This is a genomic window from Gordonia sp. C13 (genome assembly GCF_023218005.1).
GTDB lineage: Bacteria > Actinomycetota > Actinomycetes > Mycobacteriales > Mycobacteriaceae > Gordonia > Gordonia namibiensis.
Map to the genome: position 1 here is coordinate 115,344 of NZ_JALPSY010000004.1, position 57,671 is coordinate 173,014.

The following is a 57,671-nucleotide window of genomic DNA, read 5'->3' on the forward strand; positions in this document are numbered from 1 at the left end:
ATCCCGGTCGTCATACAGAAGACCCAGCGAGTGCTCGACTCCATCGGTGTCGAGGATGTCGCACCGCGCACTCCGGAAGCGGCGACGCGACTCCGGGACCACCTGGCCGCCACGTCGTTACCGGTCGGCCGGGCCACCGCGCCGATGCTGATCATGTACGGCACCGAGGACCCACTCATCGCCGCGCCGTGGACCGAACGGGCGATCCGCCGGTCCTGCGCCGCGGGTTCACCGATCCAGGCCATGCGCCGGATCGGGGAGACCCACGCCCGGCTCGACTCCGGACAATCGGTGGCCTGGATGAAGTCCCTGGAGTCCGGGTGGAAGCCGCCGCAGAACTGCGGGGCCCGCCCATGAGGTCACCGTCGACCCGCCGACCGGCGGACTACCTTGCGATGGTGCGCCGCAACCTCGTCGTGCTCGTGGCGTCGGCGATCGCGGCCGCCGCCGTCGGCGTCGGTGCGTACACGCTGATGCCGAAAACCTTTGAGGCGCACTCGAGCGCACTGATCATAGCGCCCGGACCGGCGAGCGTCGGCGCCGAACGCGCCAGCGACCTCGCCGGCCAATTGCGCTCGGCGTCGTACGTGCAGCTCGCGGTGTCCGATCAGGTGCTGTCGCGGGTCGCCCGAGCGGATGCCGCCGGCGTTCTGGGCGACACCGTGACCCCGGACGAACTCCGTGACCTGCTGACCGTCACCTCGCCCCTCGACAGCGCGGTCCTCGACGTCGTGGCCACCGGTCCGACCGGGGAGGCCGCCGCACACCTCGCGAATGCGGTGGTCGACGTCCTGCGCGTCCTGGTGACCGAACTCGAGTGGAGCGACGGCCCGGTGGCGGGGCCGCTGCACGAGATCGACGTCATCGACGTGGCCTCGGTGCCGAATTCATCTGTGTTGCCGAGGTTCTGGGGAACGGTCACGACTGCCGCCGTACTCGGTGCGCTGTTGGGCCTGATGCTCGTGATCGGCGTCGAGGTCGCGCGTGACCGAGTCGTGGATCCGCGCGAGGCGCGTGTCCCGAGGGCGTCGGATACCGCACCGCGGGGCGCGTCCTTCGTGGGCGCATCGGGAGGGGGAACGTGATGGGGGCGAGGATGACCGGGCGCGTCAGGCTGACGACCGTGCTGCTGGCCGCGGCGATCGCCGTTGCCGGCTGTTCGTCGAACGCGGAGGACCAGGCCACTCCCACGACCGGTGCGGGTGGTGTCGAGTATCGGGTCAACACGGCCGGCGCCGGTCCCGGCGCGTTGCGGGCAGCCGAGACGATGCCGCTGCTCGATCGACGCGTCCGTGCGAATTCGCAACTGGCGCTGCGTGTCAAGTACGTGTCGACCGACGGTCGGACCGGTGAGGAGACCGAGGTCTGGGGAGCGTTCTTCGCGCCCAAGGGGCCGGCGCCGGAGGGCGGACGTCCGGTCATCGTCCTGCCACACGGAACGAGTGGTGTGCTCGGCGAATGCGGCGTCACGCTCAAGTCCGACCTGGGTGACCTCGCGGTCACCGCCGCAAGCTGGCTCCAGCTGGGCTACGTCGTCGCAGTCCCGGACTACCAGGGGCTCGGCGATCCCGACGAACAGCGTCCGACGCACCCGTATCTGGATGCGCGCACCTCCGGCCGCAACGTGATCGACGCCGTCCGCGCGGCCCGGTACCTCGTCCCGGAGACCGGGACCCGATGGGGAGCCCTCGGCGGATCCCAAGGCGGACAGGCGGCCTGGGCCGCCAACGCTCTGGCCGGGACCTACGGTGGCGGGCTCGATCTCGTCGGTGTCGCCGCACTGTCGCCGGCCTCCGACGTGTCCGGGCTCGCCGACCTCGCCGCGACCGGGAAGATGACCGTCGAACAGTACGGGCTGTACAACTGGCTGCTGCTGGCCTTGGGCGCCGAGAACCCGGAGCTCGACCTCCGTCGGTTTGCCGGTCCGGGGGTCGTCGCCCAGTGGGACGAGCTGTCCCAGTGCTCGGCATCCCGCGGGGCACAGCGAGCAGAGGTCCTCGAGTCGCTGACGGCCGACGATCTCCGCCCCACCTCACCGGAAGCGGTCACCGAACTGCGGGCCCTGTTGCGCGAACGTGCGATTCCCGACCTGCCGGCCGCGGCACCGACCATCGTGGTCTACGGCGGCAGGGACGAACTGATCCGGTCGGAGTGGACGGCCGCGGCCGTGCGGCGCAGTTGCGCACGCGGCGACACCGTCCACACCCAGTTCCAGCCCGCGGCCGACCACGGCGGGATCGACGGCCGGCAGGTGGTGGGCTGGCTGACCGCCCGATTCGACGACGAACCGAGCTACAACCGATGCGCAGAGATCGAGAGAGCCGGATGACCGAGAACCTGGAACGACGGGGTGCCCCTGCGGGCGACGCGACCGCAGGCGCCGCGAAGACACACACGGCAGGTCGAATCCGCGGGCTCGACGGCCCGCGCGGCATCGCGTGCTGGGCGGTACTGATCGTCCATGTCGCCGTGCAGAACTCGCCGGACACGATGGCGAGCGGCGGACTCCAGCTCCTGGGACAGGCGCTGATCTTCTTCTTCGCGTTGTCGGGTTTCCTGCTGTACCTCCCGTACGTCAAGGGCCTGGTCCGCGGCCGGGAGACCCCGCCGGACGTCCGTTCGTACGCGACGCATCGTCTGCTGCGAGTGTTCCCCGCGTACCTGCTGATCTTCCTCATCACGAACTTCGTTCTGCAGGCCTGCTTCGTCGTGAACGAGTTCGTCGCCAGTGAGACCGGGAAGGACACCGGGACCGGCATGATCACCGACCCGGGAATGCTTCTCACCAACCTGACCCTGACGCAGACCTACTTCCCGCAGTACCTGCAGACGGGCATCAGCCCGTCCTGGTCGTTGACCCTGGAATTCGGCTTCTACCTCTCGCTGCCGCTGTTCGGCGCGGCGATGTGGTGGTTGCGGCGACGATTCGGAACCCACGCCGCGATTCTCGTGGTGACGCCTCCGGTGATCCTGATCGTGGTCGGCACGATCGGCAAGATCGTCGCGGGCCGCGTCGCCGAAGCCCAGGGCATCACCGCGGTGACCGAACAGAACTGGGGACCGAACGCCGTCGCCGTCATCCTCCGCAGCTTCTTCGCCGCCGCAGACAATTTCGCATTCGGCATGCTGGCCACCGCGGCATTCGTCGCGGTGGGCGCCGGCGCCATCTCGGTGCAGGGCGCCCGGCGCCTGCGGATCGCGTCGGCGGTGGCCCTCGTGCCGTCGTTGCTGGTGATGCTGGTGCTGATCGCGTCCGGATCGTCCTACCAGTCGACTTTCACGGCCTTGTCGTCGGCGCTGTTCATCCTCGTCATCGTGCTGCCTCTGGCCGCAGGGCAGGAGGGCAGGCTCGCCACCGCACTGGACTGGAAGCCGCTCGACTACAGCGGACGTATCTCGCTGAGCATCTACCTCTGGCATTTCCCGCTGATGATCGTGATCGGCAGACTCGGCCTGCTGCAGGGCGATTCGGTGCCGGGTCTGATCGTGAACGTCCTGCTCGTCGGCGCGGTCAGTCTCGTGTTCGCGAGCCTCACCTACCGGTACATCGAGCAGCCCGCGATGGTGGTGGCCAGGAGGATGCGACAGCGATGATCGGCTTCGTCCGCCGGCATCCCTTCCTCGTGGCGGTACCGCTCGCCCTCGTGACGAACACGATTCTGCTGGTGGTGATCGTCACGGGCGTACGCCTTGTCACTGCGATCCGGGACCCTGCGGACGGACCGGTGCCGTTCACGGTCGTCGAGGGACCGGGAAAGGTGGCGTCAGCGGAGTACACCGACGACTCGCTGCCGATCTCGGCCCGGCTCGACGACGTCACCGCGATCAGGGTGACGTACTGGTCCACCGATGCGACCACCGGACAACCCACCGTCGTCAGTGGCCTGGTGGTCACCGGCCCGGAACCCGACGACGGCCAGACGCGACCGGTCGTCGCATTCGCGCACGGCACCACCGGCATCGACGAACCGTGCGCTCCTTCCGTCGCCGCCGGGATGTACGGTCTCGGCGAACTCGCCCACGGTCTCGTCAAGGCGGGTTTCGTGGTGGCACTGCCGGATTATCAGGGGCTCGGTAGCCCCGGGGTGCACCCCTACCTCGACGCCCGCACCGCCGGGATGAACGTGATCGACTCCGTCCGGGCGCTGCGGGCGGTGTTGCCCTACGCGTCCGAGGAGTGGGTTGCGTACGGCGGATCACAAGGCGGCGGAGCTGTTCTGGCCGCCGCGATGGCGGCGCCGGAGTACGGACGCGGTCTGACGATGCTCGGGGCAGCCGCGATGGTGCCGGCCGCCGACATCGCCGGCGTGGTCACCAAGTCGCAGGACGGCACGATCACCGGCGACCAGCAGCTCATGCTGCAGTGGATCGTCGAGGCGTGGTCTCGTCGCGATCCGGCCGTCCGGCTCGACGACTACCGGCGCGGTCCGGCAGTCGCGGCGTGGGACACGCTGTCCGCCTGCGCGGGGCCCGCGGTCGCCGGCCGGGCGAAGGCGGCCGAGGCGCTGGGACCGCGCGACGTCGGACCCGGTACCCCGGAGTCCGCGTTCGCATTGGGGGAAGTCCTTGCCGGATACGCCGTTCCGGTGGTCGAGACGCCGGTGCCCATGTACATCCTCTACGGCGGCCGCGACACGTTCATCGACTCGGAGTGGACCGCGGCGTTCGTCGAACGGGCGTGTGCGGTCGGTGATTCGGTGACCGTCGAATTCCAGGAGGACCGCGGGCACGGTGACGTGGACGCAGCGGCCCTGTTGCCGTGGATCTCGGCCCGCTTCGCCGGGGAGCCGGTGTCGTCGACCTGTTCGGAAAGGTGAACGCGATGCAGAAACCGACGCTTGACCAGACGCGGATCCCGGAGTCCGACCTGGGCATCCACGGCGATGCGCCGGTCCGGGTCCAGCGGATCATCCGCGCCAAGGACGCGGTGAAACGGCGGCTCGCCGTCGGCACCGTCGTCGAACCCACTGACCGGTACTCCGTCGTTGCGGTTCTCGGCCAATCGAATGCGCACGGTGCGGGAATGCCCGGCGTGGGGGGTCTTCCACCGCAGCCTGATCCTCGTGTCCACCAGTGGCCGGGATGCGGACGGCGGCGAGGTCGGATTCTGTTGGCGGAAGACCCGCTCCTGCACGAGATCCCGGGTGCCGGAGTCGGATTCGCTACGACTTTCGGGTCCCTGCTCGCCGATCACACCGGAGATGCGGTGCTGCTGGTCCCGTCCGCGCGCGGCGACACGGCCTTCCACCAGAAGAACGGCTACAGCTGGGACCCGGCCAACCGATCCGCGCGCGTCAATCTGTACGACCTCGCCGTACGGCAGATCGGCAACGCCCTCACCGCCGCCGGTACCGGTTCACATCTTGCGGCGATCCTGTGGCACCAGGGCGAGAGCGACGTCCCGCTGACACCTCCCGACGTCTATCAGGATCGGCTCGACGCCTTGATCGCCGGTCTCCGGGGCCATTTCGGGGAGGTGCCGTTCATCCTGGGCCAGATGGTGCCGGAAGAGATCGCCACCGGACATCCGAAGTACCCCGGCATCGCGGCGGTGCACGCGACCACACCGGACCGGCACGCGGTGTGCGCCCATGTGCCGGGTCCGGAGGGAATGCACAACCCGGGGGAGACGATCCACTACAACGCCGCCGGACAACGCGTGCTGGGGTGGGCGATGTTCGAGGCCTACCGGGACCTGGTGGGCGGGGTGCCCGGGGCTCAGTAGGCGCCGTCCTTCGCCACGACGGCGCGGGCGGTGCGCCACAGGATCGTCAGATCCTGCATGATGGTCCAGTTCTCGACGTAGGAGAGGTCCAGCCGGACCGACTCCTCCCAGGACAGGTCGGAGCGTCCGGACACCTGCCAGAGGCCGGTCATGCCGGGCTTGACGAGCATCCGTCGTGCGACGCGGCCGTCGTACTTCGCGACCTCCTCCGGCAGTGGCGGACGCGGACCGACGAGGCTCATCTGTCCGGTGAGGACGTTGAACAACTGGGGGAGTTCGTCGAGGCTGTAGGCGCGGATCACCCTGCCCACCCGGGTGACCCGTGGATCGTCGCGGACCTTGAACAGCAGGCCCGCACCGGCGTCGCGGTCGGTCAGTTCATCCCGCATCCGGTCGGCGCCGGTGACCATGGAGCGGAACTTCCACATGCGGAAGGTCTTGTTGCCCAACCCGACCCGTTCGGCCCGGTAGAACACCGGGAAGCCGGAGTCGAGCACCACCGCCACCGCGACCACCAGGAGGACGGGAGACAGTGCGAGCAGGAGAAGTGCTGCGCCGCAACGATCGAGTGCGGCCTTGCGGAACCGGGTCGCGGCCTCGTACCGCGGGTGATCGATGTGCAGCAGCGGCAGTCCGGCGACCGGCCGCAACATCATCCGGGGACCGGTCACGTCGGTGACCCCCGGTGCGACGACCATGTCGACGTCGAGCCCGTGCAGATTCCACGACAGGTCCTGCATCGCCTGGTGACCCAGGGCATCGGCCGAGGTGACCGCCACCGTCGTCGCGCCCGACGCCCCGACGGCGGCGAGGACGTCGTCGAAATCCCCCAGGATCGGCACAACCGCGCCGTCGACGTCGATCTCGGCGTCGGTGCCACGATGCCCGGGCGGAAGGCACGCGCCGACGACCTCGTATCCCAGTGGCGCCGCGGCCGACAGGCGGCGGACGGTCGGCCGCACCGACTCGACACCGCCGACCATCAGCACCGACTCGCGGTGCCGTCCGGAGACGCGGGCCCGGGCGAGGAGGCGCCGGAAGACGTTCCGGCCCAGCAGCAGTGCGACGGTACCCATCGGCAGCGCGAGCGCCAGGTAGCCGCGAGCGATGTTCAGGCCGCCCAAGAGATCGACGATGGCGAGCCCGCCGAACACCGCGAAGCACGCGGTGACGACGCGGCTGTACTCCTGGGGACCGGAACCGAAGATCCGCCGGTCGTAGGTCTGGAAGGCGGCGAGGGCGACCATCCAGACGAGGACCAGTACCGCGGACACCAGGATCGACGGGATGTGCACCGCCGCAGCCGAATGCAGAGCTCCACTGGGACCGAACCGTAGGCGCTGGGCCAGGGCGACCGAGGCGACCACGACCACCAGGTCGGTGACCCGGAGGGCCCTCGTGTACCGCGGAACCCATGACCGTGAACGCATCTGCCGACGACGCACGGCGATCAGGCGTCGTGGGCCGCCCTGGAAACCCGATCCTGGACCTGCCGGGATCGGGTCGCGAGCCGAGGTCATGCGATTGCCGCCCGCCGTGCTTCGTCCGCGCCGACCAGAGCAAGGTCGTGCCGGACCATGGCTTCGACCACGTCCGCGAACCTGTTCGTGGGCCGCCAGCCGAACTCGTCGCCGATCTTGCGGGGATCGCCCACCAGATCGACGCCGTCTGCCGGTCGTACGAACGACGGATCGGTCGTGACGAGGTGTTCCCAATCGACGATCCCGGCCGCCTCGAAAGCGGTCGCGACGAATTCGCCGACACTGTGGGATTCGCCGGTCGCGACCACGTAGTCGTCGTTGGCTCGGTTCTCGGCAAGGTTGATCATCGCGGACACGTAGTCGCCGGCCCACCCCCAGTCCCGCCGCGCATCGAGGTTGCCCAACACGAGGGGCTCGGTGCGCCCGGCCGCGATCGCAGCGACCCCGGCGGTGATCTTCCGGGTGACGAAACGAGTAGAGCGCAAGGGGGATTCGTGTGGATAGAGGATGGCGTTGGCCACCTCCAGTCCCTTCGACCTCGCCACCCCGGCCATGGTGTGGCCGTACGCCTTCGCCGCCCCGTAGGGCGACGCCGGAGCGATCGGCGTGGTCTCGTCCTGGGGCGTGATCGTCGAACCGGCGAAGATCTCGGCGCTGGAGGCGTTCACCACGTGGACGTGGTGGCCGACATCGGCGAGCGCGGACGCCGCCTCGAGGATCGCGACGGTCGACATCGCCGTCACCCGGGCGGTGGTCAGTGGATCATGCCAGCTCTCCGACACCGAGGACACGGCGCCGAGGTGAAAGATGTGGTCGGGTGCGTGATCGGTGATCACGCGACGCGTCGATTCCGGGTCGGCGAGGTCGACCGGGCTCATCACCACGTTGCCGCCGGACGCGCGAACCACCGCGCGGCCCGGTCGGACCAAGGCGACGACATCCCAACCCCTCGTGACCAATTCCTCGATCAGCAGGTGCCCGTCCTGCCCGTTCGCGCCGGTGACAAGGGCACGTGGCGGGGTCATGCGACCTTGCCGGCCAGCTTCTTCGATTCGATCTCGAGATCGGCCTCGACCATCATCGTGATCAGCTCGGCGAAACCGACCTCGGGCTTCCAGCCGAGGAGCTCGCGGGCCTTGGTGCTGTCGCCGATGAGGAGGTCGACCTCCGCGGGACGGAAGAAGCGCGGGTCGATGCGGACGAGGTGATCCCAGTTGTCGATGCCGACGACCTTGAACGCGACGTCGAGCAGCTCACGGATGGAGTGGGTCTCACCGGTGGAGATGACGTAGTCGTCGGCGATGTCCTGCTGCAGCATCATCCACATCGCACGCACGTAGTCGCCGGCGAATCCCCAGTCGCGCTGCGCATCCAGGTTCCCCAGTGCGACCGAGTCGTCGATGCCGAGGGCGATGCGGGCGACCGCCTGGGTGACCTTGCGGGTGACGAACTCCGGGCCGCGACGCGGCGACTCGTGGTTGAACAGGATCCCGGAGCTGGCGTGCATGCCGTAGGACTCGCGGTAGTTGATCGTCATGTAGTGGCCGAAGACCTTGCTCACGCCGTAGGGCGAACGCGGCCACAGCAGCGTCGTCTCGCGCTGGGGGACTTCCTGCACCTTGCCGAACATCTCCGAGCTCGACGCCTGGTAGTAGCGGATGTCCTTGCCCGTCGTGTCCTGGTGCAGGCGAACGGCTTCCAGCATGTTCAGTACGCCTGTACCGGTTACGTCACTCGTGAGCCGTGCGTTCTGCCACGAGTAGGCGACGAACGAGACCGCGCCGAGGTTGTAGACCTCGTCGGGATTCGCGTAGGTCATCGCCCGCATCAGGCTCGACAGATCGAGCAGGTTCCCGCTCACGATGTCGACGTAGGGATGGGATTCGGCGAGGCGAGCCGCCTTCGGATTGTTCTGTCCCCGAACGAGTCCCACGACCCGGTAACCCTTCGAATGCAGGAGTTCGGCGAGGTAGAGGCCGTCCTGTCCGGTGATACCGGTGACCAACGCAGATTTCATCGACAATTCTCCCCCGTGCGAGGCGAACGACATCTGTGTCGTTTCACCGACTTTCGAACATGCTCTGATTCCCCGACCAGAGCATGTAAAACCCGCGAACACAACCGAGTCCAGAACCGCAACCCATGTGGGTCCCCGAACTTGGCGGTATTCTCTGCGCCATGAGAATACGATCATCCCGGCACTTCCGCCTTTCGAGAACCCATTTCCTCTCTGCCTTTGTGGTGAGCATCTCTCTGGTGCTCGGGGTCGCGATCGGTGGAAGTGTCGCCGGATCCGCCAACTCTGCCCCCGCCTCCCCGGGCTGGTTGGGTTCCGGAAGCGCTGCCGGCCCCACCGAGGCGGCGGTCCCCGTCACCACGGCCGGGTTCGGCTTCGCCGGCGGTTCAGGACTGTTGTGGCTCAACGATGCCGACCTCCGCCGCGAACTCGACGCGGTGATGCGGACCAAGGCGACCTGGCTGCGGGTCACGGTCGACTGGAACTCGATCGAGGCGACCAAGAACTCCTACAACTGGTCCACCCCGGACCGGATCATCAATGCGGCGCGCGCCCGCGGGCTCAAGGTCCTCGCGAACGTGGTGTCCTCGCCGCCGTGGTCCCGTCCGGCCGGAACCTTCTTCACCGCCCCGCCCACGAACAATTCCGACCTGAGCGCCTTCTTGAAGAAGTTCATCGCGCGGTACGGAAGCAAGGTCACGAACTACCAGATCTGGAATGAGCCGAATCTGCCCATCTTCTTCGGGTGGACGGTCGACGCCGCTCGGTACACCTCCCTCCTGAAGGCCGCCTACAGCACCATCAAGTCGGCGCAGTGGGGTTCCACCGTCATCGCCGCAGGTCTGGCCCGTTCCGGCGGGTGGAACTCACCGCCCAACTTCGCCACCGCGATGTACAACGCCGGCGCCAAGGGCAACTTCGACGCGCTCGCGATGCACCCGTACGTCTTCCCGGGCGGCCTGTACGCCAACCCGGAGAACGCCGTCACCGACATCCCGGCGGTGCGGAACCTGATGATCGCGCGCGGAGACGGCGCGAAGAAGATCTGGTTCACCGAACTCGGCGCTCCCACCGGTACGGCGGCCGACGCCGTCTCGGAATGGGAACAGGCAAAACAGATCACGGATGTGATGGGCTTCGCCGTCTCGGCGGGATTCGTCGGCCCGACGTTCATCTACAGCATCCGGGACACTGGTACCAATCTGGCCGATCGCGAACAGAACTTCGGTGCCATCTACAAACACGACTGGACCCCGAAATACGCAGCAAGCGTCCTGGGAGCGGTCTGACACTGCCACTGTCCGTGGCACATTCTCACGCCCGTTCCGCGTCGGCAAGCTCACATATCGCGAGCACGCCGCGCGGAGCGGGCGTTTGCACATTACGATCTCCTTTCGAGCGGACATCGGGGTCCGCGCGAGTGCGTGCACTCGTCATTCACGAGAATTCTTCTCGAGATTCGTCGGGGGGGAGAAGTGGTTCTTTGGTGCACATGATGGATGCTGGGCTCGTCGTGGAGAAGATGCCGAGAGTGGCGATCGCCCACGATTACCTGACTCAGCGGGGCGGGGCGGAGAAGGTCGTCCTGTCCCTCAGCAGGGCATTCCCGGATGCCCCTATCTACACGCTCTTGTACGAGCCGGATCAGACCTATGACGAGTTCCGGGACAAGACGATCATCACCTCACCGGTGAATCGTGTTGCGGCACTGCGGACCGACCATCGTTCGGCACTGCCGGTACTCCCGTTCGCGGCCTCGCGGATGCGCATCGACGCCGACATCGTGGTGGTGAGTTCGAGTGGCTGGGCGCACGGCTTCGACACCTCCGGGTACAAGCTCGTCTACTGCTACTCGCCGGCGCGCTGGCTCTATCAGACCGATGTCTACCTCGGTGAGTCCTCCAGTGCCGTCAAAAAACTCGCAATCCGACTCCTCGGACCGGCACTACGCCGCTGGGACCGGTCGGCCGCGCTCGAGTGCGACCGCTACCTGGCGATCTCGAGTGCGGTCCGCGACCGCATCGAGGCGACCTACGGACTCGATTCGACGGTGGTCTCCGCGCCGGTGCTCCCGCCCCTGGCGCCGTCCGGGATGGCGGATGCGCCCGACGGCATTCCGGTACGCCCGTTCCATCTGTGTATCTCACGCCTGCTGGCGTACAAGAACGTCGACGCGGTGATCGACGCCTTCCGGGGTACGGACGATCATCTGGTGGTCGTGGGTCGCGGTCCAGAGGCCGAGCGGTTGCGCGCAACCAAGCCCGCGAACGTGACGATGCTGAGCGACCTGACCGACGCCGAGATGGGTTGGCTGTACGACAACTGCACCGCCGTGGTCACGGCCAGCTACGAGGACTACGGACTGACGCCACTAGAGGGCGGCATGCGGGGCAAGCCGTGCGCCGTACTGCGCTGGGGCGGTTTCCTCGACACCATCGCCGACGGCATCAACGGAGTGTTCTTCGACGCACCCGACCCGGTCAGCATCCGGTCCGCCGTCGCCGAGATCGCGAGGCGCGACTGGGATGCCGAACAGATCAAGGCGCATGTCGCCCACTTCGGCGAGGAGAGATTCATCAAGGAGATCAAGAACCGCGTGTCCGAGGCCGTGGTCGCGAGGGAGGCAGAGCGAACGTGAGTACCGAAATGACGACACCGCCGGAGGCAGGACCCGCCGGACCGACCGTCCCGCAGCGTGCGGATTTCCACCCGCGGTACACGTTCACCGAGATCTCGACGATCGCGAAGGCGAAGAACCGGGTCGGAATCCTGCTGTACAACAACATCGTCACATTCATCCCGTCGCACACCGTCCGACAGGGCTTCCTCCGTGCTTTCGGCGCGAAGATCGGCAAGGACACCTCGATCCTGCGCGGGTGCCAGGTCTTCGACATCGATCAGATCCGGATCGGCGAGGCCTGCTCGATCGGCTTCCGGGTGCTGTTCGACGCGCGATCGGGCATTTGCATCGGCGACAACGTCGTGATCGCCAGTGACACCCAGATCATCGCCGGAAAGCACGACCCGGCGAGTCCGGACTTCGCGGCCGTCCTCGAACCGGTGTACATCGGTGACCACGCCTGGATCGCGAGCCGCGCCACCATCGTCAGCGGCGTCAGCATCGGACGCGGTGCCGTCGTCGCTGCCTGCGCGTGCGTCAGCAAGGATGTCGCCGATCTCGACATCGTCGGCGGTGTGCCGGCCAAGACGATCTCGAAGCGACCCGAGTCGGCGTTGCGCTACCGGCCGAAGTACCGGCCGCTCTTCTACTGATGGCCGGCCAGGTGACGGCGGGTTCGGTCGGGGAACCCGGGACGAGAAGACTGGACGGGACACGCCTGGTGTACGTCGCCGCCGAACGGAGCGCGGGCGGTGTCGGGGCCTACTCAGAGGTCTTCGCGGACATGCTGCGGCGTCGGGTCGCCGACTTCCACGAGGTGCGGCACCCCCGGCCGGGTACCGACACGGTGACGGAACTGCGCGCCCGGCGCCGGGAGATCATCGAACTCGTCGACGCCGCGAACGGCCGCCCGGTCGTCGTGCACGGTGAGTTCTCCGGTGGCTCGGTCGAATCCTTCTGGCCCACCGCCGGACTCGAGCGGAAGCGGCCGAACGTTCTGGTCAGTGCGACCGTGCACGACCCGCCCGGACTTGTCTGGTGGCCCGGCCGCGTCGCGTTCCTCGAGCAGCGCAAGCTCCTCAACCACGCCGTGCACTTCCCGCTCCGGCCGCTCTCGCGGGCGATCGAGCGGCAGGTGGTCGGAAACCGCACCCTCTTCGCGATGAGTGATGCCGGGGCGCGGTCCTTGCTGCGCGCCTACCCCGACACCACGGTGCGCCATGCGCACATGCCGGTGTGGAGCCGCGGTGAGGTGGTCTCCGCGCCGGATCGTCCGAAAGCGGTCGGGTTGTTCGGACTCGTCTATCGCGGAAAGGGTTTCGAGCACGTCGAACGACTCCGCAGCCTGCTTCCCGACGACATCGTCATCCGCATCGCCGGGCGCGGGACCGAATCGCTGCCCGCGATCGACGGGGTGGAGATCCTGGGCGGGATCCACGACGCGGACCTTCCCGCCTACTTCTCCTCCATCCGGGCACTCGTCGTCCCGTACGGCGCGCGGAGTCCGTACGGCGAAGCGTTCCCCGGGTCGAGTGTCGTCACCGACGCCATCGCCCATCTCACCCCGGTCGTGTGCACGGGACACGGCGCGCTCGGTGAACTCCGGACCGAAGGCGGTGTCCACGTCGTCGACGACGACGTGCGAACCGCCGACGAGACGGTCGGGGAGTTGGCTGCGGTGGCCGCGGAGCTCGTCGGATCGCGAGAACGTCTGTCCGCCATGGCCGAGTCGCTCAAGGCGATGCGTGAGGTGCGCGAGCCGGACGAGGTCGTCGAAACCTACCTCGACACCTGGGCGAGGTCGGTGTGCCGGGCATGAGCGGCGCCACCGAGACCGGCGCCACCGAGACCGGCGCCACCGAGACCGGCGTGACCGAAACCGGGGTGCAGGCACTGCCCGTCGACAACCGACGCCACGTGATCAAGGCGCTCGTCGCCGCCGCCTGGACCTACGGTGGACGTGCCGCAGGCCTGGGGTGGACGGTTGCGCTGACCTTCCACCTCGGCATCGGCGCCTACGGCCAGTACGCCATGGCTTTCGCACTCGGCGCGATCATCGCTGCGCCCCTGGACAATCCGTTTGCGGTACGCGCCATCCGTGAAGCCGAGGACGCATTCGCGGCGGAGCGGTTGACCCGAATCCTGTTGGGGCTCGGCCTCATGGTCATCGGCGCGCTGTGCCTGGCGGCACCGTATCTGGTGTGGTTCGCGCTGATCGTCGCGGGCGGTGAGATCGCGTTCAACGCGGTCAAGAGCCGTGCCCTGCGCGACGGTCACCCCGACCGGGTGATGCGCTTCGACACCACCCGGCAGGTCGTCAGTATCGCGTTGGCCGTCGGCTATCTCCAGTTCGCGCCGTCGGCGGACCTCGAGACGGCCAGCTTCTGTTATCTCGCACCGTATGTCGTCATCGGCCTCTACGCCGCGACCTTCGTCCCGCGCCACCGTCCCGGTGTCCCGGGTTCGGCTCGTCTGATTGCGATCCTGTCCGGCGAACATCTCGCGAACGCGCTCTACATGCAGGGCGACATCCTGTTGCTGGGTGCGGTGACCGATGCCGATGTGGCGGGATACTTCGCGATCGCCAGCACGGTCGGCTGGGCGGCCGGCCAGGTCGGGATGTCGCTGGCCGGGACCTACCACGAGCAACTTCGTGCGGCCGGCGGCGCGGTTGCCGCGGGTCCACCGGTCAAACACGTCGTGATCATGGCCGCGGCGACCTCGGCGCTCGTGATGGCGGCGGGATTCGCGCTGCTGGCCACCCCGTATTCATCCGAACTCGCCTGGGCGCTGGTGGTGATCTCACTGTTCGTCGGGCTGCGCGTCATGAACAACGTGCTGACCACGGTTCTCTACGTGCAGCGTCGTGACATGGTGCGCACCGCGGCAGCCGCCGCACTGGTCCCGGTCAAGCTCGGATTGGTCTGTGCGCTGGCAGTTTTCGGTGCCGTCGGGGCGGTGATCGCTTCGGTGGTGACCGACGCGATCCTGTTCGCGATCTATGTCCGGTCGGTGCGGCCCGAGGGGCTCGTCACCCGAGAAGAGGAAACCGCATGACAGGGGTGGGGCGCATGACGACTGTGACCTTCATGATGGCCAAGGACATCGAGAACGACCACGGCGGCGACGTGGCGCTGGCGCGGGTGATCTTTGACATCGCGGCGGACTCGTTCGACCTGCGTGCGGTGTGCCTGTCCAACCATCTCACCACCGGTGACGCTCCGCGGATCTCGGCCGACGGCAGGGTGATCCGAGTGCCGAAGCCGCCCGTTCGGCTCCCGGCGCTCGTCGGCAACAGTGTGCGGACCCGGCGCAGCGTCTGCCACACCCGGTTCGACACCGACGATCTGGTCAGAACTCTTGACGAACTCGACAGCGACGTATTTGTCGCCGAGCACTCGTACATGGCCGAGCCATACCTGCGCTCGACGCAGGTCGACCGCAGCGAACTGGTCATCAACACGGTGAACTCCGAGTCATTGGTGTGGCGACTCACGCGTGGGCTGCCCGGGACCCTCGAGGCGCCGCGCATCCTGGCCGACGAACTCCGCGTGGCCCGCCGCGCATCGGCGATCGGCACCTACGACCTCGAGGAAGCGCAGTTCTACCGAGCCCGCGGATGTTCCACCGCCCGGTGGATCGACCTGACCCTGCCGCCGGGAGAGCGGGCCGGCGGCGACGCCGAGATCCCGCGGCTCGTGTTCATGGGTACCCGGGACTGGCCGCCGAATCAGGAAGGCTTCCTGGAGATCCTGCGGCTGTGGCCGCGTATCTCCGAGGGCATCCCCGACGCCGAGCTGTGCATCATCGGTGCACCCAAGCCCCGCGCGACACCGCCGCCGTTGCCCGCGGGCGTCCGCGACATCGGCTTCGTCGAAGACCTCGACGCCTTCCTCGGCACCTGCCGTGCTCTCGTCGCGCCCATCCGGACCGGGGGCGGTGTCCGCGTGAAGCTCCTCGATGCCGCCAGCCGTGGTCTGCCAGTGGTCGGGACCACCGCGGCGATCGGGTCGCTCGAACCGGTCTTCGGACTGACCGCCTACGACGATCCCGACGAGTTCGTCGAACGTGCACGCGCATTTCTGCTCGACGCCGAGCTGGCGCGAAAAGAGGGCGCGCGGATTTTCGATGCGAACGCAGATCGCTGGGAGCGGCGTATTCCACACCGGGCCGTCGAAACACTTCTGAGTCGTGGACCGGTTCCGGTCGACCATTGACGGGTCTCCAGGTGCGATGTCCGTCAGGTGGACGACAGGCGTCTGCCCGATTTTCGCAACAGTTCGCGCCGCATACGAGAAAGTGAATCAAGCGAAATAACGAATTCCATTTCGCTGGCTTACGTGATTCCGGCGGATCAATTCGGCGATATTCATCCGGTCGCCGATTCGATACGGGTGCCCCCGAGTTGTGAGGCTTCAACCCGTCCCATAGGCTCATGGGTATCCGCGCGGCGCTGAATGGCATTCGCCCAGGACACACCGGTGTGACCGTCGTCATCCCGGCGGTCGTACGCTCGGACGATGCCACCGGAGAAAGTGATCGGCGACGACACCTCCAGGTCAGGCGGTTGCTGGAGAAGACGGTGCCGACGGACCCGGCGTGCCGGTGTGGTTACGGCCGGTTCTGGCGTACAGGTGACAGCAGTCGGACGTGACGAGGACGGCGCATGGTGAGTGGTGAGGCAGGGCGTTGAATTCCACCGTGTTGAATTCCGGCGTGTTGAATCCACTGACGACGAATGGTGCACCCGATCCCGGGACGCTGCCGCTGTTCTCTGCAATCGTGCCCATTCGTTCCATGCCTTTCTCGCGATTCGGATCCTATTTCGAGAATTCCGGATTTGCTGATTCGTTCTCGGGGAGTTGTTGGTTCGGGAGTTCGATGGAGGCGCCGCTTCCCGGGCCGGGGGGATCAGACGGTCGGCGTGCCCCATGAGTTCCTGGTCCCACGGACCGGGTGAGCGCCGGGCGGGTCGACCATGAGCGATCCGACCCCGCCGCCCGAGACTCCCACTGCCGGAATCGTCCGCCGATTCCGGCTCAATGCCGCGCAACGAGCGCTGTGGTTCACCCAGCAGGCGGCACCCGACGTGCCCATCAACATCGCGCAGTACGTCGAGATCGACGGGCCGATCGACGTCGAACTCTTCCTTCGGGTGACGAGCGAGGTGGTGCGTCGGGCCCAGTTCACGCAGATCCGTTTCGAGGACACCGACGACGGACTGGTCGGCGTCTACGATCCCTCGCTGCATTACTGGGCCGACGTCATCGATCTCCGGGATCGCCCTGACCCCCACGCGGCCGCCGAGGCGATCATGCGCGAGGACTGTGCCCGCCCACTGGATCCGCGCGTCGACCGCACCGCGCGCGGCTGCCTGTTCCGTCTCGGTGACGAGAAGTTCTACGTCTACAACCGCGGACATCACATGCTCTCCGACGGTGTGGGCGGCAAGGACCGCATGGTCGAGGCCCTCGCCGCGTACCACGCGGCGGTCACCGGCGGCGAGCTCCCGCCCGCCAAACCGGTGGACCTGGATCTGCCCGCACGCGCCGACGACGAATACCGCGCGTCGCGACGATTCGAGACAGATCGGGCTCACTGGCGACAGGCCATGGCCGGGGTGGGTATTCCCGCGTCGCTCGCCCATCGGCGCGGTGAGCCGGAGGCCGTGTCGCGGCGGGTGGTCGCCCCGGTGGACACGGAGACGATGGACGTTCTCCGGCGTGCGGCCGAGGTGGGATCGACGATCCTGCCGAACATCATCGTCGCCGCGTTCTCGGCCTACCTGGCCCGGGCCGCCGCAGACGGCGACGAGGTGATCTTCCAGTTCCCGGTGGCCGCTCGGACGACCGCAGCGCTCCGCTCGACGCCGCTGCCGGTGGCCAATGTCGTTCCCCTGCGTACCGGGGTCGTGGGGGAGGCATCGGCCGCCGAGGCGTTGTCCACCACCCAGGCGGCGCTTCTCGGTGCCCTGCGTCATCAGCGTTACCGCGGCGAGGACATCTGGGCCGATGTCGCCGCCGACGAGACCAGCGGACGGGTACGTCGGACCGCGGCGCAGGAGCGCTCGGGTCCGATGCTCAATCTGATGCTCTTCCAACGGGAATTCCCCTGCGGCGAGGCGCGCGGCACCTTCCACGTCGTCACGGTCGGTCCCGCCGAGGACCTGTCGGTCAACATCTTCCCGGTCGCCGGCGAGGAGCGGGACTCGGTGCTCATGGTCGGGGTCGAGGCCAACCCGAACCGATACGACGACGCCGAGGTCGCCGAGCATCATCGACAGTTCCTCGCGATGCTGCGAACGTTCGCCGACGCGCTGCTACACGCTCCGGACACCCGCATCGACGATCTCCCATTGGCGAATCCGGTTGCCGTGGTCAACGGCCCGGCCGTGACGTCCCGTCCGCAGACGGTCCCCGAGGCGCTCGCGTCCGTGGTTGCGCGCCATGCACATTCGCCGGTCATCGACGGGCCGCGTGTCCCTGAACTCTCGTTCGGGCAATTGCACCGGCGCGCCCTCGACCTCGCCGCGCGACTCCGTACCGCCGGTGCGGTTCCCGGCACGACGGTGGCCGTTTCGCTCCCACCGGGCGCAGACCTGCTCACCGCGTGGTGGACGGTCGCGGTGAGCGGGGCGGCCATCCTGCTGCTCGACCCGCACGCTCCGAGAGACGGCTTCTCGGACCTGATGCAGACCACGCGTCCCGTCCTCGTCATCGCCGGGTCCGAGGGAGCGGCCGCGTCGATTCCCGGTCCGCGTGTTCTGACCCTCGCCGAACTGGACCACCTGGAGGCGTCCGCGGTGCCGGTGCCCCGTCCCGCACCGGATGACATCGCCTGCCATCTCGCGATCACCGACAACGGCTCCGGCCCGGGCACACTCGCGGTGCCCCAGCGTGCGTTCACCGCTCTGCTCGCGAACGGCGTGTTCGACGCCGCGGCAACCGATCTCGAGTACGGTCGGTTGTTCTTCGGTGCGCCTGCGGCATCCTCGGCGGCCCATCTGGAGATCATCGCTGCGGCCGCGCACGGCCTCCGACTCGTGGTGCCCGGCCCCGACACCGCAGCCGTCACGCATGTGATCGCCACACCGGGAGATGTACCCGGACTCGGAGCGCAGGGGCCGATGACCTCGCTTCTGGTCGTCGGCGGGGACATCGCACCGGCGGCGTTGGTCCGTCTCGCCTTCGGTCGCGAGGTGTCCGCGCCGTACTGTCCGCGCGGTGCGTTCGGCCCGGTGACGTCGAGCCGCCGGATCGGCCGCGACGCAGCCGTCGATCACCGACTGCCCAGTGGCGCTCCGCGTCCGGCCACCGGGATCGCGATCCTCGACCGGCTGCTACGGCCGGTCCCGGTGGGGGTCACGGGTGACGTCTACGTCAGCGGCCCGCAGGTGGCGACGTCCATCGCCGGCGACGCGGTCCGTACCGCATCGGCCTTCGTGGCGTGTCCCTGGGAGCCGGACGTCACCATGCTCCACACCGGGGATCGCGGCCATTTCGACCCGGGCACGGGCATGCTGGTCGTCGACCACCACGCCGAGGATGTCGTCACTCTCGACGGTGTCCGCATCGATCTCGCGGCGCTCGACCGGGCGGCAGGGCAGGTTCCCGGGGTTGGGTACGCGGTGTCGGTGGTGGCCGAGAACGCCCTCGACATCGGCATCGTGTGCGACGCCGCCGATCCGGACCCCTCACGGGTTCGGGCCGCGGTCCGCCGGCGCGTCGACGAGGAGGTGCCGGCCTCGACCCGGCCCCGCCGCGTCGTGATCCTCGACGAGCTGCCCACGGACGCAACCGGAAACCTCGACCGGCGGGCGGCGGCGCGGCTGATCGCCGCGACACCCGAGGCGGAGACCCGCCACCGGGCGGCGGCCACCCCCACCGAGGTGGCGGTTGCCGAAGCGGTGACCGAGATACTCGGGGTCGGGAATCCGTCGATGGACGACGAGCTCGTCCGATTGGGCGCCACCTCACTGGGATTCATGCAACTCGCGACCCACCTCGGGAGCACTCTCCGCGTTGTCGTCGACATGCGCGAGCTGGCGACGGTGACGACGCTCGCCGAACTCGCGTCGGTCATCGAGGCCGCCTCCCCGAGACGGATGACATCCACCGACGGTGCCATCTCCTATCGCCCGACCCGAGCCCAGCAGGAGATCTGGCTGCTGAACCGGGCTGCCCCACGAGCGATCGTCTATCACCTGCCGGTGCGGCTCACACTCGCCGAGGAGATCACCGCCGACGCGGCGCGGGCGGCGCTGATCGACGTGGCCATCCGGCACGAGGCCTTGCGGACCGTCTACCCAGAGGTCGACGGGGGACCCGTCGCGCAGGTACGCGGTACGGTCGAATCAGCTGCTGCCGCGCCGATCACCAGTGCCACCCTGGACACCGCGGGTGTCGATCTCGCGGTGTCCGCTCCGTTCGACCTGCGCACCGAGGTCCCGTGGCGGGCGGTGCTCGACGAGACGCGGGAGGCCGTCGAGCTGGTCCTCGTCGCCCACCACATCGCCGTCGACGAGTGGTCGTTGCACATCGTGCTGGAGGATTTCGCGCATGCGGTGCGCGCACGTGCAGCCGGCGCGGATCCCGTCTGGGAGACCGAGGCGGTCGCCTTCAGTGCGGTCCTGGACGCACGAACCGCCGGATCGTCGGCGACAACTGCTGCGGCGGAGGTCTTTTGGGCCCGGTACTTGAGGGACGCGCCCGAACGTCTCGCCCTGCCCGAACCCGCGGTGAGCGATACGGCGGGCCCTGGGCTCACGGCCGGGCCGGCGGTCCACGAGAGTCGACGGGTCGACCGGGCGATCACCGAAGCCGCGTCCGCGCAGGCTCGCGAGAACAGCACCACCGTCAATACGATTCTGTGCGTGGCACTCTCGGCGGTCCTGGCCGAGTTCACCGACTCCGACGACGTCGTGATGTCGATGCCGGTGTCGGGTCGCTTCACCAGCGAGGAACTCCGCCCGGTCGGAATGTTCGTCGAGACGGTACCGGTGCGCGTGACCGGTGTCCGCGAGGCGGCTGTCGCCCACGCGCTCACGGTCACCGGGCGCGACCTCGCTACCGCTGTCTCGCTGGCGGATTCCGGGCCGACCGGGTTGTCCGACGTCATCTTCGCCTTCCACGCATCCTCACCCGATCTCATCGCGTCGACGGTCTTCGCCGGCGGCGAGACCCTGCGGACCCCCGAGGCCCGAACCCCGCTGGAGTTCACCGTGATCGACGACGGGAACGGGTTGTCGGTCTCTCTGACGGTTGCCGAGCGGCGTGTGGACGTGGCAGCGGCTCGTCGAATCCTCGACAGGTTCGTCGAGGCCGTCGCAGCCTTGGCGGCCGCGGCCCCCGACCAGACCGTCGCCGACTGCCTGTCGCCGGGAACTGTCACCGACCCGGGCACTCGCCGGACCGAGTGCATCGATCCCATACCGGCGCTCCTGCACCACGCCGACGCGCATCCCGAGGCGCCCGCGGTCATCGACGGTGACGTCACCCTCGACTACCGGACCCTCGTCGACCGGGCCCGCACACTCGCCACGCGTCTTCAGGCCTCCGGTCTGCGCCCCGGCGACCGCGTGGCCCTGCTCATGGACCGTCGCGCCGACACCGTGGTCGCGATCGTCGCGACCCTCCTGGCCGATGCGGTCTACGTCCCGATCGACCCGGACCTCCCGCAGGCGCGTGTCGACCTGATCCTGGCCGGGACCGCCCCGGCCGCGATCGTCGACAGCCGGCTCGAGGTGTCGGAGGGGCCTGGTCATCAACGCGCGCAGCCGATCCCGGGTGCCGCCTACATCATCCACACCTCCGGCTCCACCGGGTTGCCGAAGGCCGTGGTGGTGACCCGACAGAACGTGGCCGCGCTGATGGGGGCGGGGCTCGACCGCATCGACGCCTCCCCGCGAGACGTCTGGGCCTGGGTGCACTCGTACGCCTTCGACTTCTCGGTGTGGGAGATCCTCGGCGCGTTCGCCTCCGGCGGCAGCGTCGTCGTGGTCGACCGGACGACGGTCCGGGACCCGCGGGCACTAGCCGTGACGATCGAGCGGCACGGGATCACGATCCTCTCGCAGACCCCGACCGCGTTCAGCGGGATCGCCGACCTCGCAACTTTCCCTGCCTCGCCGGAGTTGTCGTCGCTGCGGACTGTGGTCTTCTCAGGAGAGGCCCTCGCGCCGGACACGTTGCGCGCGTGGGCCGCCGACCATCCCGGTGTCCGGTTGGTCAACATGTACGGCATCACCGAGACGACCGTGATGCTGACCGCTGCCGACGTCGACACCGACGACGAACGCAGCATCATCGGCACCCCGTTCGACGGCGTCGGGTGGATGGTCCTGGACCGGCGCCTGCGACCGGTGCCGACCGGTGCGTCCGGCGAGCTGTACCTCGTCGGAGAACAGGTCGCACTCGGCTACCTCAACGCTCCCGGCCTCACCGCGATAAGGTTCGTCGCCGACCCGTCTGGGAGCGGCCGACGGATGTACCGCACCGGCGACCGCGTCCGCGTGGTCGCACCCGGCCGCCTCGCCTACCTTGGTCGCAACGACGACCAGGTCCAGATCCGCGGTCACCGGGTCGAACTCGGCGAGATCGTCTCGACCCTGCGTGCCGTTTCCGGTGTGGGCGACGCACGCGTCCTGGTACGACCGGGTCGCCGGGCGGGCGATGAACAACTGCTGGCTTTCGTGACCGAGGACGGCCTCGCCGACTTCGACGTCCTCGACGACCTCGACGAGGCGGCGATCCTGACAGCCTGCGCTGCACGTCTCCCGGGGCACGCCGTGCCGGCCCGCGTCGCGATCGTCGACGGCTGGCCGATGACCCGGACCGGAAAGATCGACCGCGACAAACTCTTCGCGACCATCACCGACACCGCCCCGCCGGTCGGGCGGGTCCTCGGCCCGGTCGAGGAGACCGTGGCGTCGGCGATCCGTGCGGTCGTCGGTGAGGACGCCGGTCCTCTCGGAGCCGACACGAACTTCTTCGCTGCCGGAGGCACCTCGCTCTCGGCGGCACGCCTGGCCGCCACCCTCGCCGGGATGGGCTATCGGGTGGAGGTGGCCGACGTCTTCGAGAATCCCACCGTCGCCGAACTGGCGGCGCGGATCGCCGCTCCGGGAACCTCGCCCGTTCCGTCGCGTGCGTCCCTCCTCGCCGATGATGTCGACATCCGCGCGGATCTGCCGCTCACACCGGAACAGATGGACGTGTGGTTGCGGTGGCGGACCGAGCCCGAGTTCACCGGCTACCTCCTGCCGGTGGCCTGGCCGATCGACGCGAGCCCCGGCGATGTGCGACGCGCGGTTGCTGCGATCGTGACGCGGCACGACGCCCTGTGCACCGTATTCCCTTTGCGAGAAGGGGGCCCGGTGCAACATCGATGGGACGACGCCAGGGTGCTCGACCATCTGGAACGGGAACTCGGACCCGACGCCGGCCCGAGGCCGGACGTGACTTCCGTTCTCGCCTCGATGGCCACGCCGATCGACCTCGCCACCTCGCTTCCGTGGCGCGTACGGATCGTCGAGATCGACGGCACCACCTGGCTTCTCGGGGTGATCCACCACATCGCCGCCGACGGAGAATCCTTCGCGATCCTGGCCGGTGAACTCGACACGGCCCTCGCCGGTGCGACGCTGCCCACGAGCGGAACCGACTATCGGCGGTACTCCATGTGGCGCGCCGAGACGCTCGACGCGAGGCGCGCGGAACTCACCGCGTTCTGGCGGGACGCGTTCACCCAACCGCTCGAACAGCTGCGCCTACCGGAGATGAACCTGCAGGCGGAATCCGTTGCCCCCGCGGGGGAGACGATCGTGCACCGTGTGCAGGGCCGCCTCGATTCGGCCCTCACCGCATCGCTCGACGCGCTGACCGTGGCACGGTCGACGACACCGTTCATCGCCACTCACACCGCGCTGGCCGCGGTCCTGTCGAGGCAGTCGGGTGCCGGGGTGGTGACCGTCGGCACCGCGTTGTCCGGCCGTCTCGACCCCGGCCTCGTCGGTGTGCCCGGTTTGTTCGCGCGTGCGGTGCCGCTCCACACGCCCATCGACCCGGAACTCTCCTTCGCCGATCTGCTGGCTCGAGTGACCTCGGTGGACCTGGGCGCCTTCGCCCACGCCGACCTGCCCCTCACCGAGATCGCCGACATCGCCGACCCCGGTCGTGCCGGTGCCGGAACCCCGTTGTTCGAGGTGTCCTTCGGCGCGGTGCCGGATGCGATCGTCGAATGGGCGGAAACCGAGTCCCCGCCCGGAGGCGCGGCGTCGGGCGTCCTGGGTATACCGCTCTTCGGCATCGACGTCTCGATGTACCGGCACGACGGTGCACTCCACGTGACGATGTCCTGCACCGACGCGGTCGCCACCGCGGACCGCCTGAAAGCGCTGTGCGACCTCGTCGTCGACACCCTGCGACGCGGGGTGCTGGCCCCCGACGAGCCGGTTCTCACCCTGATGAGCCCGGCGGACGAACAGGTGATCAGCCCGGAGTTCGAACAGGAGACCTTCGACGCGCTGTTCACCTCATACGACGCCGCAACCTCGCCTGATGCTGCGATCGTCGACTTTCGCCACCGCGTACCGGGATTCGGGACCGAGGTTTCCGGCCACGACGTCGACCGACTGTCGACCCATCTGGCGCGCGTACTCATCGCACGGGGTGTCGGTGCGGGCGACGTCGTCGTCGAACTGCTCCCGAGGTCGGTGTACGGGATCATCGCGACCGCCGCGATCGCCCGTGCGGGTGCGGCTTTCGTCAACATCGACCCCGCCGACCCGGCCGAACGACGGAACCTCATCCTCGACCGATGCCGACCGGCGCTGGTGCTCTCTCTCGGTGACACCGGCACGGCTGGCATCGGCACCGGGGGAATCGATGTCGAGGTGCTCGCTCTCGACGAGGTGTTCGCCGAGCTGCCCGCGGTGGTGCCGCCCTTCGACGACGCGGAACGAGTACGGGCGGTGACGCCGGACGACGTCGCCTACATCACCTTCACCTCCGGGACGACCGGCGTGCCGAAGGGTGTCGCGGTCACCCACCGTGGTCTCGCCGGGTGGGCCGGCGACACCGCCCGACGGTTGGACCTGAACGCCGGCGACCGTGTCCTGCACACGTACGCAACCGGTTTCGACGCCCACCTGATGGGTGTTCTGCCGCCGCGGATCGCCGGCGCGACGCTGATCATGTGCCCGCCGGATGTCATCGCGGCCGACGATCTCGCCGACCTCGTCGCAGACGCCGGAGTGACCGTTCTGCTCACCACCCCCTCGGTGCTGGCCACCCTGCGGCCCGACGACCTGCCGCACGTCCGGCACGTCGCCGTGGGCGGCGAACCGCTCGGTGCGGGTCTCGTCCGCGAGTGGACCCGCACCGCGACGATCAGCAACGAATACGGTCCGACCGAGGCGACCGTCGCGGTCAGCAGTGCGCGCTACACCGGTCCCATCAAAGGCACGGTGCACATCGGGCGCCCACTCGACGGTGTGACCATGCACGTCCTCGACGCGAGGCTGCGTCCTGTTCCGGACCACACCGTGGGGGAGCTCTATCTCTCCGGGAACTGTCTGGCGCGTGGATATCTCGGCGATCCACGCACGACCGCGAACGCCTTCGTCGCCGGTCCGCACGGGGAGCGGATGTACCGCACCGGGGATCTGGTCCACCGGCGCGGCGACGGCACCTTCGTGATCCACGGCCGGACCGACGACCAGGTCAAGATCCGCGGTGTGCGCCTCGAACCCGGCGAGATCGATGCGGCGCTGTCCCGGCTGCCCGGCATCGCCACCTCCGTCACCGCGGCGCGTGCCACCGCAGCAGGGGAGAAGGTGCTGGTCTCCTGGGTGGTCGGCGAGCCCGGTGTCGAGATCCGCACCGACAACCTGGCACCGCAACTGGCACATATGCTGCCGCGCACCATGATCCCCGGAGTGTTCGTCGAGGTTCACGACCTGCCGATCGGACGCAACGGCAAGATCGACGTGACCTCCCTGCCCGCACCGGACTTCGGCGCGACCGGTGTCCGTGGTCCGGCGACGGCCGGTCGCGCCCCGGCGGGGGAGACGGAACTACTCATCGCGTCGGTGTGGGCGGAGGTCCTCGACCGCCCGATCGAGAGCTTCGACGCCGATTCGGACTTCTTCGCCGACGGCGGCACCTCCCTGTCGGCAACACAGGTCACCTCGAGGCTCTCCGCGTCCACCGGTGTCGACGTCGCGGCTCGTCTGCTGTTCGAGGCGCGGACGATGGCCGAACTCGCCCGCCGCGTCGACGACCTGGTCTCACCGACCTCCGGCCCCGTCGCGGCCCCGCTGCCGGCGCCGGCGCGACTTCCCGTTCCCGACCCGTTACCACTGGCATATCCGCAGCGGCGCATGTGGATTCACCATCACGTCGACCCGACATCGACCGCCTACCACGTTCCCGTGGTGATGCGGATCCGCGGTCGCGTCGACCTCGCCCGACTGCGCAAGGCCGTCGACGAGGTCGTGGGTGCGCACCCCGTGCTCCGCACGGTGTACCCGGATTCGCCGACCGGACCGATCCAGCGACGGATCGAACACCGAAGCCCTGTGCTGGCACACCATCTCGTGGAGGTCGGCGACGAGGACGTCGAGGCCGCGGTCCGACGGCAGGTGACGGAGTACCTGCGCACACCGTTCGACCTCGAGAACGAGCCCGGATTCCGCGCGGCGGTCTTCGCGGTGGAGACGTCTGACGACGCCATCGACGATCGCGGCCTCTACCTCGCGGCGGTTCTCCACCACATCGCCATCGACGGCTGGTCCATCCGTGTGCTGCTCGCCGACCTGATGCGGGCCTACGACGGCGAGCGACTGGCGGTGGCGGCCGACGAGGCGTTCACCTACGCCGACTTCACCCAGTGGCAGATCGAACGCCTCGGAGACGCCGCCGATCACGACAGCCTCTTCGCGCACCAGATCCGTTACTGGACAGATACTCTCGCCGATGCGCCGGAACCGCTCCGGCTGCCCGGTCATCGCGACCCCGGCGCCGCGGGCGTCACCGGTCGTATCGGTGCCTCCGTGCCGGCCCCCGCGATCCATCAGACCGCGAAGGCGTTGTCGGCCACGGTCTTCCAGGTCGCGCACGCAGCTCTCTCGGCGACCCTCGGTCAGCTGACCGGACAGTGGGATGTCCTGGTCGGCGTGCCGGTGCACGGACGCTCCGCCCCCGAATGGGAGTCGGTCGTGGGCATGTTCGTCAACACCGTCGCGCTGCGCACCCGACTCCGCCCGGACACCCCGGTTCGCGAAGCGGTGGAACAGGTCCGCGACGTCGCACTCGCAGCGCTGGCGCACAGCGACATCCCCTACGAGGATGTCGTACAGGCGGTCCGGCCCGCGGCCCGGCACGGCGGCGATCCGCTGATCTCGGTGCTGCTCGTGAGCCAGGAGGTCGTCCCGCAGGCCTCCGGCGAGGTCCCTCTGGCAGGCGCAATGGCCTCGCTGGTCACCGAGGCGACGTCGACCGTCGACGCGAAGTACGACGTCGAGGTGGTCCTCGCCGAGAGCGACGACGAACTGCATGTCACGCTGGTGCACTCCGCGCAGGTCCCGGACGAGGTGGCCCGGCTGCTGCTCGACGACTACACCACCCTGCTGCTCGGTGTGGGCGACGTCGGGCAACCGTTCCCGGTCGTCGCCTCGACCGTGGGCGCACCCGAGATCCCCACACTTGATTCCGCCGAATCCGCCCGGTACGAGCGAGAACTCGCCGATCCCGAGCTCGTCTCGCAGGTCCGCGCGATCATGGCCGAGGTGCTCGAGGTCCCGGTGGACGCGATTGCGGAATCCGCCGACTTCTTCGCTCTCGGCGGCACCTCGCTGTCGGCCACCAGGGTGACCTCGGCCCTGGGCCGCCACCTCGGTGTCCGGGTGCCGACGCGGGTGCTGTTCGAGCACCCGACACCCGCCGGCCTCGCCGTCGCGGTTCCCACGCCGGCCGTCGACGCCGTGCAAGACCTCGCCGATTCTCGTGCGGTCGACGATCCGGACGACCGGGTCACGGAGATCCCACTCGCACCGACGCAGCGCCGCATGTGGGTGGGCGCGCAGATGTTGGGCCAGGTCCCGATCTACTCGGTTCCCGTCGTCGTCGGTGTGCCGCCCGGACTCACGACGGCCGAGCTGACCGCCGCACTGGACGCCCTCGTCGACCGGCACACCGCGCTGCGCACCCGCTACCTGGCCACGCCCGACGGTCCGCGGCAGCGAGTCGTCGACGGATGGCGGCCGCCGGTACGGCACCTCGACTCGACCGCGCTCACCGGCACGGCCATCGCCGATGAGTTCTCCACTCCCTTCGATCTCGCCGGGGAACCGCCCGTGCGGGTCTGGCTGCTGACGGAGAACGGCGTCGACACCGCCCCGGTCGCGGTGGTACTCGTCGCCCACCACATCGCGATGGACGGCGAATCCGCAGCCATCGTCGAACGGGAACTCGCCGCGCTCCTGGCCGGCGAGTCCCTGGACCGGGAACCGGTCGGCTTCGACGTCCTCGCGCGCCGGATGGTCGCCGAGGAGCAGAGCTCACGCGCCGAACTGCGCGATTACTGGCGGCAGGCCCTCGATGGTTACCGCGGGGAACTCGACCTCGCCGACCACCGTCCGCCCGACCGCGATCTCCGTACCTCGGTGATCGAGTTCCCGGTCGACGAGGCCGTCGCCCGGTCCATCACGACGGCCGCCCGCCGCGCACAGGCCAGCGACTTCCAGCTCCTGCACGCCGCGACCGCACTAGCCCTCGCGGCGCAGGCCGGCGTCGACGACATCGCCGTGGCGACCCCGGCCTCGATGCGCCGCGACGCGGACAGTGCGGGCACGGTCGGCATGCTGATCTCGACGGTGGTCCTTCGTACGCGACTGACCGCCGGGATGACGGTCGGCGGCCTCATCGAGACCGTCCGCGACACGGACCTCGCCGCTCTCGACCACGCGGCGATCGCCTTCGACGACGTCGTCGCACTCGTCGATCCGCCGCGCATCCCCGGACGTCACCCGCTCGTCCAGGTCGCCTTCTCGGTGGTCGACTCCACCGGCGTCGCGCCAGGTCCCGTCACCGCGGACGCACCGCATACCGCGATGGATTCGCACAGCGAGTTCGACGTGCACATCGTCGCGGTCCGGTCCGAGGGCAACTGGCGGCTGCAGCTCCATCACGCGCGGGATCTGTTCGACGAGAGTGTGATCCGCGGACTGGGCGAGCGTCTGGTTGCGGCCGTCGCCGCGGTGACCGGCGACCCCGCACGTCGGATCGCCGCCGTCGAACCCCTCACCGCGGCCGAACGCGAATTCCTTACCGGCCGTGCGCATGCTGCCGCGCCGACCGGGACCGAACCACTGCTCGCCGACTTGTTCACCGGGACGGTGGCCACGCACTTCGATCGTCCGGCGATCACCGACGGCACGCGATCCCTCACCTACCGCGAACTCGACGCCTGGGTGTCGGAGACGGCGCGTGCCCTTCGTGCGCGCGGCCTCGACGCGGGCGACGCGGTTGCGGTGGTCGTCCCACGCTCCATCGAATCGGTGGTCGCCATCTGGGCGGTGAGCCGCATCGGCGGGGTGTGCGTCCCCGTCGACGTCACCTACCCGGCGGCGCGCATCGAGCACGTGGTCGCCGGAGCACGGGCGACGGCGATCGGTCCGGAAGACATCCCCACGCAACCGGTCGAACCCATTGCCTCGGAGCCGGTTGCACGTGTCTCACCGGACTCCCTGGCGTATGTCATCACGACATCGGGCACCACGGGCACCCCCAACATCGTCGGCGTCACCCATCGCGGCGTGCATCGTGTCGCCGGGCTCGGCGACGTGGAATCCGGCGACCGGGTGGGGATGGCGATCAGCCCCGGATTCGACGCGACGTTCCACGACCTGCTGCTGCCGCTGGCCTCGGGCGCGACGCTCGTCGTCGTCCCGCCGGAGATCGTCGGGGGACGGGACCTCGCCGGCTTCCTCGACCGCACCCGGGTCAGCGTGTTCACCGCGACCCCGTCGGTGATGCGGACCATGCAGCCGGAATCGATCTCCTCGTTGCGACTGGTCTACATCGGCGGCGAGGCGCTGCCGGCCGACCTCGCGTCGGCGTGGGCGGAGTGGGCGCAGGTCCGCAACATCTACGGTCCCACCGAGACGACGGTGACGGTGTCCACCAGCGCCTACCGTCCGGGCGAGCCCGTGCGGCTGGGGCATCCGCGGCCCGGGATCGGGGCCGAGGTCCTCGACACCCGACTGCGGCACGTACCGCCCGGCGTGGTGGGCGAACTCTACGTCAGCGGAACCGGCGTCGCCCGTGGATATCTCGGCGACCGGCCACTGACCGCCGCGACCTTCGTGGCCGGGAGTGACGGGCGTCGACGCTACCGGACGGGCGACCTCGTGCGATGGGATCGCGAGACCGGCGAGCTGATCTACGTGGGCCGCGCGGACCGTCAGATGAAGATCCGCGGACAACGCGTCGAACCCGCCGAGATCGACGCCGTTCTCCTGCGCGCCGGAGCCGATCGCTCGGTGACCGTGCTGCGGCCCGGGCCGGCCGGGCCGGCGCTCGTCTCCTACGTGGTCTCGCCGGTGTCCGTCGACCGCCTCGCCGACGTCTGCCGCGCCCTGCTGCCGCGGCACATGGTGCCCGCCCGGATCGTCGAACTGGCCGAACTGCCGCTGAGTGGCGCGGGCAAGATCGACCAGCGACGACTCCCCGAGCCGACCTGGTCGGAATCGACCCGCGAACCCGAGACCCGCACGGAGACAACCGTTCGCGACGCCTTTCGGACGGTCCTCGGCGAACACGGCGTCGGCATGGACGACGACTTCTTCGCACTGGGTGGCAACTCCCTGGCCCTGGTACAGCTGCGCGACGAACTCACCCGACGCACCTCCGTCATCGTGGACGTCGCAGACCTCTTCACCCACCGCACGCCGGCCGAGGTGGCCCGCGTCGTCGACGCCACGTCCACGGGGGAGGGCACCGGCGTCGACCATCGCGTCGTGCCGCTGTCGCGGACGGATGGCACCGAACCGGGCGTTCCGGAGTCCGGGGCCCCGACGATCTGGTGCGTGCACACCGCCACCGGGATCGTCGAACCGTTCCGGGCCTTCGGCGCGTCACTGGATTCGACTGCCGCATATGGTCTGCAGCTGCCCGAACTCGTCGTCGCCGACCGTGACCTGCCCGCAAGCCTCCCCGAGATCGCGGCCCTGCACGTCGCGGCGGTTCGCAGCCGCCAGCCGTCCGGGCCCTACCGTCTCGTCGGCTGGTCGCTCGGTGGTGTCATCGCGCACGAGATGAGCCGGCAACTCATCGAGGCCGGCGAGCAGGTCGACGTGCTGATGGTGCTCGACTCCCGACCTCCCGGCGACCTGCACGAGGGGGCCGACGAGGAGCTGCTCGGCGAGGATCATCCGCTCCGAGCCGCGGCCGAGCGCCACGACCCGCAAGCACTACGGCGGTTCGAGGATCGCTCCCGGACCCTCGCCGCCGCGGTGCGGTCCTACGAACTTGGTCCGGTGCCCGTGGGTAAGGTCATCTACGTTGCCGCCGAGGACAATCCGGACACCGAGAGCTGGGCACGGGCCGTCCGGCCCGATGCCGGAACACAGACTCCGGCGGTGGAAGTGATCCCCGCCGGAGCGGCACACGCGCGATTGGGCGACCCCGACGTGATGCGTCGGCTGGCCAGGAGAATCGAGGAGGAATGGTGACCGGATCCGAGCGGGACGAGGCATCGACAGGATTGTCGATCCTGTTCGTCTGCACCGGCAACATCTGCCGCTCGCCGATCGGCGAACGCGTGCTGACCGGACTGGCCGACCGCATGCGGGCCGACGGGGCGGATCTCGCCGTCACGTCGAGCAGTGCCGGCACCGGCGCGCTCAACGGTCAGCCGATCCACCCGCACTCCGCCGCGGTTCTCGCCGAACACGGCTACGACGCATCGGGTTTCGAATCCCGATACCTGCGTCCGCCCATGCTGACGCAGGCCGACCTCGTGCTGTGCATGAGCCGCGAGCACCGTGCGGCCGCCCAGCAGATGGCGCCCGCCCGCTGGAAGCGCGTGTTCACCCTCACCGAGTTCGCCTCCCTCGCGGAGACCGGGACCCCGGCGGAGAACGGCACCCTCGCCGCGATCATGGGCGGGCGGGGACGCATCGATCCCAACTCGCCGCTCCTCGACATCGTCGACCCGATGGGCCGTCCGCGTGAGGACTTCGACCGCGTGTTCGGCGAGATCGAGCCGAAGGTCGAGACCGTGGCGAAGTGGCTGGCGGCACAACACCTCACCGAGACGACAGGGGAGACCCGATGATCCGCCGTATCGCCGGAAACCGGGCGGTCCAGGTTCTCGCCCTGATCGTGGTGCTCCTCGCCGCGGTCGTCGTCTGGCTCGCGTACTCGGCACTGAAGGTGAAGGGCGACCTCGAGTCGGTCCGATCCGACGCCTCGCAGGCCCGGACCCTGATGCTCGACGGCGATCAGGCCGGCGCCTCGCAGGCCGCCGCTGCGGCCGCCGACAGCGCTCGGGCCGCCTCCGACCGGTCCCACGGCATCGTATGGTCGGCGGTGGCCGCGATCCCGGGGATCGGATCGCCGTTGAAGTCGGTGCAGCAGATGAGCGACGCCGTCGAGGCGCTGTCCGCCGACGTGCTCCTCCCGGCCGCGGACCTCGCCGGCGTACTGAACCCGGATCAGCTCCGGACCGGGAACACGGTGAATCTCAAGCTGTTACGTGAGGCGCAGCCCGACCTCGCCAAGGTCGCCGAACGCTCGACCGAGGTGGCCGACGAGGTCGCGTCGATCAACCCGGGCTGGCTCGGCGTCGTCGCCGATGCGAGAACCCAACTCGCCGAGCAGGTGGACGCGGCCGAGTCCACCCTGGTCGCCACCGACATCGCCGCCCAGCTGATCCCGCCGATGCTGGGCTCCTCGGGGCCGCGCAACTACTTCATGGCCTTCCAGACACCGTCGGAGTCCCGCGGAACCGGCGGGCTCGTCGGCGGTTTCGGGCTGCTCAACGCGACCGGCGGACGGGTGACGGTTCCCGAACTGGGTGCCAACTCGGAGTTCCGCGACCCGGCGACGCCGAAGATCAACCTGGGCCCCGAGTACGACGCGATCTACTCGTATTACAAGCCCTACACCGACTTCCGGAACGGGAACCTCAGCGCTCATTTCCCCGATGCGGCGAAGATCTGGCTGGCCAACTGGCGGGCCCAGACCGGCCAGAAGCTCGACGGTGCCATCGCCCTCGACCCGATCGCGCTGAAGTACATCCTCGAGGTCGTCGGACCGGTGACGTTGCCCGGCGGGGAGAAGATCACCGCCGACAACGTCGTACCCATCACGCTGTCGACCTCGTACCAGCGGTTCGCCGACGACAACGAGGCCCGAAAGGCGTACCTGCAGTCCATCTCCCAGGCTGTGGTGAAGAAATTGATCAGCTCGGGCGGGAGCACCCGGGACCTGCTCGAGGCGCTCGGACGCGGCGTCCACGAGCGCCGGATCATGGTCTACAGCACCACGCCCGCCGAACAGGAGATCCTCGAGACCACCAAGCTCGGGCATCAGATCTCCGACACCGACTCGCCGTATCTGCAGGTGGCGATCGGCAATGCGTCGGGCAGCAAGCTCGACTACTACCTCCGTCGCGAGATCGACTACACCTCAGGCGATTGCAGCGGCGACACCCGAGAGAGCACGATCACGGTCACGCTGACCAACACCCTCGACGAGACCGCCGGACTCACCGACTACGTCGCCGGTGGCCTCGGCACCGAACTGGCCGTGGACAAGGGCACGAACCTCGCCAACGTGGAGTTCCTCGCCACCAAGGGTGCGGTGCTCAAGGAGATGACCCTCGGCGACGCCGGTGCCTTCTACGTCGAACAGACCCTGCACGGGCGGCCCTACTACTCGACCCGGGTCGGTATCGCCCCGGGACAGAGCACCACGATCACGTTGAAGATCGACGAGCCGACCGCGGCGACGGGCGAAGCCGAGGTCCCGGTGCAGCCGCTGGTCGACGACCCCACCGTCACGGTCGACGTGCCCGCCTGCGGGCCGCGGGAGTGACCGTGCCCGCGTGCGGGCCGCGGGAGTGACCATGCCCGCGTGCGGGCCGCGTCAGTAGTAGTACGGGTAGTCGTCCCAGCGCGGATCGCGCTTCTCCAGGAATGCATCCCGGCCCTCGACGGCCTCGTCGGTCATGTAGGCCAGGCGGGTCGCCTCACCGGCGAACACCTGCTGACCCATGAGGCCGTCGTCGGTGAGGTTGAAGGCGAACTTCAGCATGCGCTGTGCGGTGGGTGATTTGCCGTTGATCTTGCGGGCCCACTCGATGGCGGTGTTCTCCAGCTCGGCGTGCGGGGCGACGCGATTGACCGCGCCCATGCGGTGCATGGTCTCCGCGTCGTAGGCCTCGCCGAGGAAGAAGATCTCGCGGGCGAACTTCTGGCCGACCTGCTTGGCGAGGTAGGCGCTGCCGTAGCCGGCGTCGAAGGAGCCCACATCGGCATCGGTCTGCTTGAACCGGGCGTGCTCGGCGGAGGCCAGGGTCAGGTCGCACACCACGTGCAGTGAGTGGCCGCCGCCGGCCGCCCATCCGTTGACCACCGCGATGACCACCTTGGGCATGGTGCGGATGAGTCGCTGGACCTCGAGGATGTGGAGTCGTCCGCCCTCGGCCTTGACCCGGGCCTCGTCGACGGAGTCGGCTCCCGCGGCCACGACGTCGGTGTCGTGACTGGTCGCGTACTGGTACCCGGAACGGCCGCGGATTCGCTGGTCGCCGCCGCTGCAGAAGGCCCACCCGCCGTCCTTGGGGCTCGGGCCGTTGCCGGTCAGGAGGATCGTGCCGACATCGGGGGAGCGGCGGGCATGGTCGAGCACCCGGTAGAGCTCGTCGACGGTGTGCGGGCGGAAGGCGTTGCGGACCTCCGGTCGGTTGAAGGCCACCCGCACGATGCCGTTCTCGCGACCCTCACCTGCATGCCGGTGGTAGGTGATGTCGGTGAGGTCGGTGAACCCGGGCACCGGGGTCCACTGGGCCGGATCGAACGGCTGGTCGGCGGTCTTGGTGTCGTCGGTCGCGCTCATGCGCTCAGAGTAGTGATCACAGACGGCCGGGCTCACGGCGGTCCGCCGGGTGCGCGGGCGTCCGAAGTGGATCAAAGGTCCTGATGAGTTCGGTTTCCGCGCGAACCGTATACGATGCGGGGTTTTCAGCTAATTCCCAGTTCGCAGTGCTTACATGTACCCATGGACACCTGGGGGTGGATTGTCGTCGGAGTGGCCGGCTGGTGCGTACTTGCCGCGGTGGTCGCGGTGATCGTGGGGCGGGCAGTACGGCTTCGAGACGAGAAGGAGCGCGGGCCGCGTGGAGTCCCCGACTTCGTCCCCGGTACGTCACAGGGGTTCGTGCGCCACGGTGTGTGCGTCGACCTCGACTCGCACCGTCGCTCCGACCGGCACCGTCCGGGTGGCCAGGGGGAGCACCAGTCCGGCTCGTGAATCGGTCTTCTTATACGGTTGACCGGTGAGTGAAGCGAACGACCGTGCTGTAGAGATCGTCGAGGAAGACCCGCACGAGGGTGGTTTCCGGCCCCATGCGGCCATCACCACCGAGCGCGGCGGCCCGCGGTACGGCGAGTTCAGCGAACAGGTCCGTCTGTTGATGGACAACGCGCGCTACGCCTGCCCCGATGACGAGCTCGTCGACGAACTCATCGAGCACCTCAGCGCGGTCAACGAGCGTCTGGCCAAGGTTCGCATCGACGAATGGCATTCGCCTGCCGGTACCCGCGTCGACCTGCCGTCCCGCGGCAACATCACCCTCCCGCCCTACGAGGTCGTCGAGGCCTCCGAAGACGGAGTCGTCGCCGAACTGGTCTTCCGCGACTTCCATCTCGGCGGCAACGCCGCTGCACACGGCGGACATGTCGCCGTCGCCTTCGACGACATCGGTGGTTACGCCTCGGCCGTGGCGATCCAGCACGTCAGCCGCACCGCCTACCTGAACGTGCAGTACCGCTCGATCACCCCGCTGAACACCCCGCTGCGCGTGCGCGCCTGGGCGGACAGGATCGAGGGCCGCAAGGTCTTCATCAAGGGCACCATGCACGACGGCGACCGGTTGTGCGCCGAGATGGACGCCCTGTTCATCAAGCTCAAGCCCGGCCAGGCCTAGCCGGGCTGTCGAACCCGGTTCGGGCGGCCGGTCAGCCGGGGAGCCGACGGCTGCGCACCGTCGGCGACGCCGACCTCGACACCCGGAGCACGATGGTGACGGCCTCGTCGTCGGCGACCGGACACAGCTCGTCCATCTCACGACGTAGACCGGCGAGAACGTCGCCGTGGTTGCTCGACAGAGAGCGAGCCGTCGCGTCGTCGAGGGCATAGAGGAACGCAGGGGTCACGGGGTGTACGGCGTAGCCGAGTTGTTCGGCGGCCGCCCACAGTTGTTCGACGACGAGGCCGGCCCGCAGGTAGTCCGCCGGTGTCCGTCCACGCTGGACCAGGAGCAGGATTCCCGACGCCGAGGTGACCCGTGCCGCCGCGTCGGCACCCAGTGCGGCACCACCGCCCCACTCGTCGAGCAGGGACATCACATCGGCGCGGCGGAGCACGTCGAGCATCCCGGCCATGGCCGGCGGCAGGTCGAGGGAGGCGATGTCGATCCCGGCGCCGGCCGCGGGGTCGGCGGTGAGTTCGGCGAACATCTCGCGGTGCAGCTCCGGAGTCAGGAAGCGCACCCGGTCGGAGCGATCGGCGATCGAGGCGAAGGTCGTGATCCGCGCACGGTCGGTGAGCGGTACGAGCCGGGTGATCTCGGTGTCGGCCACGTCGGCGAGACGGATCAGATCGTCGTCGTCCAGCGGTGAACCGTTTCCCGGTCCACGACGGGTCCCCCGCGCCAGCAGGGTGCGGAGTTCGCGCTCGTACTCGGGTGCGTGCACGCCCGCACCGAGGCCCTTGAGCCGCACCCGTCCGAGGATCGTCCGATCGTCCGCGACGACCTCGAGGTCGTCGAGTACGCCGCGACTCGCCGCGGCCACGCGGGCGTTGTGCAGGGCGGCACCCACCGCGACCGCGGAGGCCCGATGCTCGATGTCGAGCGTCGACGTGCGGGAGCGATCCAGCACGATGGTCACGGAGTCGTCGTCGGCGATGATCTGCCACGGCTGCTGATTGCCCGCCGACGGGGCACGGCTCGCCGCGTACGTGATCAGCTCGAGGTCGGACATCTCCTCGACCGGAAGCTGGTCTGTCGATTCGTCGGCCGTGCCGGCGTTGTCGTGTGCACGGTCGAGGGGATCGGTGAGGCCGTCGAGCCAGGCGTCGCGATCGAAGCGCACGCGTCCCGACGGCAGCGGCCTGCCCTGGACGAGGCGACGGACCGCGGCGGCGACCGTCGCCCCACCGAGGAGGACGTCGCCGGCCAGCTGAGGCCAGGCGGTGACCGAGTGACCGAGCTCGATCGCCGACGCGGCCATCGGCGCGGTGACCCGAGCCGGCTCGAGCACCTTGACGGCCAGCGGCGTCAGATGCGCGCGGTCGAGCCCCACGAGGTCCTCGATGCGGAGGTCGCCCGCGAGGCCGTGGAACAACGGGCGATCCGGCTCGAGGTCGAAGCGCTCCACGTCCAGGGTCCCGCCGTCGCTCGTCTCCATCAGCACCGGGATGCCCAGCTCGCGGCAACGGTGCCGTACCAGCACCTTCACGTCGAAGGAATCGCATTCCTCGACGACGAGATCGAGTCCGTCGAGGAATTCGTCGATGTTCTCCGCGGTGATGCCGTCGGAGAACACCGAAGTCGTCAGATAGGGATCGATTTCAGAAAGCCGACGAGAAGCGACCACGGCTTTGTTCGTCTCAATATCCAGCAATGTCGCCGGAATTCGATTCATATTGGTCAGCTCGAGGTCATCGAAATCGGCCAGGCGTAATTCGCCGGCCAATCCCTCGAGCGTCAGGGTGAGGGCGATGGCGTGACCCACGCTCAATCCGACGACACCGATGCGCAGTTTCGCCGCGGCATCGAGATCCGCGGCGGTCAGCTTATGCCGGTTGCGGTCCAGGCGAAGACGACGAAAAGACAGTGGACCGGGGATTTTCACCAGGGATTTTCGCCACGGAAAGTATGCGAAACGGGGTTTTTCGGTCAGGAGTGCCGGGTCGACCGGTGGGAGGATCTCGGCGAGTGCGCGGGTGGTCTGCGCCGTCAGGTCGGTCACGTCGAGCGAGCCGTCGTCGAACAGGGAATCAGGGACTTCGGACTCGGAGTACAGGACGGCGGTGGTGGCCGGCACGGAGGGCATACCTCATCGTGGCCTACTCGACCGAGCGTCGCCAACCGGGTCGGCAGGTGCCGAATCCGGGAGGAAACGGCGCTCGTGAGCCTGCATAAAAACGCTCTTGTGGCAACATTACACGCGGGGTCAGGGGAGATCTTGCAACCAATTCCTCCATTTCGGAAGGCGCAATCCTGCGATGAAAACGATGAGAACCGCCGGTGAGGTGGTGCGAACGGGGGTTCTGCGTGGCACCGCCGAGGAAGCCGGGTCGGAGTACACGGTCGTCGCGGCCGCACCCCGCCGTGAGAGCGCATTGTGGGATCGGTATCTGAACGGGGCCGCCGCCGCGTACGAACGGCACGGCTGTGCGGCCGCTCTCGACTACGACGAGGTCGTCTCGGGTGCGGGAACGGCGCTGTTCTTCGCGGTCCTCGACGACACCGACCAGGTCCGGGGTGGCCTACGTGTCCAGCCGAGGTTCGGTGCGGCGGCCCAGTCGCATGCGCTGGTCGAGTGGGCCGGCCAGCCTGGTCAGGTGCAGCTGGTGAACGCCATCGAGTCGCGCCTCGCCGGTGGGATCGTCGAGGTCAAGACCGCCTGGGTGGATGAGCGTTCCCCGATCGCGAGGTCGGTGGCCGGGCAGCTCTCGCGGTTGGGTCTGGTGATCATGGAGATGTCGGGGACCGACCACATGATGGCGACCGCGGCCGATCACGTTCTACGGCGCTGGCAGTCGGGCGGCGGGCGCGTCGACGAATCCGTGCCGCCGACCCCGTTCCCCGACGAGCGGTACCGCACGCGCCTCATGTGGTGGGATCGTGCCCGCATCCGCGAACACACCACTCTCGAGACGTGGCGACGGATGCGGATGGAAGCCGACATCCTGCAGGCCGCGGGCGCGGCTCAGCTCCTACCCCGCGTCTCCATCTCGACGAAGTCCGGGGGACGTTGGTAGAAGACCTCGTACAGGCTCGCCGACGGAGGCGATGCCGGCGGGTCCTCCGCGGCGTGGGCGCTCAGCGTGCCGTCGTTCCACACGATCGGGTCGATCGTGTCGATGACCGTGGTGTCGCGGCCGCTCTCCTTGGCGCGGTAGACGCACTCGTCGGCGCGGCCGAGTAGGTTGCCGATGACGTCGTCGGTCGAGTGGGCGCTGCCGTCCCGCGAGGACACCAGCGGTGCGCAGACACCCCCCACACTGATCGTCACCGGTGCGGTCGCGGCCACGGCGGCACGCAGACGTTCGGCGCTGCGCCAGAGCTCTTCCTTGTCACGGACGACGTGGAAGAGGAGGAACTCCTCGCCGCCGTAACGACAGACCTCGGAACCGACCGGTGCTTGTTCGCGGATGGCTGCCGCGGCGGAGAGCAGCACGCCGTCGCCGGCAAGGTGCCCGTACTCGTCGTTGATCCGCTTGAAGTGGTCGACGTCGAGCAGCAGGATGCCGATCCATCCGGTCGAGGATCGCGCGGCCGACAGCAACTGGGATGCCCGGATGAGGAAACCGCGACGGTTGAGCAGGCCGGTCAGCGGGTCGATCCCGCAGAGGCGGGTCTGCTGGTCGAGAACGGCCTCCATCGATTTCCGGAGAGCCACCACGAGGAAGACCGGCACGACGATGATGCCGAACATCGCGCCGAAACTGATCAGGAAGGTGGGCACGGAGTCCGCGAGGATCGCGAGGACCAGCGCTGCGCAGGCGCTGGCGACCGCCAGGTGGGACAGGATGAGCCGCGGCGAGGCGGAGATCGCGCCGATCGCCGGGATCACGGCCACGATGGCCAGCACCAGAGCTGCGGTGAGGGGATCGGCGAGGATCAACGATGTGCCGCCGATGCCCGCGATGCCGAATCCGCCGAGGGCAGCGAACTCCGGGTCGGTCAACCGGCGACGCAGGGCGGTGAAGGCGAAGATCAGGGCGATGAACGACCAGATGGTCATCAGGACGATGATCTTGCCCGGCTTGATGGTGTGGGGCGCGAGTAGAGCGATGAGAGGCAGCGGCAGAACGCCACCGGTGCTGATCAGCGTTGCCATGGAGCGCGCGTCGTAGCGTCGCATCACATTCCTGATCAAGGCCATACGCCGGGACCGCTTTCCGTCGCTATGACCGCGCACGCGGTCACGGATACTCCGAACATGGGTTTTACGAATACAAAATCGTAACCGGAACGAACAAATCCTGAGTGGCGTCGCACCCAGGACTTGCAGCCACCTTAGCAGTGGTTTTGTAGCCTTTCTAATTGTTTGCCGAGATCCCGAAGAAAGGGAGGAGCGCCGGCGAACAGCGCCGGCGGATGCCGAGACCCGGAATTCTACGGCCGGGCTGTCGCGCGTGCTCGCCGGCGTGATTGTCGACACCATTCGACGCGGACGAAATCCTCCGACCGAATCCGCGGTTCTTCGAGCGTGATTCGGCGCGCGGGTCGTCGCTCGAACCGAGCGGTCTGCGAGTAGAGTCTCGCCCACGGCGGGACGTGGCGATCATGCCGCGGCCGGGGGGATCGGACGAGATAGATGATGGAGCGTTGAACCGCGACGCAACGGTGATCGCGGTGTCGGTCGACCCCTATCATCGCGCAGTCGTCGCCTACGGGCACCGGTCCGCCGTATCGATCGCCGAGTTGTTCGTCGAGCAGGTCCTGATGCCGATCAGTCCGCGTGCCCGGTTCGAACGCCGGTCGGACCTGCAGTGGCTGATCTCCCTCTCCGCGGACGACGGCGGCCACGATGCGCTCATCGACGCGGCCCGGCGCAAGCTCGGTGCGCACACGGTCAGCGACGGTGACCGCAGCGCGTTCCTCGACGTCTGCATGGGCGTCGCCGTGAGTGCGGATCTCCGCGCCGTCTCCGACGAGACCGACCTGGTACGGCACGCCGACGCCGCTCTGTGCGTCGCCCTCACCCGGCGGGTGCACGTCGAGTTCGCGCACCCCGGCATGGTGCGGCAGATCAGCGCGGAGGTCGACCTCGCGGCCTGGCTCACCCGTTCGGTGGAGCGCGACTTCTCGGTCTTCTACCAGCCGATCGTCGCGATGGCGGACCGTCGGGTGGTCGGCTACGAGTCGCTGCTGCGGTGGCACACCGAATCGGGGGTTCTCGCTCCCGATGCATTCCTCGCAGTCGCCGAGGGTATTTCACTGCTCGCGCCTATCGGACGGCATGCCATCGGGGAGGCCATCCGGGATCTGGCCGGCGACATCTCCGAGATGGCGGGGGAGGAGGCCTTCGTCTCGCTCAACCTCTCGGGGCAGCAGCTCTCCGACGAGGGCCTCGTCCGCTACATCGACGGTCTGATCCGTGATCACCACGTCGAGCCGTCACGGGTGTGGATCGAGGTCCGCGAGGATCAGGTGATCCGGCTCGAGACGTCGGCGGCCCGGACCGTCAACGGCCTGCACGACCTCGGGTGCACGATCTGCGTCGACGACCTCGGCGCCGGTTTCTCGGCCCTTCGCTACGTCCGCGATCTGCCCGTCGATGTCCTGAAGGTCGATCGCACCCTGATCGCCCAGCTGGTTCACAGTCATTCCGATCGTGCTGTGGTGCGGGCGATCTCGGAGATGGCAGCGGCCACCGGGCTGCGGATGGTGGCCGAGGGAATCGAGAGCGACGATGTGCTGGAAGTGCTCACGGAGTTCGGGTTCGACTATGCGCAGGGATTCTTCTTCGGCCGGCCCGAACCGCTGGCCTCCTGGACGGGACAGTAGTCCGTCGAGGCGATGGCACCATAAGGCCGAGGACGACTCAGGGCCCGGGACGCCGACGGGCCGGCGCGCCGTCTCCGGCGCACCGGCCCGTCGGTGTCGTTCCCGATGATGTTCGGGGAGAGGGTTTCTCGGACTACGAGGCAGTCCCGGTCTCGATCGCCTGCTGGTGTTTGATGCTTTCCACCTCGATACGGCGCGGCTTGGCCTTCTCGGCCACCGGGATGGTCACGGTGAGCACGCCGTTGTCGTAGCGGGCGGAGATGCCGGCACTGTCGATGGAGTCACCGAGGGTGAGCTGGCGTCGATAGGTTCCGGAGAACCGTTCGCTGGCCAGCCACTCGACGCCCTCGTCGGACGGGGCAGATCGCTGGGCGGACAACGTGAGAACGCCGTTGTCGACGCTCACGTCGATCGAGCCCGGGTCGGCGCCCGGTAGGTCGGCGACGAGCATGTAGTGGTCGTCGACCTTGTAGAGGTCCAAGGGCATGAACTTGGGAGTACGCGCGGTTCCGGCAACCGAACCGGTCAGCATGCCCCGGGCCCAGGCATCCATGTCGGAAAACGGATCGAAACGCAGCACAGCAGTTCACCTCCTGTCTCACAAGGCTGCCCGCCACTCGTCCGGCGAGCAGCTCAACGCTGTACTGACACCGAAGATAGCACCGGATTCCGCGCTCGTCTAGCACTCTCGGTCAAAGAGTGCTAACGAATTTCCGGGTGGTGTCAGCCGCCTCGGCTCAGCCGAGTTCGGTTGCGTCGATGGTGAATCCGGCGTCGCGGAGGCGATCGATGAGGGCGTCGCCCATGGCCGCGGCGGTCGTCAGGACGCCCGTGCGGGCCGGCAGACGGTCGCGGTCGAGCGCGAGTGCCAGGGCGCTCTCGGCGAGCATCACCGCGGTCGCCTTGTATCCGGGGTCGCCCTGCGCGCGCATCTGTGAGCGATAGCGTCGGCCGGTGGTCGTCCGGGTGAACGTCTCGACCACGAAATACCCACTGTTGCGGGACTTCTCGTTGGGTCCGTCGCCCGGTTTCGGAAGGACGCGGTCGAGGAGGCGGCGGGTGGGGCCGAAGCTCATGGCGCCCATGAACGCACCGGTGCCCACGGCCACCGCGCCGGCGGCGAGGGTCGACAAGGCCGGGACCCCGCCCACGTTCATCGTCTCCGCGTAGTGGAAGTTCGACCCGTAGGCGTTGTCCAGCAGCGCATTCGACCGCCGGACGATCCGGGTGTTGTGTGCGGCCATGAAGAACGGGGCGAGCGTGCCGCTCAGCGACGGGTCGACCTTCTTGGCGTTGATGATCGACAGGTCGCTCGGTTCATCGGACAGGCTGACCCGGGGGACCTCACCGGGGCCGCCCGAGAGGGCCTGCGGATTGAGCATCAGGCGCCGGGCCTGAGAGTTCTTGGCCTCGTCGGCGATGACCCGCATCGAGTCGATGGTGCCGCCGGACAGGCCGCCGCGCATCGACTTCACCACGAGCGTGGTGTCGGTCATCTCGCCGGCACCGTCCTCGGCGACCTTCTTGTAGAGCGCGTAGGTGGTGATGTCGGAGGGGACGGAGTCGAAGCCGCAGGAGTGGACGATACGCGCGCCCGAGGCGACCGCGGTGTCGTGTGCCTTGTCGATGGAGTAGCGGACGAAGGGGACCTCGCCGGTGAGGTCGACGTAGTCGGTCCCGGCGGTGGCCGCCGCGACGACGAGCGCCTCGCCGTACTTGAGGTAGGGGCCGACGGTCGTGCAGACGACCTGGGTGCGGGCGACCATCGCGTCGAGCGCAGCGGGCGAGTTGGAGTCGGCCACGATCAGCGGCCAGTCCCGGGCGCGGAGCGGTAGTCGTTCGCGGACCTGGGTCAGCTTGGACTCGTTGCGGCCGGCGAGCGCCACCTTGGTGCCGATCGGGGCGTGGTCGGCGAGGTACCGCGCAGTGATCTCGCCGACGAAGCCGGTGGCGCCGTAGACGACGACGTCGAACTCGCGGCCGTGCGACCCGGCTGCGGACTGGTTGTCGTTGCTGTTTGTCTCGGTGTTCGATTCCCCGCTCATCTCTCCGACTTTACGTGGGACGCGGGTCACATGTGACCGGAGAGTCAGTTACCTCGCGCGGCCACTGCGCCGGGAGGCGGCACGCGCGGCGAACGGTGCCACGAACAGCATGAGGAGCACCCGCAGGATCTGCGCCGCGACGACGAAGGCCACATTGCCGCCCGCGCCGGTGGCCGCCGCGAGGACGGCATAGATGCCGCCCGGGGTGGTCGCGAGGTAGCAGTCGAACATCGACTCGCCGGTCCAGGCCGACAGCGCGACACCGAGCAGCGCGCACCCGAGGCCGATGGCCAGGATCAGGGCCAGCGCGTGCGGCAGGACGCGGCCGATCGCTCGCAGACGCTCCATGGTGAACCCGAGTCCGGCCTGCCACCCGATCAGCGCATAGGCGACGGTGAGCAGGATCGGGGACACCGCGGCGTCGCCGGCGACACCGGTGAGTTCGGCCGCCGTCGAGATCGCGAGGGGGCCGAGCAACCCGGCGGCCGGGAGGCGTAGCAAACGTCCCACGGGGATGCCGACACCCAGGCACACGACGAGCAGTAACAGGCCCCACGCCTGGTCGGTCCACGACGCCGGGACCACCTCGACGGCACTCTCGCCGGCCCCGAAGACGAGGGAGGCGACGAGCGGGATCGTGACGGTGACGAGAGCGACGCGCAGGTACTGGATGACCGCGACCATCCGTTCGTCCCCGCCGAACTCACGGGTGAGGGCCACCAGCCCGGAGGCGCCGCCGGCCACGAGGGCCAGCGAACCGGTCAGCGGGTCGACGTCACGATGCAATCCGAGGAGGGCGCCGCAGACGACGGAGATCGCGAGGGTCGCGATCCCGATCACCAGCACCGGGAACCACGACGAACCCAGGCCGCTGATCGTCTCCGGGTCGGCCATCGTCCCGATGAAGACGCCGAGCACGCCCTGGGACGAGACGAACGCCCAGCGCGGCACGATCGGGGCGTCGGGGTCGTCGTGGGAGTTGCGTTGCCGGGGTGCACGACCGGCGATCGCGAGCAGGCCGGCGACGACGAGACCGGCGAACAGGGCTGCCGCGTCGACGTCGAAGAGTTCGAGGATCAGCGTCGCGGCCGCGGTCAGGAGGGCCAGCAATGTCCAGCGACGCATTGTGCCCACAGTAGGGCAGCACCTTGCCGGGTGCCGAGGGCGGGCGAGGCCGGCCGCCGGGGATCAGGTGGGCTGCGCCGTGCCCAGGCTCAGTGCCCCATGGGGTTTCGGGACGCCCGGTTGATAGAACGAGTCGACGGTGCCGAGGGCGAACCCGGCCGTGGTCAGTTCGGCACGGACGTCCCGGGTGAGGTGGCACCCGCCGGCGATGCGTTTCTGGATCGGCTCGAGCCGACGCTGCCACGTGCGCACCTTCTCGTCGGGGGCGAGTCCGTGTTCGAGGAAGGCCAGGGTGCCGCCCGGCCGGAGCACGCGGCGGATCTCGGCGAGGGCCGCGCCCAGGTCGGGGATGGTGCACAGGGTGAACGTCGACAGTGCGGCGTCGAAGGAATCGTCGTCGAACGGCAGTTCCTGGCCGTCGAGTCCGGAGCGTTCGATCGGTACCGCGGACCCCGCGACCCGGTCGGCGGCCATCCGCCAGCCGACATCGGAGGGTTCGACCGCGGCGACCTCGGTGACCGTGTCGGGATACAGCCCGACGTTGAGGCCCGAGCCGAAACCGACCTCGAGCATCCGCCCGCTCAGCGGGGCGCAGGTGCGCTCTCGCAGTGGTGTCAGGGCCGACATCCCGCACGCGACGTGGACCAGGTGCGGGACGACGCGGTCGTCATAAAATCCCACGTGACCAGCGTAACGCCGCTCCCCGGCGCACCGCGAGAGTTCGAGTCCCTACGCTTGAGGAATGAATCGACCGGTTCCGAATCCCTCGACGCTGCAGGCGCGGGTCATCGTCGACGAGATGATCCGGGGCGGTGTGCGGGAAGCCGTACTGTGCCCGGGGTCCCGGAACGCGCCGCTGGCCTTCGCCCTGCACGCCGCCGACGCGGCGGGCCGGCTGCGGCTGCACGTCCGCATCGACGAGCGGTCCGCGGGTTACCTGGCGCTGGGCCTGGCGGTGTCGTCGAAGGAACCGGTGCCGATCGTCATGACCAGCGGCACGGCCGTGGCCAACATGGGTCCGGCGGTCTTCGAGGCCAACTACGCCCGCGTCCCGCTGGTCGTGATCAGCGCCAACCGGCCGTATGAGCTGCTGGGCTCGGGCGCCAACCAGACGGTTGAACAGTTCGGTCTCTTCGGCACCCAGGTGCGCGCCGCGATCAGCCTCGGCCTCGCCGAGCGCGACCTCGACACCAACAGCCAGTGGCGGTCGGCCGTCGGTCGTGTGCTCGCCGCCGCGCGCGGTGCCCGCACCGGCAACGCCGGCCCGGTCCAGTTCGACATCCCGCTGCGGGAACCGCTCGTGCCCGACCCGGACGAGGTCGGGGACGACGATCTGGGGTCGTTCGCCGGACGTCCCGGCGGACTGCCGTGGACGCAGGCGCCGGTCGGCAAACTCGACGTCCCGCTGCCCATCGACCTGTCGCTGGACACGGTCGTGGTGTCCGGACACGGCTCGGGTGAGCATCCCGCCCTCGCCGACGTGCCGACGGTTGCCGAACCGACCGCGCCGCACCCGGCGACCCCGCTGCACCCGCTCGCACTCGACTCGGTACGTCCCAGGCAGGCGATCATCTGCGGCCGTCCGACGCTGCATCGCGGGGTCTCGCGGCTGCTCGCCGACCCCGAGGTGCGGGTCTACGCGCTGACCACCGGTCCGCGCTGGCCCGACGTCTCGGGCAACGTCTTCGCGACCGGTACGCGCATCGAGGTCGTCGGCGAACCGCGCGAGGACTGGATCAAGGAGTGCGCCGCCGTCCAGGAGCGGGTGGCCGGGGCAGTCGAGGCCGAGCTCGACGAACCCGGTCCGACCACCGGACTGCACGTCGCGCGAGCTGTCAGCGCTGCGATGGCGCCGGGCGACCAGCTCGTCGTCGGGGCGTCGAACCCGATCCGCGACATCGCACTCGCCGGACGGGTCGCCGAAGGCGTGCGCGTCCTGTCCAACCGCGGCGTCGCCGGCATCGACGGGACCAACTCGACGGCCATCGGTGCCGCGCTGGCCCTCGACCGCGAACGTCCCGGCGCCCGCACGATCGCGCTGATGGGTGACCTGACCTTCATCCACGACGCCACCGGCCTGGTCATCGGGCCCGGGGAGCCGAGGCCCGATTCGCTGCGGATCGTCGTGGCCAACGACGACGGCGGCGGGATCTTCGGACTGCTCGAACAGGGCGACCCGCGCTACAACGCCGGGCAGTACGCCGGCGCCTACGAGCGCGTCTTCGGAACCCCGCACCGCACCGACATCGCGTCGATGTGCGCGGGCTTCCACATCCCGCACCGGCGCGTCGGCGTCGACGAACTGCGCGCCGTCCTCGCCGAGGAACCGGCGGCCGGCGGCATCGAGGTGATCGAGGTCGCCACGGATCGGGATCGGTTGCGATCGGTGCACGCGGCGATCGCGGCGCGCCTGAAAGCGTCGGCGGACTAGACCGCGCGACGGCGGTCCCGTACCCGGCCGGTTACCCTGAACGCCATGAATCCGGTGATCCAGCGACGCGTTCAGCTCGGGCTGCTCGTCGTCGGGATCACCATCACCGCGATGGCGTTCTCGCTCGTCGCCGGTTGCTTCAAGAACGACTCCGCGATCGAGGAGAGCAAGGCCACCGTGATGGCCGAGGTGGTGTCGGTGGATGCGCTGCACGCCGCCGTCGACTTCCAGACGCCCGACGGCTCGTTCCACAGTCCGCGCTTCGGCCTGCTCTATCCCACCGAGCTCAGCGAGGGACAGCGGATCAGCGTCGAATATGCCGCCTACAACCCGGATCTCGCGCGCCCGACCGGGCGCACCGCGATGCTCTCGATCATCCCGGGCCTGTCCGTCGCCATCGTCGGCTGGGTGGTCGTCGGCCTGCTGATGGTCGGTGTCGCGGAGTTCAGCCGACGCCGTAACCGTCGGACCGCGGAGACCGCCGATTCCTCCGAACCGGGCTCTTCCGACGCAGACGCGCCCGACACTCCGGCGACCGCCGATCACCCGGGCGAGGCTACCGACGAGGAGTCCGTCAGCCCGCGATGACCGTCGTGGTCCCACCGGAGATCACGAGTGCCTCGTCGTCGCGCAGGAAATGCAGCGGACGGTCGGCGAACTCCTGCCGCGTCCGATCGATCCGGCCGCGTCCGCCGACGGTTCCCTCGGCATGCGGGACAACCGTGACGTCGATGAGTTCGAGGCCGACGGTCGAGGTCAGGGGTGCCGCCTCGCTCGGGTCGTCGAGTAGCGCGAGCGGCGCGATGTCGGGACCGGTGACGCACGCCCCGGCACTGACCCCGATGTAGGGCAATCCGCGCCGGACCGCGTCGACGAGAGGACGGTCGGCGCCCGCGTGGCGGAGCGCGCCGAGCAGGTGGAAGACGTTGCCGCCGGATACGAACACCGCGTCGATCTCGCTCAGCGCGCGGGTGAAGGTGGCCGCCGAGACGACTTCCGGATCGACGTCGACGACCTCGAATCCCTGATCGCGCAGGCTGCTGCGGTCGAGGTCGAGCCAGGTCTGGTCGGGGTAGATCGACGACGCCGTCGGGATGAAGCCGATGCGGGCACCGGCGCCGACCCGGGGGACGAGGAAGTCGTGTACCGGCGTGAGCCAGCGGCTCAGCAGCAGTAGGTCGATGTCGGGCACACGTCCACTGTGCACCGGCGGCACGGATCCCCGGGAATTCATCAGGCGTTGCGCGTCGTGTCACGCGCTGCGCCGCTGCCGGTCAGATCCGACGCCCAGGGTCGGGGTATGCGCGTTGCGATCGTCACCGAGAGCTTCCTCCCGCAGATGAACGGGGTCGTCAACTCCATCCTGCGGGTCGTCGACCATCTGGAGTCCACCGGCCACGAGGTGGTCGTCGTCGCCCCGGACACTCCGCGGGGATGTGCTTCGGCGCCACGGACTGTCGGTCGGCGTACCCCGGTGCATCTGGTGCCGGCCGTACGGGTTCCGCGGGTGACCTCCCTACCGGTCGGGGTGCCGATGCCGCTGCTGTACCGGGTGCTGCGCGACTTCGCGCCCGACGTGGTGCACCTGGCCTCACCCTTCGTGGTGGGGGCTGCGGGTGCCGCGGCGGCGCGGGCGCTGGGTGTGCCGACGGTCGCGGTGTTCCAGACCGACGTCGCCGGGTTCGCCTCGGCCTATCGGCTGGGCGCGGTCGAGAAGGCGGCCTGGCGCTACACCCGGAAGCTGCACGAGATGTGCGATCTGACCCTGGTCCCGTCGACCGAGACGATGAACGCTCTCGCCGCGCGCGGGGTGCCGCGGTTGCGGCGATGGGGCCGGGGCGTCGACCTCGACCTGTTCTCACCCGATCGGCGAAGCGGTGCGCTTCGCGCCGAGTGGTTGCGCGGGCGCGAGGACGCGCTGGTGTGCGGGTTCGTGGGTCGGCTGGCGCCGGAGAAACATGTCGAGCGGCTGGCGGGACTGTCGGGGAATCCTCGGGTGCGGCTGGTGGTCGTCGGCGACGGTCCCGAACGTGCCCGACTCGAACGGGCGCTGCCGGATGCGGTGTTCACCGGCGAACTCCGGGGAGCGGCGCTGGCGCGGGCGTACGCCTCCTTCGACGTCTTCGCGCATGCCGGCGAACACGAGACGTTCTGTCAGACGATCCAGGAGGCGATGGCCAGCGGCCTGCCGGTCATCGCTCCCGACGCCGGTGGGCCACGCGACCTGGTGACACCGTTCCGCACCGGCTACCTGCTCGAGGTCGCGCGCTTCGAGAAGACCCTGCCCGCAATCGTCGACTCGCTGCACGACGACGCGGTGCGGGCCGCCTTCGCCCGGGCGGCCGTCCAGGCGGTGCGAACACGGACGTGGCCTGCGGTGTGTGCCGAACTCGTCGGGCACTACCGGTCGGTGACGGGGTCCGGCGTCGCGGTCGAGTTCGACCGGCCGGCCTGAGCCCCAGAATCGCTGGTTGCGCGCCAGGCGGTAGGTTGACTCCCATGGCATCGACGGGCGCGAACCCACCTCAGCGAGCAAGTCTGGAGAAGGATCCGGCCGAGGTCGCGGCCATGTTCGACGGCGTCGCCCGCCGTTATGACATCACCAACACGGTGCTGTCCTTCGGACAGGATCGCGGGTGGCGCAAGAAGACCCGCAAGGCGCTCGATCTGCGGCCCGGTGACATCGTCCTCGACCTCGCCGCGGGAACCGCGGTGTCGACCGTCGAGCTCGCCTCGTCGGGCGCGCACTGTGTCGCCGCCGACTTCTCACTCGGCATGCTGAAGGCCGGTGCACACCGCGACGTACCCAAGGTCGCGGCCGACGCGCTGTCGCTCCCGTTCGCCGACAACTCCTTCGACGCGGCCACCATCTCCTTCGGCCTGCGCAACGTCAACGACGTCCCCAAGGCCCTCGCCGAACTGCGACGGGTCCTGAAACCCGGTGGACGGTTGGTGATCTGCGAATTCTCCACGCCGACCCTCAAGCCGTTCCGCACCGTGTACATGGAGTACCTGATGAAGGCGCTGCCCGCGGTCGCGACAAAGGTCTCCAGCAGTCCGGCCGCGTATGTCTATCTCGCGGAATCGATCCGGGCCTGGCCCGACCAGTTCGCCCTCGGCGACCTCATCCGCGACGCCGGCTTCGACCACGTGCGCTGGCAGAACATGACCGGCGGGATCGCCGCGATCCACTCCGCCCGCGCCTGAGTCCGACCGCTCGCTGAGGTGCGAGCGGCCGCCCACTGCTCCTGAGTGCGCGCGGCCCGCCCACTGCTCCCTGAGGTGCGAGCGACGCAGCCCCCTTGCTCCCTGAGGTGCGAGCGGCCCGCCCACTGCTCCCTGAGGTGCGAGCGGCCCGCCCACTGCTCCCTGAGGTGCGAGCGGAGCGAGCCACGAAGGGCTGGCGACCTCATCTCACCAGGCCTTCGTGGCTCGTCGACTTCGATACGCTCCTTCGTCGCTACTCAGCCCGGCGGCTTTCGCTCCTCGCACCTCAGGCAGCGGATAGGTCAGGAACCGGCGGCCTGCTGAGCGTCCTCGGCGAGGAGCTCGTGCGGCACCGGACAGCCTGTGGCGCTTGCCTTCTCCACCTTGGGTGCCGGACATCCCGGGCCGAAGGTGCCGAGTTCCTCGAGGCGGTAACCGTTGGGGTAGCTGCGGACCTGCTTGGTCTGGCGGCCGAACAGGGGCTCGGTCCGCGGCGGGAAGAACAGCCGGATCGCGAGGCCACGGGCCTTCAGACCGCCGCGCACCAGGATGCGCTCGACGAGGGTCGGCTTCGGGTACCTGAACGCGGTGAGGAGGCGATCGTCCATGAGCGCGAACGACATCCGGCGCACCACTGCGCGGGGGAGCAGCTTGTAGGGCATGAAGGTGCCCAGCAGGTCGAGCGTCGAGTCCGCGACGGCCAGGGCGTCGGGGCTGAAGGCGAAGTTGGCCGTCTCGTAGTCCTCGTAGAACTGCTTGAAACCCTCGTAGGTCTCCGGGATGTCCTTGATTCCCATGAGCTGCCCGACGCGGCGGTAGTAGTTGGTGAGGCCGCGGATCTCGTGGTTGGTGAGCTTGCGCCACTCGTAGGCGTTCACCCACTCGACCGGGCACACCACGAAGGTCGAGAGCACGTAGAGGAAGTCGCTGTTGGGGATGTCGTACATACCGTGCATCTGGTTGATCCGGCGGATGCCGGCGCGGCCCAGGGGGCTGTCGACGCCGTGTTCGATCGGGGCGTCGAGCAGGAGGACCGTATCGTCGTAGCGCTTCTGCGTCGACTCGGTGAACTGGCTCGTCTTGTACAGCAGATCGCCGATCGACGGCACCGCGTACGTACGGAACAGCGCGAAACTCAGCGCCTGGGTGATGCCCCAGGGGAACTCCTGGGTGGCGAGCGCCCGGGAGATGGCGGTGGGGTCGTTGTCGGCGTCCATGCGATCGATGTCGCCCCGCAGGTGATAGCGCTGCGCCACCCGGTTCTGGACGGCGTGCTTGGCTCGGGTGGCGAGAGTGGATGCAGTGGACATGTTCCATCTCCAGGGTCGGCGGTGGTCTCGATTGTTGCATGGGTGTGGTGGGCGCCACACTGTTGGAACAGTACCGCCCCGATGTCTCATCGGGCACCCCGGGTTGGGACACGTCGCAGATTTGCCGCGTGCGTGTTTCACTCGCGCTCGTCAGGTAGGGCCCGCGGGAAGGAATCGGATACGCGGGAGCACTGCGTCAGGCGAACGGCGGCCGCGGATCGACACGGCTGGAGATGCGGCCGACGGTCCGCCAGGCGCGCGCCACGAGGTCGGCGTCCTCGTCGGTGATCAGGTTGCCCATGACCCGGACGACCATCGACATCAGCTGCGGGGACCGGATGCCGGGGCGGCCGAGCGTCGGCACGGTCTGCGGCATCGTCAGGAGTCCGGCGAGGCGTCGGGCGGCGGAGAACGCGAGCCCGTAGTGGCCGACGAGGATGTCGCGCCAGCGGTCGGTGTAGTCGTCGGCGCCGAGGAGTTCGACGGCGAGCCGGGCGGTCTCCATCGCGTAGTCGATGCCCTCGCCGTTGAGCGGGTTGACGCAGGCGGCGGCGTCGCCGATGAGTACCCAGTTGCGGCCGGCGACCCCGGTCACCGCACCGCCCATCGGCAGCAGCGCCGACGCGATGCGGACCGGCGGTCCGCCGAGTGCCCATTCGTCGTGAACCATTGCGGCGTAGTGCTCGAGGATCGGGCGAAGTGCCATGTGTGCCGGTCGTTTCGCGGTCGCGAGCGCGCCCACGCCGACGTTCACCAGTCCGCCACCTGCCCCGCCGTCGGCGCCGCCGAGCGGGAACACCCAGCCGTAACCGGGTAGGAGTTCGCTGTCAGGGCCACGCAACTCCAGATGTGAACCCATCCAATGAGAGTCGGCGCGTGCCGAGGGTGCATAGGCGCGCGCTGCGACGCCGTAGGCGGTGTCCCGATGCCACTCGCGCCCAAGGGCTTTGCCGAGTCCCGAGCGAACCCCGTCGGCGACGATCAGATCGCCGACGCGCACGGTGTGGGTGGTGCCGCCGGCGGAGAACGTCACCGCGCCGACCCGGTCGCCGTCCATCGTCACGTCGATAGCCTTGGCGCCCTGCATCATTCGGACGCCCTTACTCACCGCGTGCGCGCGGATCGCGTCGTCGAACTCGGTCCGTGCAACCGCGCTGCCGTACGCGGGGAAGCGGCCCGACGGCCACCGGACCTGCTGCCGCGCGCCCCACCCGTTGAGGAGCAGGCCGTCGATGCGGGGCCGGTCGGCCACCAGCGAACCGAGGCCGAGCGCGTCGAGTTCGGCGATGGCGCGCGGGGTGAGACCGTCGCCGCACGTCTTGTCGCGCGGGAACACCGCGGCGTCGACCAGGACGACGTCTCGACCGGCCGCCGCGGCATGTGCTGCCGCCGCCGACCCGCCCGGTCCCGCGCCGACCACCAACACGTCGGCGTGATCGGGGAAGGAGGCATCCCGGGGCGTCGAATTCTCAGGGCTCACCCGAACAGTATGTCCGTACCCCGGACCGGATAGGCTCGGCAGGCAGGTGGGGTCACGAGGACACTCGGGCCTCCGCCGACACACATTAGCCGGATCAGACGAGATGGGGCGGCGTAGCTGTGAAGTCCACATTCGCCGGGTTGGACCTGGTATCGGATGAGTTCGCCGAAACGGTGCGCTCCTCCTTGCAGAAGGTCGAGGACCTGCTGCTGGGTGAGCTCTCGTCCGGGGACGAGGTCATGACCGAGGCCGCGACCCACCTGGCCAAGGCCGGCGGCAAGCGGTTCCGGCCGATGTTCGCGATCCTCGCCTCGCAGTTCGGGCCGCGTCCCGACTCGGAGGACGTGATCACCTCGGCCACCGTCGTCGAGATGATCCACCTCGCGACGCTCTACCACGACGACGTCATGGACGAGGCCTCCATGCGGCGCGGCGCCCCGAGCGCCAACGCCCGCTGGACGAACTCCATCGCGATCCTCTCCGGTGACTTCCTGTTCGCCCGCGCCTCGCGGCTGGTGTCGACGCTGGGTCCGGAGGCGGTGCGCATCATCGCCGAGACCTTCGCCGAACTCGTCACCGGCCAGATGCGGGAGACCGTCGGCGTGAAGCCCGGCGCGGACCCCATCGACCACTACCTGCAGGTGGTGTGGGAGAAGACCGGTTCGCTGATCGCGGCCGCCGCACGCTTCGGTGCGATGGCCTCCGGCGCGACCACCGACGACATCGAACGACTCTCCAAGATCGGCGACATCGTGGGCGTCGCCTTCCAGGTGTCCGACGACATCATCGACATCAGCTCGGTGTCGGTCGACTCGGGCAAGACCCCGGGGACCGACCTCCGCGAGGGCGTCCACACCCTGCCCGTGCTGTACGCACTCACCGGAGACGACGCCACGTCGGCACGGCTGCGGGAACTCCTCGTCGCTCCCGACGGCGGTTCACGGCCGCTCACCGACGACGCCGAGGTCGCCGAGGCCCTCGAGCTGCTCGAATCGTCGGCCGGCATGGCCGCGGCACGCGCGAAGCTGCAGAGCTTCGCCGACGAGGCCCATGCGATGCTCGCCGAGTTGCCGGAGACCCCGGCGCACAAGGCGCTCTCGTCGCTGGTGGACTACACCATCGACCGCGTCGGGTAGCAGCCTCACCAGCCTGGTTTCGACACGGCTCCTCGCTGCGCTCGTTGCCTGCTCAACCAGCGGAGGTCGACACGGCTCCTCGCTGCGCTCGTCGCCTGCTCAACCAGCGGAGGACTGTTCTGCCGGCCGAGTAGCGCCGACCGAGCGAAGCGAGGACGCCGCGTATCGAGGTCAGCGCCCGTTGCGGGCCATCTCCTGAAGCCGCCGGATGCGTTCGGCGGTCGGCGGGTGGGTGGAGAACATCTTCGCCATGCGATCGCCGGCGCGGAACGGGCTCTCGATCATCATGTGCGACTGCGCGGCGATGTCGGGCTGCGGCGGCAGCGGTGCGGCCTGGACGCCGCCGGAGATCTTCGCCAGGGCGGAGGCGAGGGCCAGGGGATCACCGGTCAGCTCGGCGCCCGACTCGTCGGCCTGGAATTCGCGTGACCGCGACACCGCCATCTTCACCAGCGTTGCCGAGATGGGTCCGAGGAACGCGACGAGGATCATCGCGAGCGGATTGGGTCCGTTCCCGCGGCCACCGAAGGCGCCCATGAACATCGCGAAGTTGGCCAGGCCGCTGATGACCGCGGCCATCGCGCCGGCGATAGAGCTGATCAGTATGTCGCGGTTGTAGACGTGGGACAGCTCGTGGCCGAGGACCGCGCGCAACTCCCGCTCGTCGAGCAGCTGCAGGATGCCGGTCGTGCAGCACACGGCGGCGTTCTTCGGGTTGCGGCCCGTCGCGAAGGCATTGGGGGACTCGGTGGGGGAGATGTAGAGCGCCGGCATCGGCTGGTGGGCGGCCGTGGCGAGTTCGCGCACGATCCGGTAGATGACGGGTGCCTGCAGCTCGGTGACGGGCTGGGCGTGCATCGCCTTCAGCGACATCTTGGCGCTGTTGAAGTACACGTAGGCGTTCATACCCACGGCGACGATCACCGACCCCCAGAGGATCAGGGGGCTCTGGAACAGCGCACCGATTCCGACGATGATCGCCGACATCACACCCAGCAGGGCTGCGGTCTTCAATCCGTTGAGATGCATCGGGGGTCCTCGTCTGTCGTGCGCCGAACCGGGGATGTAGGCGCCTCGTTCAGTCAAACGACGCAGTGTCCGTTTCGGTTTCCGACGGTCCGTGGTGCGACCTTGCACACATCCATGGTCGGCGGGCGTCGTGCTCGATGGGGGTGAAGAGTTCTCATCCCCGCCCGGCTGGGATCGCGGGCGGGGATGAGAGTTGTGGAGGTCAGCGGTAGTTGACGAACTGCAGGGCGATTCCGAAGTCCTCGCCCTTGAGCAGGGAGATCACGGCCTGGAGGTCGTCGCGCTTCTTGCTCGAGACACGCAGCTCGTCGCCCTGGATCTGCGCCTTGACGCCCTTCGGGCCCTCGTCGCGGATCTTCTTGGAGATCTTCTTCGCGTGCTCGGAGTCGATGCCCTGGACCAGCTTGCCGCTGATCTTGAAGGTCTTGCCGGACCCGACGACCTCGCCGGCGTCGAATGCCTTCAGCGAGATGTCGCGGCGGATCAGCTTCTCCTTGAACACCTCGAGACCGGCCTGTGCGCGCTCCTCGGCATCGGAGGTGATCACGATCGTCTCCTCGCCGGACCACTCGATACCGGTGTTGGTGCCGCGGAAGTCGTAGCGCTGCGACAGCTCCTTGGCAGCCTGGTTGAGTGCGTTGTCGACCTCCTGGCGGTCGACCTTGCTCACCACGTCGAACGATGAATCAGCCATGTCCGACAGGTTATGTCATCGCCTCAGGTGGACCGGGGTGTGGCGGGGTTTCGACGTGGCTCAACCGACAGAGGACGTGGCTCAACCGACAGAAGGGCGTGGCTCAACCGACAGAAGGGCGTGGCTCAACCGATGGCGGTGCGTCGGGGCCGGTCGGGAGCCGCCAAAACTGCCTCGCTGACCAGCCGGTTTGCATGCGGACGTATGGTTCGTTGTATTCTTCACCGCGTTGTTCGAACGACCGTCACGGCGGCCGTGGGAGCAGCACGGCAGGTTGCCCGAGCGGCCAAAGGGAGCGGATTGTAAATCCGTCGCGCAAGCTACATAGGTTCGAATCCTATACCTGCCACGAACGTGGTGAACGTTCATGAAAACTGCCTGACAGAGGGTCTCTGACCTGCGATTTGTCTAGCACGGACATGAGTGTGTAACCTCGTTAAGGCTCTCGAGCAGAAATGCCCGGGGCACGCCCCCTTAGCTCAGTCGGCAGAGCGTTTCCATGGTAAGGAAAAGGTCGACGGTTCGATTCCGTCAGGGGGCTCGCTGGACGACAAGTCCGCGGGGCGGTGTAGCTCAGCTGGTTAGAGCGCACGACTCATAATCGTGAGGTCGAGGGATCGAGTCCCTCCACCGCTACACATCGGGTCCGACCGGAACCGAGCGCAAGGGTCGCAAGCCCTGAGGGAACTGCCGAACCCGACCACGTACCACTCGAAAGAAGGCAATCAAGTGGCCTCCTCAACAGATGTTCGCCCCAAGATCACCTTGGCATGCGAGGTGTGCAAGCACCGTAACTACATCACCAAGAAGAACCGCCGCAACGATCCCGATCGCCTCGAGATCAAGAAGTTCTGCCCGAACTGCGGCAAGCATCAGGCGCACAAGGAATCGCGCTAAACGACGTCAGTCGGCGATTCCGGTATAGAACCAGCACACGGGCTGCCTCTGAGAAGAGGCAGCTCGTTTTGCTTGTACCGGGCCAGGGGGTCGCCCGGCGCAGGATGTTTCGCACAACTCAATAAACTCAATCGAGACAACACGCGCAGCGCGGCGCGGGTGGGTCGTCGACTTTCGGCCCACGTAGTCCGGTCCGGGCCACTCCCGGTCGGTCATGCGAAGGGAGCAGTAGTCAGATGTCAGACGCGAGTGGAACAGACCTCCAGGAGCGGATCGCCGAGTCGAAGAACGGCGGCGCCAAGCTCACCCCCGAGGAGATCGCCGCGCACACGCAGTCGCTTGTCGGCTTCCACTACACCGTCGACGATTACTACGAGATCGGCCGCGAAGAGGTCCGCAAGCACGCGATGGCCGTGCAGGACGCGCACCCCACCCACTGGAGTG

General features: G+C 68.7%; 41 protein-coding genes and 3 tRNA genes (2 of these 44 cut by a window edge). 29 read left to right on the forward strand and 15 right to left on the reverse strand.

What is annotated here, in order from left to right; translation table 11 throughout:
* The 6 genes in view from M1L58_RS05550 to M1L58_RS05575 are tightly spaced (at most 11 nt apart) and all read left to right on the forward strand, a layout consistent with a single transcriptional unit that may run on beyond the window.
* A protein-coding gene (locus M1L58_RS05550; protein ID WP_164905342.1) for a lipase family protein crosses the window boundary here: on the forward strand, positions 1 to 357 show its final stretch. The gene continues 924 nt to the left of window position 1, outside the view; only the last 357 of its 1,281 coding nucleotides appear in the window; its start codon lies beyond the left edge, outside the window; its stop codon occupies positions 355 to 357.
* Positions 354 to 1,085: a YveK family protein gene (locus M1L58_RS05555; protein WP_248658133.1), complete on the forward strand. Its 732-nt coding sequence runs from the start codon at positions 354 to 356 to the stop codon at positions 1,083 to 1,085. Before M1L58_RS05550 ends, M1L58_RS05555 begins: the two co-directional genes overlap by 4 nt.
* 11 nt (positions 1,086 to 1,096) lie before the next feature.
* Positions 1,097 to 2,329, forward strand: a complete 1,233-nt coding sequence (locus tag M1L58_RS05560; protein WP_248658134.1) for a lipase family protein — start codon at positions 1,097 to 1,099, stop codon at positions 2,327 to 2,329.
* Complete coding sequence (locus M1L58_RS05565) at positions 2,326 to 3,594, forward strand: acyltransferase family protein (protein WP_248658135.1); 1,269 nt, start codon at positions 2,326 to 2,328, stop codon at positions 3,592 to 3,594. Before M1L58_RS05560 ends, M1L58_RS05565 begins: the two co-directional genes overlap by 4 nt.
* A complete protein-coding gene (locus M1L58_RS05570; RefSeq protein WP_248658136.1) occupies positions 3,591 to 4,817 on the forward strand; it encodes a lipase family protein in 1,227 nt (408 codons plus the stop codon). The genes M1L58_RS05565 and M1L58_RS05570 overlap by 4 nt, the downstream gene beginning before the upstream one ends.
* 5 nt (positions 4,818 to 4,822) lie before the next feature.
* The gene (locus tag M1L58_RS05575; RefSeq protein WP_248658137.1) at positions 4,823 to 5,725 is read left to right on the forward strand and encodes a sialate O-acetylesterase; all 903 of its coding nucleotides are present in this window, start codon (positions 4,823 to 4,825) and stop codon (positions 5,723 to 5,725) included.
* On the opposite strand, the gene M1L58_RS05580 is transcribed toward M1L58_RS05575, so the two are convergent.
* From M1L58_RS05580 to M1L58_RS05590, 3 genes are read right to left on the reverse strand one after another with little or no spacing between them, the layout of a single operon-like run.
* Positions 5,719 to 7,245: a sugar transferase gene (locus M1L58_RS05580; RefSeq protein ID WP_248658138.1), complete on the reverse strand. Its 1,527-nt coding sequence runs from the start codon at positions 7,243 to 7,245 to the stop codon at positions 5,719 to 5,721. The genes M1L58_RS05575 and M1L58_RS05580 overlap by 7 nt on opposite strands.
* Positions 7,242 to 8,231: a GDP-mannose 4,6-dehydratase gene (locus tag M1L58_RS05585; RefSeq protein ID WP_248658139.1), complete on the reverse strand. Its 990-nt coding sequence runs from the start codon at positions 8,229 to 8,231 to the stop codon at positions 7,242 to 7,244. The genes M1L58_RS05580 and M1L58_RS05585 overlap by 4 nt, the downstream gene beginning before the upstream one ends.
* The gene (locus tag M1L58_RS05590) at positions 8,228 to 9,223 is read right to left on the reverse strand and encodes a GDP-mannose 4,6-dehydratase (protein WP_248658140.1); all 996 of its coding nucleotides are present in this window, start codon (positions 9,221 to 9,223) and stop codon (positions 8,228 to 8,230) included. Before M1L58_RS05590 ends, M1L58_RS05585 begins: the two co-directional genes overlap by 4 nt.
* A 221-nt stretch (positions 9,224 to 9,444) precedes the next feature.
* On the opposite strand from M1L58_RS05590, the gene M1L58_RS05595 reads away from it, so the two are divergent.
* From M1L58_RS05595 to M1L58_RS05635, 9 genes are all read left to right on the forward strand, one after another.
* A complete protein-coding gene (locus M1L58_RS05595) occupies positions 9,445 to 10,512 on the forward strand; it encodes a cellulase family glycosylhydrolase (protein WP_248658141.1) in 1,068 nt (355 codons plus the stop codon).
* A gap of 203 nt (positions 10,513 to 10,715) precedes the next feature.
* A complete protein-coding gene (locus M1L58_RS05600; protein WP_248658142.1) occupies positions 10,716 to 11,861 on the forward strand; it encodes a glycosyltransferase in 1,146 nt (381 codons plus the stop codon).
* 8 nt (positions 11,862 to 11,869) lie between these two features.
* Positions 11,870 to 12,496 carry an acyltransferase gene (locus M1L58_RS05605; RefSeq protein ID WP_127963936.1) on the forward strand — a complete coding sequence of 209 codons (627 nt, stop codon included), beginning with the start codon at positions 11,870 to 11,872 and terminating at the stop codon, positions 12,494 to 12,496.
* Positions 12,496 to 13,662, forward strand: coding sequence for a glycosyltransferase (locus M1L58_RS05610; RefSeq protein WP_248658143.1), 1,167 nt, complete (start codon positions 12,496 to 12,498; stop codon positions 13,660 to 13,662). Before M1L58_RS05605 ends, M1L58_RS05610 begins: the two co-directional genes overlap by 1 nt.
* Complete coding sequence (locus tag M1L58_RS05615; RefSeq protein WP_248658144.1) at positions 13,659 to 14,900, forward strand: lipopolysaccharide biosynthesis protein; 1,242 nt, start codon at positions 13,659 to 13,661, stop codon at positions 14,898 to 14,900. Before M1L58_RS05610 ends, M1L58_RS05615 begins: the two co-directional genes overlap by 4 nt.
* A gap of 14 nt (positions 14,901 to 14,914) precedes the next feature.
* Entirely contained in the window at positions 14,915 to 16,060 is a 1,146-nt protein-coding gene (locus M1L58_RS05620) for a glycosyltransferase (RefSeq protein ID WP_248658145.1), read from the forward strand.
* 761 nt (positions 16,061 to 16,821) lie between these two features.
* Positions 16,822 to 31,575 carry a non-ribosomal peptide synthetase gene (locus tag M1L58_RS05625; RefSeq protein WP_248658146.1) on the forward strand — a complete coding sequence of 4,918 codons (14,754 nt, stop codon included), beginning with the start codon at positions 16,822 to 16,824 and terminating at the stop codon, positions 31,573 to 31,575.
* A complete protein-coding gene (locus M1L58_RS05630) occupies positions 31,569 to 32,180 on the forward strand; it encodes a low molecular weight protein-tyrosine-phosphatase (RefSeq protein ID WP_006865249.1) in 612 nt (203 codons plus the stop codon). Before M1L58_RS05625 ends, M1L58_RS05630 begins: the two co-directional genes overlap by 7 nt.
* Positions 32,177 to 33,943: a DUF4012 domain-containing protein gene (locus tag M1L58_RS05635; RefSeq protein ID WP_248658147.1), complete on the forward strand. Its 1,767-nt coding sequence runs from the start codon at positions 32,177 to 32,179 to the stop codon at positions 33,941 to 33,943. Before M1L58_RS05630 ends, M1L58_RS05635 begins: the two co-directional genes overlap by 4 nt.
* Before the next feature lie 51 nt (positions 33,944 to 33,994).
* On the opposite strand, the gene M1L58_RS05640 is transcribed toward M1L58_RS05635, so the two are convergent.
* Entirely contained in the window at positions 33,995 to 34,966 is a 972-nt protein-coding gene (locus M1L58_RS05640) for a 1,4-dihydroxy-2-naphthoyl-CoA synthase (RefSeq protein WP_248658148.1), read from the reverse strand.
* Between the two features lie 162 nt (positions 34,967 to 35,128).
* Here M1L58_RS05640 and M1L58_RS05645 point away from each other — a divergent pair, with 162 nt between their 5' ends.
* Both M1L58_RS05645 and M1L58_RS05650 read left to right on the forward strand, forming a co-directional pair.
* On the forward strand, positions 35,129 to 35,380 hold the full coding sequence (locus tag M1L58_RS05645; protein WP_006865246.1) for a hypothetical protein: 252 nt from the start codon (positions 35,129 to 35,131) through the stop codon (positions 35,378 to 35,380).
* A 25-nt stretch (positions 35,381 to 35,405) separates the two neighbouring features.
* The gene (locus M1L58_RS05650; protein ID WP_248658149.1) at positions 35,406 to 36,056 is read left to right on the forward strand and encodes a PaaI family thioesterase; all 651 of its coding nucleotides are present in this window, start codon (positions 35,406 to 35,408) and stop codon (positions 36,054 to 36,056) included.
* Positions 36,057 to 36,087: 31 nt separating this feature from the next.
* Here the strand turns inward: M1L58_RS05650 and M1L58_RS05655 are convergent, their stop codons facing one another.
* Positions 36,088 to 38,187, reverse strand: a complete 2,100-nt coding sequence (locus M1L58_RS05655; RefSeq protein ID WP_248658150.1) for an Rv1355c family protein — start codon at positions 38,185 to 38,187, stop codon at positions 36,088 to 36,090.
* Positions 38,188 to 38,359: 172 nt separating this feature from the next.
* Between M1L58_RS05655 and M1L58_RS05660 the strand changes: the two genes are divergently transcribed.
* Positions 38,360 to 39,118 (forward strand): hypothetical protein, encoded by a 759-nt coding sequence (locus M1L58_RS05660; protein ID WP_248658151.1) that lies wholly within the window; start codon positions 38,360 to 38,362, stop codon positions 39,116 to 39,118.
* Here M1L58_RS05660 and M1L58_RS05665 read toward each other — a convergent pair.
* Positions 39,067 to 40,224, reverse strand: a complete 1,158-nt coding sequence (locus tag M1L58_RS05665; protein ID WP_248658152.1) for a GGDEF domain-containing protein — start codon at positions 40,222 to 40,224, stop codon at positions 39,067 to 39,069. The two genes, M1L58_RS05660 and M1L58_RS05665, sit on opposite strands and share 52 nt — an antisense overlap.
* Positions 40,225 to 40,691: 467 nt before the next feature.
* On the opposite strand from M1L58_RS05665, the gene M1L58_RS05670 reads away from it, so the two are divergent.
* Positions 40,692 to 41,873 carry an EAL domain-containing protein gene (locus tag M1L58_RS05670; RefSeq protein ID WP_006865241.1) on the forward strand — a complete coding sequence of 394 codons (1,182 nt, stop codon included), beginning with the start codon at positions 40,692 to 40,694 and terminating at the stop codon, positions 41,871 to 41,873.
* A gap of 133 nt (positions 41,874 to 42,006) precedes the next feature.
* Here the strand turns inward: M1L58_RS05670 and M1L58_RS05675 are convergent, their stop codons facing one another.
* From M1L58_RS05675 to M1L58_RS05690, 4 genes are all read right to left on the reverse strand, one after another.
* Entirely contained in the window at positions 42,007 to 42,453 is a 447-nt protein-coding gene (locus M1L58_RS05675; RefSeq protein WP_006865240.1) for an Hsp20/alpha crystallin family protein, read from the reverse strand.
* Positions 42,454 to 42,610: 157 nt separating this feature from the next.
* Positions 42,611 to 43,918: a saccharopine dehydrogenase family protein gene (locus tag M1L58_RS05680; RefSeq protein ID WP_248658153.1), complete on the reverse strand. Its 1,308-nt coding sequence runs from the start codon at positions 43,916 to 43,918 to the stop codon at positions 42,611 to 42,613.
* A 48-nt stretch (positions 43,919 to 43,966) separates the two neighbouring features.
* Positions 43,967 to 45,043 carry an AbrB family transcriptional regulator gene (locus M1L58_RS05685; protein WP_248658154.1) on the reverse strand — a complete coding sequence of 359 codons (1,077 nt, stop codon included), beginning with the start codon at positions 45,041 to 45,043 and terminating at the stop codon, positions 43,967 to 43,969.
* Between the two features lie 63 nt (positions 45,044 to 45,106).
* Positions 45,107 to 45,724 (reverse strand): class I SAM-dependent methyltransferase, encoded by a 618-nt coding sequence (locus M1L58_RS05690; RefSeq protein ID WP_248658155.1) that lies wholly within the window; start codon positions 45,722 to 45,724, stop codon positions 45,107 to 45,109.
* A gap of 61 nt (positions 45,725 to 45,785) precedes the next feature.
* On the opposite strand from M1L58_RS05690, the gene menD reads away from it, so the two are divergent.
* Positions 45,786 to 47,474: a 2-succinyl-5-enolpyruvyl-6-hydroxy-3-cyclohexene-1-carboxylic-acid synthase gene (gene menD, locus M1L58_RS05695; protein WP_248658156.1), complete on the forward strand. Its 1,689-nt coding sequence runs from the start codon at positions 45,786 to 45,788 to the stop codon at positions 47,472 to 47,474.
* Positions 47,475 to 47,519: 45 nt separating this feature from the next.
* Entirely contained in the window at positions 47,520 to 48,062 is a 543-nt protein-coding gene (locus M1L58_RS05700) for a hypothetical protein (protein ID WP_248658157.1), read from the forward strand.
* On the opposite strand, the gene M1L58_RS05705 is transcribed toward M1L58_RS05700, so the two are convergent.
* A complete protein-coding gene (locus M1L58_RS05705; protein ID WP_248658158.1) occupies positions 48,049 to 48,666 on the reverse strand; it encodes a Type 1 glutamine amidotransferase-like domain-containing protein in 618 nt (205 codons plus the stop codon). The genes M1L58_RS05700 and M1L58_RS05705 overlap by 14 nt on opposite strands.
* 108 nt (positions 48,667 to 48,774) lie before the next feature.
* On the opposite strand from M1L58_RS05705, the gene M1L58_RS05710 reads away from it, so the two are divergent.
* Together M1L58_RS05710 and M1L58_RS05715 are read left to right on the forward strand one after the other, a co-directional pair.
* Positions 48,775 to 49,929, forward strand: a complete 1,155-nt coding sequence (locus tag M1L58_RS05710) for a glycosyltransferase family 4 protein (RefSeq protein WP_248658159.1) — start codon at positions 48,775 to 48,777, stop codon at positions 49,927 to 49,929.
* A 44-nt stretch (positions 49,930 to 49,973) separates the two neighbouring features.
* Positions 49,974 to 50,681, forward strand: a complete 708-nt coding sequence (locus M1L58_RS05715) for a demethylmenaquinone methyltransferase (RefSeq protein WP_154884220.1) — start codon at positions 49,974 to 49,976, stop codon at positions 50,679 to 50,681.
* 302 nt (positions 50,682 to 50,983) lie between these two features.
* Here M1L58_RS05715 and M1L58_RS05720 read toward each other — a convergent pair whose 3' ends face one another.
* Together M1L58_RS05720 and M1L58_RS05725 are read right to left on the reverse strand one after the other, a co-directional pair.
* The gene (locus tag M1L58_RS05720) at positions 50,984 to 51,991 is read right to left on the reverse strand and encodes an oxygenase MpaB family protein (RefSeq protein ID WP_248658160.1); all 1,008 of its coding nucleotides are present in this window, start codon (positions 51,989 to 51,991) and stop codon (positions 50,984 to 50,986) included.
* 196 nt (positions 51,992 to 52,187) lie between these two features.
* A complete protein-coding gene (locus M1L58_RS05725) occupies positions 52,188 to 53,471 on the reverse strand; it encodes a geranylgeranyl reductase family protein (RefSeq protein WP_248658161.1) in 1,284 nt (427 codons plus the stop codon).
* Between the two features lie 119 nt (positions 53,472 to 53,590).
* On the opposite strand from M1L58_RS05725, the gene M1L58_RS05730 reads away from it, so the two are divergent.
* Positions 53,591 to 54,607, forward strand: a complete 1,017-nt coding sequence (locus tag M1L58_RS05730) for a polyprenyl synthetase family protein (protein WP_040535158.1) — start codon at positions 53,591 to 53,593, stop codon at positions 54,605 to 54,607.
* 171 nt (positions 54,608 to 54,778) lie between these two features.
* On the opposite strand, the gene htpX is transcribed toward M1L58_RS05730, so the two are convergent.
* Positions 54,779 to 55,636 (reverse strand): zinc metalloprotease HtpX, encoded by an 858-nt coding sequence (htpX, locus tag M1L58_RS05735; protein WP_006865228.1) that lies wholly within the window; start codon positions 55,634 to 55,636, stop codon positions 54,779 to 54,781.
* Positions 55,637 to 55,838: 202 nt separating this feature from the next.
* Positions 55,839 to 56,330, reverse strand: a complete 492-nt coding sequence (locus tag M1L58_RS05740; protein ID WP_005199629.1) for a YajQ family cyclic di-GMP-binding protein — start codon at positions 56,328 to 56,330, stop codon at positions 55,839 to 55,841.
* 268 nt (positions 56,331 to 56,598) lie between these two features.
* Between M1L58_RS05740 and M1L58_RS05745 the strand changes: the two genes are divergently transcribed.
* The 5 genes from M1L58_RS05745 to M1L58_RS05765 form a co-directional block, all read left to right on the forward strand.
* Positions 56,599 to 56,679, forward strand: a tRNA-Tyr gene (locus M1L58_RS05745).
* 119 nt (positions 56,680 to 56,798) lie between these two features.
* Positions 56,799 to 56,871: transfer RNA gene (locus M1L58_RS05750), tRNA-Thr, on the forward strand.
* Positions 56,872 to 56,892: 21 nt separating this feature from the next.
* Positions 56,893 to 56,966 (forward strand) — tRNA-Met (locus M1L58_RS05755).
* Positions 56,967 to 57,059: 93 nt separating this feature from the next.
* Positions 57,060 to 57,227 (forward strand): 50S ribosomal protein L33, encoded by a 168-nt coding sequence (rpmG, locus tag M1L58_RS05760; protein ID WP_003929651.1) that lies wholly within the window; start codon positions 57,060 to 57,062, stop codon positions 57,225 to 57,227.
* Positions 57,228 to 57,463: 236 nt separating this feature from the next.
* Positions 57,464 to 57,671, forward strand: partial view of a fused (3R)-hydroxyacyl-ACP dehydratase subunits HadA/HadB gene (locus tag M1L58_RS05765; RefSeq protein WP_248658162.1) — the 5' end (the start) only. The gene runs 890 nt beyond the window's last position; the window shows 208 of its 1,098 coding nt (coding positions 1-208); it begins with the start codon at positions 57,464 to 57,466; its stop codon lies beyond the right edge, outside the window.

Bases quoted from the DNA above. Each gene is read 5' to 3' on its own strand.
- M1L58_RS05600 (WP_248658142.1), top strand. From the start codon at position 10,716: ATGATGGATGCTGGGCTCGTCGTGGAGAAGATGCCGAGAGTGGCGATC.
- M1L58_RS05685 (WP_248658154.1), bottom strand. From the start codon at position 45,043: ATGCGTCGCTGGACATTGCTGGCCCTCCTGACCGCGGCCGCGACGCTG.
- menD (WP_248658156.1), top strand. From the start codon at position 45,786: ATGAATCGACCGGTTCCGAATCCCTCGACGCTGCAGGCGCGGGTCATC.
- M1L58_RS05625 (WP_248658146.1), top strand. From the start codon at position 16,822: ATGAGCGATCCGACCCCGCCGCCCGAGACTCCCACTGCCGGAATCGTC.
- M1L58_RS05565 (WP_248658135.1), top strand. From the start codon at position 2,326: ATGACCGAGAACCTGGAACGACGGGGTGCCCCTGCGGGCGACGCGACC.
- M1L58_RS05555 (WP_248658133.1), top strand. From the start codon at position 354: ATGAGGTCACCGTCGACCCGCCGACCGGCGGACTACCTTGCGATGGTG.
- M1L58_RS05635 (WP_248658147.1), top strand. From the start codon at position 32,177: ATGATCCGCCGTATCGCCGGAAACCGGGCGGTCCAGGTTCTCGCCCTG.
- M1L58_RS05580 (WP_248658138.1), bottom strand. From the start codon at position 7,245: ATGACCTCGGCTCGCGACCCGATCCCGGCAGGTCCAGGATCGGGTTTC.
- M1L58_RS05630 (WP_006865249.1), top strand. From the start codon at position 31,569: ATGGTGACCGGATCCGAGCGGGACGAGGCATCGACAGGATTGTCGATC.
- M1L58_RS05610 (WP_248658143.1), top strand. From the start codon at position 12,496: ATGGCCGGCCAGGTGACGGCGGGTTCGGTCGGGGAACCCGGGACGAGA.
- M1L58_RS05620 (WP_248658145.1), top strand. From the start codon at position 14,915: ATGACGACTGTGACCTTCATGATGGCCAAGGACATCGAGAACGACCAC.
- M1L58_RS05640 (WP_248658148.1), bottom strand. From the start codon at position 34,966: ATGAGCGCGACCGACGACACCAAGACCGCCGACCAGCCGTTCGATCCG.
- htpX (WP_006865228.1), bottom strand. From the start codon at position 55,636: ATGCATCTCAACGGATTGAAGACCGCAGCCCTGCTGGGTGTGATGTCG.
- M1L58_RS05680 (WP_248658153.1), bottom strand. From the start codon at position 43,918: ATGAGCGGGGAATCGAACACCGAGACAAACAGCAACGACAACCAGTCC.
- M1L58_RS05590 (WP_248658140.1), bottom strand. From the start codon at position 9,223: ATGAAATCTGCGTTGGTCACCGGTATCACCGGACAGGACGGCCTCTAC.
- M1L58_RS05720 (WP_248658160.1), bottom strand. From the start codon at position 51,991: ATGTCCACTGCATCCACTCTCGCCACCCGAGCCAAGCACGCCGTCCAG.
- M1L58_RS05700 (WP_248658157.1), top strand. From the start codon at position 47,520: ATGAATCCGGTGATCCAGCGACGCGTTCAGCTCGGGCTGCTCGTCGTC.
- M1L58_RS05605 (WP_127963936.1), top strand. From the start codon at position 11,870: ATGACGACACCGCCGGAGGCAGGACCCGCCGGACCGACCGTCCCGCAG.
- M1L58_RS05585 (WP_248658139.1), bottom strand. From the start codon at position 8,231: ATGACCCCGCCACGTGCCCTTGTCACCGGCGCGAACGGGCAGGACGGG.
- M1L58_RS05655 (WP_248658150.1), bottom strand. From the start codon at position 38,187: ATGCCCTCCGTGCCGGCCACCACCGCCGTCCTGTACTCCGAGTCCGAA.
- M1L58_RS05615 (WP_248658144.1), top strand. From the start codon at position 13,659: ATGAGCGGCGCCACCGAGACCGGCGCCACCGAGACCGGCGCCACCGAG.
- M1L58_RS05740 (WP_005199629.1), bottom strand. From the start codon at position 56,330: ATGGCTGATTCATCGTTCGACGTGGTGAGCAAGGTCGACCGCCAGGAG.
- M1L58_RS05645 (WP_006865246.1), top strand. From the start codon at position 35,129: ATGGACACCTGGGGGTGGATTGTCGTCGGAGTGGCCGGCTGGTGCGTA.
- M1L58_RS05710 (WP_248658159.1), top strand. From the start codon at position 48,775: ATGCGCGTTGCGATCGTCACCGAGAGCTTCCTCCCGCAGATGAACGGG.
- M1L58_RS05570 (WP_248658136.1), top strand. From the start codon at position 3,591: ATGATCGGCTTCGTCCGCCGGCATCCCTTCCTCGTGGCGGTACCGCTC.
- M1L58_RS05560 (WP_248658134.1), top strand. From the start codon at position 1,097: ATGACCGGGCGCGTCAGGCTGACGACCGTGCTGCTGGCCGCGGCGATC.
- M1L58_RS05575 (WP_248658137.1), top strand. From the start codon at position 4,823: ATGCAGAAACCGACGCTTGACCAGACGCGGATCCCGGAGTCCGACCTG.
- M1L58_RS05660 (WP_248658151.1), top strand. From the start codon at position 38,360: ATGAAAACGATGAGAACCGCCGGTGAGGTGGTGCGAACGGGGGTTCTG.
- M1L58_RS05715 (WP_154884220.1), top strand. From the start codon at position 49,974: ATGGCATCGACGGGCGCGAACCCACCTCAGCGAGCAAGTCTGGAGAAG.
- M1L58_RS05665 (WP_248658152.1), bottom strand. From the start codon at position 40,224: ATGCGACGCTACGACGCGCGCTCCATGGCAACGCTGATCAGCACCGGT.